Source organism: Bradyrhizobium sp. Leo114 (genome assembly GCF_055229415.2).
Genome location: NZ_JBUYEN020000025.1, coordinates 56,497 through 114,167 on the forward strand (window position 1 = coordinate 56,497; position 57,671 = coordinate 114,167).

At 61.3% G+C, this 57,671-nt stretch carries 48 protein-coding genes and 3 pseudogenes (1 of these 51 running past the window's edge); 33 read left to right on the forward strand and 18 right to left on the reverse strand.

Features of this window, described 5'->3' with window-relative positions; genetic code table 11:
- Positions 1-252 precede the first annotated feature (252 nt).
- Positions 253-444 (forward strand): L-histidine N(alpha)-methyltransferase, encoded by a 192-nt coding sequence (locus tag ACZIRK_RS27420; RefSeq protein ID WP_463328415.1) that lies wholly within the window; start codon positions 253-255, stop codon positions 442-444.
- Positions 445-710: 266 nt separating this feature from the next.
- Here ACZIRK_RS27420 and ACZIRK_RS27425 read toward each other — a convergent pair whose 3' ends face one another.
- The 4 genes from ACZIRK_RS27425 to ACZIRK_RS27440 all read right to left on the reverse strand — a co-directional run bounded on the left by ACZIRK_RS27425 (position 711) and on the right by ACZIRK_RS27440 (position 4,072).
- Positions 711-1,256, reverse strand: coding sequence for a carboxymuconolactone decarboxylase family protein (locus ACZIRK_RS27425; RefSeq protein WP_130228097.1), 546 nt, complete (start codon positions 1,254-1,256; stop codon positions 711-713).
- 34 nt (positions 1,257-1,290) lie between these two features.
- The gene (locus tag ACZIRK_RS27430) at positions 1,291-1,926 is read right to left on the reverse strand and encodes a nitroreductase family protein (RefSeq protein WP_130228106.1); all 636 of its coding nucleotides are present in this window, start codon (positions 1,924-1,926) and stop codon (positions 1,291-1,293) included.
- A gap of 180 nt (positions 1,927-2,106) precedes the next feature.
- Positions 2,107-3,024: an NADP-dependent oxidoreductase gene (locus ACZIRK_RS27435; RefSeq protein ID WP_456646111.1), complete on the reverse strand. Its 918-nt coding sequence runs from the start codon at positions 3,022-3,024 to the stop codon at positions 2,107-2,109.
- A 556-nt stretch (positions 3,025-3,580) separates the two neighbouring features.
- The gene (locus tag ACZIRK_RS27440) at positions 3,581-4,072 is read right to left on the reverse strand and encodes an OsmC family protein (protein ID WP_130228099.1); all 492 of its coding nucleotides are present in this window, start codon (positions 4,070-4,072) and stop codon (positions 3,581-3,583) included.
- A gap of 774 nt (positions 4,073-4,846) precedes the next feature.
- On the opposite strand from ACZIRK_RS27440, the gene ACZIRK_RS27445 reads away from it, so the two are divergent.
- The 3 genes and pseudogenes from ACZIRK_RS27445 (at position 4,847) to ACZIRK_RS27455 (ending at position 15,504) form a co-directional block, all read left to right on the forward strand.
- Complete coding sequence (locus ACZIRK_RS27445) at positions 4,847-6,052, forward strand: efflux RND transporter periplasmic adaptor subunit (RefSeq protein WP_165435395.1); 1,206 nt, start codon at positions 4,847-4,849, stop codon at positions 6,050-6,052.
- Positions 6,049-9,222 carry an efflux RND transporter permease subunit gene (locus ACZIRK_RS27450; RefSeq protein WP_130228101.1) on the forward strand — a complete coding sequence of 1,058 codons (3,174 nt, stop codon included), beginning with the start codon at positions 6,049-6,051 and terminating at the stop codon, positions 9,220-9,222. The genes ACZIRK_RS27445 and ACZIRK_RS27450 overlap by 4 nt, the downstream gene beginning before the upstream one ends.
- Positions 9,223-9,619: 397 nt before the next feature.
- Positions 9,620-15,504: pseudogene (locus ACZIRK_RS27455) on the forward strand (AAA family ATPase).
- Here the strand turns inward: ACZIRK_RS27455 and ACZIRK_RS27460 are convergent.
- Positions 15,499-15,891 carry a response regulator transcription factor gene (locus ACZIRK_RS27460; RefSeq protein ID WP_130228103.1) on the reverse strand — a complete coding sequence of 131 codons (393 nt, stop codon included), beginning with the start codon at positions 15,889-15,891 and terminating at the stop codon, positions 15,499-15,501. The pseudogene ACZIRK_RS27455 and the gene ACZIRK_RS27460 overlap by 6 nt on opposite strands.
- 234 nt (positions 15,892-16,125) lie before the next feature.
- Between ACZIRK_RS27460 and ACZIRK_RS27465 the strand changes: the two genes are divergently transcribed.
- From ACZIRK_RS27465 to ACZIRK_RS27500, 8 genes are all read left to right on the forward strand, one after another.
- On the forward strand, positions 16,126-16,761 hold the full coding sequence (locus ACZIRK_RS27465; RefSeq protein ID WP_130228104.1) for a response regulator transcription factor: 636 nt from the start codon (positions 16,126-16,128) through the stop codon (positions 16,759-16,761).
- A 281-nt stretch (positions 16,762-17,042) separates the two neighbouring features.
- On the forward strand, positions 17,043-17,405 hold the full coding sequence (locus ACZIRK_RS27470) for a winged helix-turn-helix domain-containing protein (RefSeq protein ID WP_130228105.1): 363 nt from the start codon (positions 17,043-17,045) through the stop codon (positions 17,403-17,405).
- A 13-nt stretch (positions 17,406-17,418) separates the two neighbouring features.
- Positions 17,419-18,309 carry a LysR family transcriptional regulator gene (locus ACZIRK_RS27475; protein ID WP_474418537.1) on the forward strand — a complete coding sequence of 297 codons (891 nt, stop codon included), beginning with the start codon at positions 17,419-17,421 and terminating at the stop codon, positions 18,307-18,309.
- Between the two features lie 392 nt (positions 18,310-18,701).
- Positions 18,702-19,103: an SPW repeat domain-containing protein gene (locus ACZIRK_RS27480; RefSeq protein WP_130226038.1), complete on the forward strand. Its 402-nt coding sequence runs from the start codon at positions 18,702-18,704 to the stop codon at positions 19,101-19,103.
- A 357-nt stretch (positions 19,104-19,460) separates the two neighbouring features.
- Positions 19,461-20,297: a hypothetical protein gene (locus tag ACZIRK_RS27485; RefSeq protein WP_245474722.1), complete on the forward strand. Its 837-nt coding sequence runs from the start codon at positions 19,461-19,463 to the stop codon at positions 20,295-20,297.
- Between the two features lie 348 nt (positions 20,298-20,645).
- Complete coding sequence (locus ACZIRK_RS27490) at positions 20,646-22,283, forward strand: GMC family oxidoreductase (RefSeq protein WP_130226040.1); 1,638 nt, start codon at positions 20,646-20,648, stop codon at positions 22,281-22,283.
- A gap of 13 nt (positions 22,284-22,296) precedes the next feature.
- Positions 22,297-22,812, forward strand: a complete 516-nt coding sequence (locus ACZIRK_RS27495; protein WP_456646103.1) for a Dps family protein — start codon at positions 22,297-22,299, stop codon at positions 22,810-22,812.
- Between the two features lie 168 nt (positions 22,813-22,980).
- Entirely contained in the window at positions 22,981-24,219 is a 1,239-nt protein-coding gene (locus ACZIRK_RS27500) for a DUF3095 domain-containing protein (RefSeq protein ID WP_474418538.1), read from the forward strand.
- Between the two features lie 59 nt (positions 24,220-24,278).
- On the opposite strand, the gene ACZIRK_RS27505 is transcribed toward ACZIRK_RS27500, so the two are convergent.
- The 4 genes from ACZIRK_RS27505 to ACZIRK_RS27520 form a co-directional block, all read right to left on the reverse strand.
- Positions 24,279-25,295, reverse strand: coding sequence for an AraC family transcriptional regulator (locus tag ACZIRK_RS27505; RefSeq protein WP_028167150.1), 1,017 nt, complete (start codon positions 25,293-25,295; stop codon positions 24,279-24,281).
- Positions 25,296-25,525: 230 nt separating this feature from the next.
- A complete protein-coding gene (locus ACZIRK_RS27510; protein ID WP_474418539.1) occupies positions 25,526-27,733 on the reverse strand; it encodes a xanthine dehydrogenase family protein molybdopterin-binding subunit in 2,208 nt (735 codons plus the stop codon).
- A 3-nt stretch (positions 27,734-27,736) separates the two neighbouring features.
- Complete coding sequence (locus ACZIRK_RS27515; RefSeq protein ID WP_130226044.1) at positions 27,737-28,192, reverse strand: (2Fe-2S)-binding protein; 456 nt, start codon at positions 28,190-28,192, stop codon at positions 27,737-27,739.
- Positions 28,193-28,546: 354 nt separating this feature from the next.
- A complete protein-coding gene (locus tag ACZIRK_RS27520) occupies positions 28,547-29,002 on the reverse strand; it encodes a DUF3788 domain-containing protein (protein ID WP_130226045.1) in 456 nt (151 codons plus the stop codon).
- A 909-nt stretch (positions 29,003-29,911) separates the two neighbouring features.
- Between ACZIRK_RS27520 and ACZIRK_RS27525 the strand changes: the two genes are divergently transcribed.
- Positions 29,912-30,088, forward strand: a complete 177-nt coding sequence (locus ACZIRK_RS27525; protein WP_130226047.1) for a hypothetical protein — start codon at positions 29,912-29,914, stop codon at positions 30,086-30,088.
- Here the strand turns inward: ACZIRK_RS27525 and ACZIRK_RS27530 are convergent.
- The 5 genes from ACZIRK_RS27530 to ACZIRK_RS27550 form a co-directional block, all read right to left on the reverse strand.
- Positions 30,072-30,350 (reverse strand): hypothetical protein, encoded by a 279-nt coding sequence (locus ACZIRK_RS27530; protein WP_130226048.1) that lies wholly within the window; start codon positions 30,348-30,350, stop codon positions 30,072-30,074. The two genes, ACZIRK_RS27525 and ACZIRK_RS27530, sit on opposite strands and share 17 nt — an antisense overlap.
- 547 nt (positions 30,351-30,897) lie before the next feature.
- Entirely contained in the window at positions 30,898-31,650 is a 753-nt protein-coding gene (locus ACZIRK_RS27535; protein WP_165435222.1) for a class I SAM-dependent methyltransferase, read from the reverse strand.
- Between the two features lie 199 nt (positions 31,651-31,849).
- Positions 31,850-32,638, reverse strand: a complete 789-nt coding sequence (locus ACZIRK_RS27540; RefSeq protein WP_130226049.1) for an ABC transporter ATP-binding protein — start codon at positions 32,636-32,638, stop codon at positions 31,850-31,852.
- Positions 32,632-33,573 carry an ABC transporter permease gene (locus tag ACZIRK_RS27545; RefSeq protein ID WP_474418547.1) on the reverse strand — a complete coding sequence of 314 codons (942 nt, stop codon included), beginning with the start codon at positions 33,571-33,573 and terminating at the stop codon, positions 32,632-32,634. Before ACZIRK_RS27545 ends, ACZIRK_RS27540 begins: the two co-directional genes overlap by 7 nt.
- Positions 33,574-33,671: 98 nt before the next feature.
- Positions 33,672-34,802 carry an ABC transporter substrate-binding protein gene (locus ACZIRK_RS27550; RefSeq protein ID WP_245474724.1) on the reverse strand — a complete coding sequence of 377 codons (1,131 nt, stop codon included), beginning with the start codon at positions 34,800-34,802 and terminating at the stop codon, positions 33,672-33,674.
- 489 nt (positions 34,803-35,291) lie between these two features.
- Between ACZIRK_RS27550 and ACZIRK_RS27555 the strand changes: the two genes are divergently transcribed.
- Entirely contained in the window at positions 35,292-35,621 is a 330-nt protein-coding gene (locus ACZIRK_RS27555; RefSeq protein ID WP_130226050.1) for a hypothetical protein, read from the forward strand.
- Between the two features lie 227 nt (positions 35,622-35,848).
- Here the strand turns inward: ACZIRK_RS27555 and ACZIRK_RS27560 are convergent, their stop codons facing one another.
- Positions 35,849-36,853: an alpha/beta fold hydrolase gene (locus tag ACZIRK_RS27560; RefSeq protein WP_130226051.1), complete on the reverse strand. Its 1,005-nt coding sequence runs from the start codon at positions 36,851-36,853 to the stop codon at positions 35,849-35,851.
- 174 nt (positions 36,854-37,027) lie between these two features.
- Between ACZIRK_RS27560 and ACZIRK_RS27565 the strand changes: the two are divergent.
- Both ACZIRK_RS27565 and ACZIRK_RS27570 read left to right on the forward strand, forming a co-directional pair.
- A pseudogene (locus tag ACZIRK_RS27565) lies at positions 37,028-37,229 on the forward strand (transposase); the annotation flags it as partial.
- 228 nt (positions 37,230-37,457) lie between these two features.
- Positions 37,458-37,874 (forward strand): annotated as a pseudogene (locus tag ACZIRK_RS27570) (FAD-dependent monooxygenase); the annotation flags it as partial.
- 379 nt (positions 37,875-38,253) lie between these two features.
- Here the strand turns inward: ACZIRK_RS27570 and ACZIRK_RS27575 are convergent.
- Complete coding sequence (locus tag ACZIRK_RS27575) at positions 38,254-38,988, reverse strand: GntR family transcriptional regulator (protein ID WP_474418540.1); 735 nt, start codon at positions 38,986-38,988, stop codon at positions 38,254-38,256.
- A gap of 264 nt (positions 38,989-39,252) precedes the next feature.
- Here ACZIRK_RS27575 and ACZIRK_RS27580 point away from each other — a divergent pair, with 264 nt between their 5' ends.
- From ACZIRK_RS27580 to ACZIRK_RS27625, 10 genes are read left to right on the forward strand one after another with little or no spacing between them, the layout of a single operon-like run.
- Complete coding sequence (locus ACZIRK_RS27580) at positions 39,253-39,906, forward strand: cysteine hydrolase family protein (protein WP_165435223.1); 654 nt, start codon at positions 39,253-39,255, stop codon at positions 39,904-39,906.
- Between the two features lie 9 nt (positions 39,907-39,915).
- On the forward strand, positions 39,916-40,635 hold the full coding sequence (locus tag ACZIRK_RS27585) for a fumarylacetoacetate hydrolase family protein (protein ID WP_130226055.1): 720 nt from the start codon (positions 39,916-39,918) through the stop codon (positions 40,633-40,635).
- Between the two features lie 2 nt (positions 40,636-40,637).
- On the forward strand, positions 40,638-41,534 hold the full coding sequence (locus tag ACZIRK_RS27590; RefSeq protein WP_130226081.1) for a polysaccharide deacetylase family protein: 897 nt from the start codon (positions 40,638-40,640) through the stop codon (positions 41,532-41,534).
- Complete coding sequence (locus ACZIRK_RS27595) at positions 41,531-42,391, forward strand: branched-chain amino acid ABC transporter permease (RefSeq protein ID WP_130226056.1); 861 nt, start codon at positions 41,531-41,533, stop codon at positions 42,389-42,391. Before ACZIRK_RS27590 ends, ACZIRK_RS27595 begins: the two co-directional genes overlap by 4 nt.
- Positions 42,388-43,392 carry a branched-chain amino acid ABC transporter permease gene (locus ACZIRK_RS27600; RefSeq protein WP_130226057.1) on the forward strand — a complete coding sequence of 335 codons (1,005 nt, stop codon included), beginning with the start codon at positions 42,388-42,390 and terminating at the stop codon, positions 43,390-43,392. Before ACZIRK_RS27595 ends, ACZIRK_RS27600 begins: the two co-directional genes overlap by 4 nt.
- Before the next feature lie 3 nt (positions 43,393-43,395).
- Positions 43,396-44,655 carry an ABC transporter substrate-binding protein gene (locus ACZIRK_RS27605; RefSeq protein ID WP_130226058.1) on the forward strand — a complete coding sequence of 420 codons (1,260 nt, stop codon included), beginning with the start codon at positions 43,396-43,398 and terminating at the stop codon, positions 44,653-44,655.
- A gap of 59 nt (positions 44,656-44,714) precedes the next feature.
- Positions 44,715-45,473, forward strand: coding sequence for an ABC transporter ATP-binding protein (locus ACZIRK_RS27610; RefSeq protein WP_130226059.1), 759 nt, complete (start codon positions 44,715-44,717; stop codon positions 45,471-45,473).
- Positions 45,466-46,170, forward strand: coding sequence for an ABC transporter ATP-binding protein (locus tag ACZIRK_RS27615; protein WP_130226060.1), 705 nt, complete (start codon positions 45,466-45,468; stop codon positions 46,168-46,170). Before ACZIRK_RS27610 ends, ACZIRK_RS27615 begins: the two co-directional genes overlap by 8 nt.
- An 11-nt stretch (positions 46,171-46,181) precedes the next feature.
- Positions 46,182-47,171: an amidohydrolase family protein gene (locus ACZIRK_RS27620; protein ID WP_130226061.1), complete on the forward strand. Its 990-nt coding sequence runs from the start codon at positions 46,182-46,184 to the stop codon at positions 47,169-47,171.
- 13 nt (positions 47,172-47,184) lie between these two features.
- Positions 47,185-48,075 carry a polysaccharide deacetylase family protein gene (locus ACZIRK_RS27625; RefSeq protein ID WP_474418541.1) on the forward strand — a complete coding sequence of 297 codons (891 nt, stop codon included), beginning with the start codon at positions 47,185-47,187 and terminating at the stop codon, positions 48,073-48,075.
- Between the two features lie 21 nt (positions 48,076-48,096).
- Here the strand turns inward: ACZIRK_RS27625 and ACZIRK_RS27630 are convergent, their stop codons facing one another.
- Positions 48,097-48,879 carry an alpha/beta fold hydrolase gene (locus ACZIRK_RS27630; RefSeq protein WP_130226063.1) on the reverse strand — a complete coding sequence of 261 codons (783 nt, stop codon included), beginning with the start codon at positions 48,877-48,879 and terminating at the stop codon, positions 48,097-48,099.
- Positions 48,880-49,010: 131 nt separating this feature from the next.
- Here ACZIRK_RS27630 and ACZIRK_RS27635 point away from each other — a divergent pair, with 131 nt between their 5' ends.
- From ACZIRK_RS27635 to ACZIRK_RS27655, 5 genes are read left to right on the forward strand one after another with little or no spacing between them, the layout of a single operon-like run.
- The gene (locus ACZIRK_RS27635; RefSeq protein ID WP_130226064.1) at positions 49,011-49,688 is read left to right on the forward strand and encodes a GntR family transcriptional regulator; all 678 of its coding nucleotides are present in this window, start codon (positions 49,011-49,013) and stop codon (positions 49,686-49,688) included.
- Between the two features lie 10 nt (positions 49,689-49,698).
- A complete protein-coding gene (locus tag ACZIRK_RS27640; protein WP_165435224.1) occupies positions 49,699-50,568 on the forward strand; it encodes an FAD binding domain-containing protein in 870 nt (289 codons plus the stop codon).
- The gene (locus ACZIRK_RS27645) at positions 50,565-51,044 is read left to right on the forward strand and encodes a (2Fe-2S)-binding protein (RefSeq protein ID WP_028168269.1); all 480 of its coding nucleotides are present in this window, start codon (positions 50,565-50,567) and stop codon (positions 51,042-51,044) included. Before ACZIRK_RS27640 ends, ACZIRK_RS27645 begins: the two co-directional genes overlap by 4 nt.
- Positions 51,041-53,368 (forward strand): xanthine dehydrogenase family protein molybdopterin-binding subunit, encoded by a 2,328-nt coding sequence (locus ACZIRK_RS27650; protein WP_130226067.1) that lies wholly within the window; start codon positions 51,041-51,043, stop codon positions 53,366-53,368. Before ACZIRK_RS27645 ends, ACZIRK_RS27650 begins: the two co-directional genes overlap by 4 nt.
- A 14-nt stretch (positions 53,369-53,382) precedes the next feature.
- The gene (locus ACZIRK_RS27655; RefSeq protein WP_130226068.1) at positions 53,383-54,756 is read left to right on the forward strand and encodes an MFS transporter; all 1,374 of its coding nucleotides are present in this window, start codon (positions 53,383-53,385) and stop codon (positions 54,754-54,756) included.
- A gap of 394 nt (positions 54,757-55,150) precedes the next feature.
- On the opposite strand, the gene ACZIRK_RS27660 is transcribed toward ACZIRK_RS27655, so the two are convergent.
- Complete coding sequence (locus tag ACZIRK_RS27660; RefSeq protein WP_474418542.1) at positions 55,151-56,134, reverse strand: IclR family transcriptional regulator domain-containing protein; 984 nt, start codon at positions 56,132-56,134, stop codon at positions 55,151-55,153.
- Between ACZIRK_RS27660 and ACZIRK_RS27665 the strand changes: the two genes are divergently transcribed.
- Positions 56,042-57,298 carry an aromatic ring-hydroxylating dioxygenase subunit alpha gene (locus tag ACZIRK_RS27665; RefSeq protein ID WP_130226070.1) on the forward strand — a complete coding sequence of 419 codons (1,257 nt, stop codon included), beginning with the start codon at positions 56,042-56,044 and terminating at the stop codon, positions 57,296-57,298. The genes ACZIRK_RS27660 and ACZIRK_RS27665 overlap by 93 nt on opposite strands.
- Before the next feature lie 9 nt (positions 57,299-57,307).
- Positions 57,308-57,671: the 5' portion of an aromatic-ring-hydroxylating dioxygenase subunit beta gene (locus tag ACZIRK_RS27670; RefSeq protein WP_130226071.1), read on the forward strand. The gene runs 107 nt beyond the window's last position; only the first 364 of its 471 coding nucleotides appear in the window; its start codon is at positions 57,308-57,310; the stop codon falls past the right edge of the window.

Below are 57,671 nucleotides of genomic sequence, written 5' to 3' on the forward strand. Positions count from 1 at the left end.
AAATGCATTTGCTCGAGATGTCGTCGGCGGATTATCCGCTGATGTGAAGGCACTGCCGAGCCGTTGGTTACACCACGAGCGGTGCGGGGGGCCGGCGTTAAAACGGAGCTTGTACTGCAAGGACTGCGCGACCCGCGACGCTACGTGCCGATCGATATTGCCGATGGCTTCCTTGCAGAAACGTAAGAGGATCGAGCACGCGGCGCGATGGAACGAGATCGAGAAGGCGGTAGAGATGCACTTGGTCAGCTTATGCGAACAGCGCGTACACTCTGTGGGCGGACGTTCAATTTCAGAACATCGGAAACCATCCACACTGAGAGCTCCCGAAAATATACCGCGGGGAGCTTCGAGCGGCTGGCCCGTTCCGGCGGATGGAGCGTTGCCGAGGCTTGGCAGGATGCGGACGGGTTATTCGGCCTGTTCGGACTCATTCGCTACTGAACACCCGCCGATCGTCGAATTGCTGCCCATTCATGTGCTGGCTGAATACATCATGTTTGGGCGGGGACATCACACCAGGTGAGCGATTGACGAATGAAGCGCAGCGGCCCGGAGTTCATGCAGTATCCTAACCTTGTCAGCAGATAGCAAAAGCCCGGACGGGTTCCCAAAAATCTTTCCTGGATGCATCCGGGCTCTGGCGTTATGCTTGCATCACATAAAGGCTCCAGCCACCCTGAGAGACGGTCGTTGCGACCGGATAAAGTTCAGATCGAGCCCGCCAGCGCAACGGCGGGAAAGTCCTTCTCGGGATCGAACACGTTATTGAAAAAGTTCGTCAGAGAGTACATGGCCACCAGCGCGACGATCTCGATGACGTTCGCATCCGTGTAGCCGGCATCGCGGACGGCTTTCAGATCGGCATCACTGACCTTGCCGCGGGCTTCAACGACTTTGCGCGCAAACTGGATGGCGGCGTCCCGCTTCGGGTCGCTGGCGTGGCCTTTCCGAGCAAGAATGATTTCATTGGCCGGCAGCTTGGCCATATGATCGGCCGTAAAGCTGTGGACCGTCAGGCAGTAGTCGCAGCCATTCACTTCGGAGACGGCGAGGCCGATGCTGTCCCGCGTCTTCACGTCGAGCGCCTTGCTCAAGGAGCCGAGCAGGGTGGCCCATGAGTTGAACGCGATCGGACTTGCCGCGAAGGTAGCCATCATATTTGGAGTGAACCCGAGGTTTTTGGTGAACATATCGAGGGTCGGTTTCGAATCGGCCGGCACCTGTTCCGGCTTTAGAGCTGCAATTCTTGGCATCATGATCTCCGCAAGTTATCGGTTTCACAAATAATCAAATGAGATCCAGCACATCGACCACCGCGCGGCGCGGCTTCTGCGGCCAGTTTCCCGGACGTTCCGCCCCTACGGACAACAGCATGACCGGTATTTCGTCCTCAGCCAGTCCGAACTCGCGGTGCACCGCTTTGTCATCGAAACCGATCATCGGCGTCGAACCCAGGCCTAGCGATCGGGCCGCATAGATCATCGCCGCCGCGCCGAAGGCGCCGGTGCGCACTGCTTCGTCGCGCTGGCGCTGCGGATAGTCCTTATAGAGATCGCGTGCGGGGATTTCCCAATCCGGTATCAACTTTGCGGGCATAATCCCCGCCTCCACCACCGGCGCCAGGCGGTCCGGAATTACACTGGAATCAGCCAGCTGGCCGCAGACAATGAAGGTAACAGCGGCGTCAGTGATCGCAGGCTGCTTCCAGGCGATCGGACTCAGCCGAGCCTTGGCTTCAGGCGAGCGTACGGCGATGAAGCGCCAGTTCTGCAAATGGAAGGATGTCGGCGCAGTGGTGCCGATTCGCACTAGTTCGCGGATCTGATCGTCGCTCAGAGTGGCGGCAGGGTCATAGTACTTGGTGGAGCTGCGGCTCAGGATACATTCGATGACCGCGTTGGTCATGGTAAATTCGTTAGTCATGGTGATTCCTATGCTTGAAGGGACAGGTTGAGATACAAGAGTGCTTTCGCTCTCTTTGCGGGAAAGGCTGCAGGGATTGAGCCCGTTCGGCATTATGCCAAGGGCCGTGGGTAGTTTCACAGGTTGCGCCGGCGCGTCTGATGAGGACGCGGCCGGCCGCGCGCATCGAAGGCGTGTCGTTTACGGACGAACGCGAATGATCGTCTTCCCCGGGCGGCGCGCGGTTGGCTTGAAGGCGGCGACGGCATCGTCGAGGGGCGCGACGGTGCCGATGTTCGTCCGCAGTCGTCCGTCCCACACCCGCTGCACGATCTCACTCAGTTGGGCGCGATCGGACTCAACAACGAAGTCAACCGCTCGGCCATCGGCGGGCCGCGTCTCGTTCGGCCCGACGATGGACACCAGTGTTCCTCCAGCCCGAGTCAGGCGCGCGGAACGCTTCCCGATGTCGCCTCCGATGACATCGAACACCAGATCGATTCCTCCGACGTCTTCGAGGGCGTCGTTGTCGAGGTCGACAAACTCATTCGCGCCGAAGTCGAGAGCCGTCTGACGATCGGCGGCACGTCCGGTGCCGATGACGTAGGCGCCGGCCTCTCGTGCCAGTTGCGTCACCATCGACCCGACTGCGCCGGCCGCCCCGTGCGCGAGAACGCTCTGCCCCGCATGAAGGCGGCCGTGCACGAACAATCCCTGCCACGCAGTCAGACCCGAGATCGGCAGGCTTGCGCCCACGGTGAAATCGACGTCGCCCGGCAGCGGCGCGAGGTTGCGTGCCTCGATCGCCACATACTCGGCCAGCGTGCCGTCGCGATACCAGTCCGCGAGGCCGAACACCCGCTGGCCCACTGACAGGCCCGTCGTGCCATATCCGAGAGCGGTGACCACTCCGGCCAACTCGTGCCCCGGAATCGACGGTGTTCGGCCACGATCGAGGCGATCGGTCCAGGTCGAGGGCCACGACAGCTCGGTCCCGACGAATCCCGACGCATAAACTTGAACGACGACGTCGTTGATCGCAGCCTGCGGCTCGGGCCGCTCCTTGAGCCTCATGCCGGCGTTTCCCGCAGCCTGGTCCGTTACGACGATTGCCCTCATCGTCAACCTCCCCTGTGTGGTATGTCGTCATCTTCCGAATTGCCTTACGGACGAACAAAAATACGATCGCGAAACACGATGGTCCAATGACCTGTGGCTATGGAATCGATGCCATCGACGCGAAAGATCAAAGCGCGTCAGCAGTGAAACGCGGAACGAATGCCCGCCTTGGGTACTGAGGACGCAAGAAAGAGCTGGAATGCGCGGAAGAAAGCCGCTTGTTGGGGCAAGATCAGGAGGCGGCCGGATTGTCGTCAGCGGGCCGCTATTGGTGCCGAGGCCATGCTGGTCGAACAAGCAAGGGCGAGGGAGAACGCGAGAACGTTGGGTTGAGATTCGCGTCGGATCAGTCTTCGCGCGAAACGTTGGCCATCCGAGGTTGGGGATCACGTCTTCCCAATACGACAAGGTTGGGTTCGGCGAGGGCCCGTACGACAGGAGCCGGTAGGCTTTAGCCCGTCGCGGCATCCGGCATCGCGGGTCCACCGAACTGCAGGCCCTGCGGGTATGATAGGCTGCGATGCCCCAGTACAATGATCGACTGCACGAGAGACACTCAATCCGGAGTGATATTCGGGATCGGAAGTTGAGCCAGATCATCCTCGTAGCTGGCCCGAGTGCTTGGGCTGTGGCCGGAAATAGTAGCGTCCAGGCGTGTGTTAATATCCGCACCAATGCCGAGAATTTTGCCAATGGGACAGAGGTTTGCGGCTTCCAGCAGGAATGCGCGCTGCTGAGCGTCGAGTTCTCCCCCCAGCACGAGGGTGCGTGCGAACGAGTCTCTTTCGCCTTGAGCGCCATGGTGGAAGCTGACGCCCACTTCCAACCGCTCCAGCGGAAGTTTTTGGCGTCGAGCCTGAAAACGAATGCTCATAGCCGTGCATGCAGCGAGAGATGCGCTAAGAAGGTCGTAAGGATTGGGACCAGAAGAAATATGACCGACACAATCCGGACCGCCGACAGGAAATTGAGATTCGCCGACATGGCCTACCAGCGCGCCAAGATTAGTAGGGTCGCTTACGACAACAACTTCGCGGGTCTTGGTCATGATTAGGTCCCGATTGTTCGAATGATTGATCCACGAGCATCGACAGTGTGTACGCCAGCAACATCGCAGAGCAGGTCTCAGAGTTGGTGCGAGATTTCAGCGCGGCGTTCGCTCCGGCCGTTGCATTCAGCAACTAAATCCGGCGACCATCCGGGTAAAGCTATCATATCCATAACCGGCAGGAATGCTCCGCGAAGTCAGCGTCGAAGCTCCGCGACGAGGAAATCCGTGGAACGCGCCTCCTGAATGATCTTTGAGTTGTTTGGCGCGGAAATGAACAATCCCTCCAAAACGCGCTAGACAGTAAAAATGCGTTTAAGTCATTCATGCTGGACATGAGTGCGCATTTTGCCGCTCTCGTACGCCGCGTACGAGCTACTCTCGGGCTCACTGCGCGAATCTCGCGGCGCCGGTTGTGCAAGCCGCGACCGCTTTGGGTGCCGATTTAGCCACTGAACGCGGCTTGGAAGTCTCCGCAGAATAACAACGTAGGCTTCGAGCGCCATGCGGCTCGTGGGATTCCTCGCTACGGCATCACGCCGCGGGGCGAGCGGCAATAACGATCGTTTATCGACTCTATGGCGAGAGGTGATTTTCTTCACCGACGTTGCAAGGTCATTGTCGAAAGCACCGTCGTTCCGAGCTTGCGCTTGCCGCGATCGACACGCGGAACACGATGGGAAATTGAAAGGCGGGGGCGATATGCAAAGCAATGACGCAATCGAAATTGTCGCGCCATGGAGTACGACTGATAGAACCGAGCATCCCGCTCCGGTGCCCCGGCTCGATCGCGGTTCGTTTCGGCGCCTTCGACGATGTGGTGGCGGGTCGGTTAGTCTGCTGTTCGCGCTGGCCGTCGTTGGTTGCGACGAGAGGGCGCAATCGCAGCTGGCTGCGCCTCCGCCGCCGCCGGTGACAGTCGCGCAACCGGTCAAGCGTACGGTCACCGACTGGGACGAGTTCACCGGCCGCTTCGAGGCGGTCGAGGAGGTCCAGGTCCGCGCCCGGGTCGGCGGCTTTGTCAACAGCGTCCAGTTCAAGGACGGTGCGATTGTCCATGCGGGCGATCTGCTCTACATCATCGATCCGCGTCCGTTCGAGGCGGTCGCGTCGCAAGCCCAGGGCCAACTCGACGACGCGCGGGCTAAGGCAGAGCTCGCCAAGCGTGAACTCGACCGTGGGCTGAACCTGGTCCAGACCAGCGCAGTTTCCGTACAGGTGGTCGATCAGCGCCGTCAGGCCTTGCAGGCCGCTTATGCGGCTGAGACGCAGGCCGAGGGTGCGCTGAAGGCCGCGCAGCTCAATGTCGAGTTCACCCACGTGCTGGCACCGATCACCGGCCGCGTCAGCCGGCATCTGGTGACGCCGGGCAATCTGGTGCAGGGCGCCGATAGCGGCGCCACGCTCTTGACCTCGATCGTGTCGCTCGATCCGATCTACATCTATTTTGACGTCGACGAGGCGACCTATCAGCGCAACAGCAAGCTGTGGTTTGAAGGCAAGCGGCCGAGCTCGCGCGACACGCCGAACCCGGTGCAGGTGAAGCTGACCGGCGAGACCAAGCCCTCGCGCGAGGGCAAGATGGACTTCCTCGACAACCGCCTGGACGTCTCGACCGCGACGCTGCGCAGCCGCGCGATCGTCCCGAACAAGGATCTCTCGATTCTGCCGGGGCAGTTCGGGCGCGTCAGGATCATCGGCTCCTCGCCCTATGAGGCGCTGCTGATCCCGGACGCCGCCGTCGCCACAGACCAGTCGCGCAAGATCGTGTTCGTGGTCAAGGACGACAACACGGTGGAAGCAAGGCCGGTCACGCTCGGGCCGCTCGACGACGGCCTGCGCGTGATCCGGGAGGGTCTCAAGGCGGAGGATCACGTCATCATCGACGGGCTGCAGCGGGCCCGCGTTGGCGCCAAGGTGACGCCTAATTTGGCGCAGGCGCGGGGAGGGGACGGCACTCCGGCAGGTGTCAAGCCATGAATCTCGGAAAGCTTTCTATCAACCGGCCCATCTTGGCGATGGTGCTGTCGATCGTGCTTGTGATCGTCGGCGCGATCGCCTACCAGACGCTGCCGGTTTCGGAATATCCGCAGGCAGTGCCGCCGACCGTTACAGTCACCACGCAATATCCGGGCGCTTCGGCGCAGACCGTAGCCGATACCGTCGCCGCCCCGATCGAGCAGGAGATCAACGGCGTCGAGGATATGCTGTACATGTACAGCCAGGCCACCTCGAACGGCCAGCTCACCATCACCGTCACCTTCAAGCTCGGCACCGACCTCGACAAGGCTCAGGTGTTGGTACAAAACCGCGTCGCGATCGCACAGCCGCGGTTGCCGGAGGAGGTGCAGCGCAACGGCGTCGTCACCCGCAAGAACTCGCCCGACATCCTGATGGTCGTGTTCATGCTGTCGCCCGACGACACGTTCGACCAGCTCTACCTCTCCAACTACACGCTGCTGCAGGTCCGCGATCAACTTTTGCGGCTCGACGGCGTCGGTGACATCCAGATGTTCGGCGCGCGCGACTATTCGATGCGGTTGTGGCTCGACCCGGACAAGATCGCCAATCTCGGCATGACCTCAAGCGACGTCATCGCGGCGGTCAGGGCCCAGAATCTGCAGATCGCCGGCGGCCAAATCGCGGAGCCTCCGATCGCCGACCGTGCTTTCTCGCCAAACCTCGCCTTTACCGGTCGGCTCAAGGATGTGTCACAATTCGAGAATATCGTCGTCAAGGCCGGCTCCGACGGCCGTACCGTGCGGTTGCGCGACGTCGCGCGGATCGAGCTTGGCGCGCTGGCCTATACCACCAACAGCTTCATACTGCGCAAGTCAGCCGTCGCAATGGTAGTGACGCAACGGCCCGGATCGAACGCGCTCGCCACCGCGAACCATATTTCCGACACGATGGCGCAGCTCAAGACGAGTTTCCCTAAGGGGCTCGACTTCAATATCGGCTACAATCCCACCGAGTTTATCGCCCAATCCGTCCATGAGCTGATTAAGACCGTCTACGAGGCGATGGCGCTCGTCGTCGTCGTTGTGCTGGTGTTCCTTCAAGGTTGGCGGCCTGCGATCATCCCGATCATCGCGATCCCGGTGTCGCTGGTCGGCACCTTTGCGGTGATGGCCGCGCTCGGCTTCGGCATCAACAACCTCACGCTGTTCGGCCTCGTGCTCGCGGTCGGTATCGTGGTCGACGACGCCATCGTGGTTGTCGAGAATGTCGAGCGACATCTCGAACATGGCTTGAGTCGGGGTGAGGCGGCGCTCAAGACCATGGAGGAGGTGGGTGGTGCGCTGGTCTCGATCGCACTTGTGCTCTGCGCGGTGTTCGTGCCAACAGCCTTCCTGGGCGGCATCTCCGGCCAATTCTTCCAGCAATTCGCGGTCACGATTGCGGTGGCTACCGCGATCTCCTGCTTCTGCTCCCTGACGCTGTCGCCGGCGCTGGCCTCGCAGATCCTGGTGCCGCACGAAGAGAAGCGCCAGTCGGCGCCGTGGAACATCGTTGCGCGTGGCTGGAGCGGCTTTACCGCGCTGTTCAACCGCATCTTCGATCGCCTAGCGCAAGGTTATGCTGCCACCGCCGACTTCGTGATCCGGCATACAGCGGTGATGCTTGTGATCTATCTCGCGCTGATCGGCAGCGCGGGCTGGCTGCTCGCCACCACCTCGCAGGGTTTCATTCCGTCGCAGGATCGCGGTTACCTCATCATCTCGGTGCAATTGCCGGGCGCCGCGTCGCTGGCGCGGACCACTACGGTGGTGCGCGAAATCGAGCGGATTGCGCTGGATACGCCAGGCATCGTCCGTGTCGCGGCGTTCAGCGGCTTCTCCGGCGCGACGCGCACGCAAGCCAGCAACGCCGCCGCGTTGTTCCCGGTGTTCGACGAGCCGGAGGCACGGCAGAAGAAGGGATTGTCGGCAAATGCGATCACGGCCGATCTGCGCAAGCGACTGTCGGTGATCCAGGGCGCCTTCATCATCGTCATTCCGCCGCCCGCCGTGCCGGGCATTGGTACCGGCGGCGGCTTCGCCATTCGCATCCAGGATCGACAAGGGCGCGGCCCCGAGTTGCTCGCAGCCGCGAGCAACGAGCTCGTCGCCGCCGCCCGTAAGTCGCCAAACCTGACCTCTGTGTTCTCGCCGTTTACGGCGAATACCCCGTTGCAGTTCGTCGATATCGATCGCGTCAAGGCACAGAAGCTCGGCGTTCCTATCGCTAACGTCACGGACACGATCGAGACATATTTCGGCTCAACCTATGTCAACGACTTCAACCTATTCGGGCGCACCTATCACGTCACCGCGCAGGCCGATCTCCCATTCCGCAAGGAGACCACCGATCTCGCGCGGCTGCGTACCCGCAACGCGGCCGGCGACATGGTGATGCTCGGCAGCATGGTGGACTTCAATGACACCTCGGGACCCGATCGTGTCGCGCGCTACAATCTCTACGCGGCGTCCGAGGTGCAGGGTGAGCCGGCGCCGGGCGTGAGCTCGACGACGGCGCTCAACACCATCAAGCGACTGGCCGACGAAACACTGCCGAGCGGGTTTTCCCTCGAATGGACCGATCTGTCCTATCAACAGGTGACCGGTGGCAATGCCGGCCTCTATGTGTTCCCGATCTGCGTGCTGTTCGTCTATCTGGTCCTGGCGGCGCAATATGGCAGCTGGACGCTGCCGTTCGCGGTGATCCTGATCGTGCCGATGTGCCTGCTCGCGGCTACCATCGGCGTGCGCATTATGGGCCAGGACGTCAACATCCTGACCCAGATCGGCTTCGTGGTGCTGGTCGGACTTGCGGCCAAGAACGCGATCCTGATTGTCGAGTTCGCGCGCGACATTGAACTCGAGGGCAGGTCGCGGCTGGAGGCTGTCATCGAGGCCTGCCGGTTGCGGCTGCGGCCGATCCTGATGACGTCGTTCGCCTTCATCTTCGGCGTGCTGCCGCTGGTGGTATCGACCGGCTCCGGCTCGGAGATGCGCCAGGCCGTCGGCGTTGCCGTGTTCTTCGGCATGCTCGGCGTCACGCTCTTCGGCCTGATCTTCACGCCGATCTTCTACATGATGGTGCGCAACCTCGCGGAAGGCAAGAATGAGGGCAAGCCGACTCAAACGATCGCTGCCGCGGCGGAGTGATTTGCGGGGCCGCCGATGCGCGATACAGCCGGAACACTCTCTCCGTTACACTGAGGAGCGCAGAACGCGCCTGGGCTCGGCGACGTACCGTCTTTGCCGAGGCCAGCATGCACGCCAGCATCGGAAGTATTTCCGTTCCAAGCTCGGTGAGCTGGGTCAGCTGGCGCTCGCGATGGCTGAGTTCCAGCTCGAGCCTCTGCACCCTCAGGGTGGGCAAATCGCTCGAAATTGCTGCTAGGCGAAAGAGGATCCGCGTCCGCCGTACCCGGCAAGACAGAGGGCGGCTGGCATTTCCCGAGTGATGGAGTACGATTTCTCTAGGCTCGAGTGAGGCCGCGTGTGGCGAAGAGCTTGATCAGCCGACTTCAAGCCGAAGCCCGACGCCGGAGTCTGACAGATGGTGCAGCAGTCGCTGAACGTCGCGTACTCGGACGGCAGCTCTCAGGCGTTGTGGGAGGACGGCGAGCGCGTGTTCAGCCGCGGTTGGCGACTGGACGACAATGGCAACCGGGTTTCCGTGCTGCTTGTTGCCCCTGCCGCCGACCACCCGTCGCGGGCGAGACTCGATCGCCTGACCCACGAATACGAGCTGAAAGATGAGCTCGACGGGGCATGGGCGGTCCAGCCATTGGCCCTCACGCGCGACCCGGTCGGACCATACTGGTGCTCGATGATCCTGGCGGAGAGCCGCTCGATCGTTTGCTCGGTGGGCCCATGGAGGTCGGGCGCTTCTTGCGCCTTGCCGTCGCTGTTACCTCGGCTCTGGGCAAGCTTCATCAGCGCGGGCTCATCCATAAAGACATCAAGCCAGCGAACATTGTGGTGGACTGCGCGGATGGACACGTGCGGCTCACCGGGTTTGGTATTGCCTCGCGCCTGTCCCGCGAGCGGCAGGCGCCCGAGCCGGCCGAGACCATCGCCGGTACGCTTGCCTACATGGCACCCGAACAAACCGGGCGGATGAACCGCTCGGTCGACGCCCGCAGCGATCTCTACTCCCTCGGCGTCACGCTGTACCAAATGCTCACGGGCGTTCTGCCCTTCACGGCGGCCGATCCGATGGAATGGGTGCACTGCCATGTTGCAAGACCGCCGGCGCCGCCCGGTGAGCGGTTAAAAAACCTCCCAGGCTCCGTCTCTGCGATCATTATGAAGCTGCTCGCTAAGCCTGCTGAGGAGCGTTACCAAACGACTGCAGGTGTCGAGAGCGATCTTCGGCGTTGCCTTGTTGAATGGGAAACCCGAGGCGCTATCGACGAATTCCCACCCGGGGAACACGACACTCCGGACCGGCTGCTGATCCCCGAAAAATTGTATGGTCGGACAGCCGAGATCGATACCCTGCTTGCCTCTTTCGACCGTATCGTCGCCGGCGGCAGGCCGGAGTTGGTGCTGGTTTCCGGATACGCCGGCATCGGCAAGTCCGCGGTCGTCAACGAGCTTCATAAGCCCCTTGTTCGGCCCCGCGGTCTTTTTGCATCGGGCAAGTTTGACCAGTACAAGCGCGACATCCCCTACGCCACCCTTGCACAGGCCTTTCAGAGCCTGATCCGCCCGGTTTTGAGCAAGACCGAAGCGGAGCTGCGGCAATGGCGGGAGGCGCTGCTCGAGGCGCTCGAACCGAACGGTCGGCTCATTATCGATCTCGTCCCGGAATTGAAGCACATCATCGGCGAACAGCCACCGGTCCCCGAGCTGCCGGCACGGGATGCGCAGGGCCGTTTTCAGCTGGTGTTCCGGCGATTTATCGGCGTATTCGCGCGGCCTGAACATCCGCTCGCCCTGTTCCTCGACGATCTCCAATGGCTCGATGCAGCAACGCTCGATTTGCTCGAGGATCTGTTGACCCGGCCGGATGTGCAAAACCTGTTGGTGATTGGCGCTTATCGCGACAACGAAGTCGATCCCGTCCACCCGCTGATGCGCAAGCTCGAAGTGATGCGCCAAGCTGGAGCGATATTGCAAGACATCGTATTGGCACCCCTGACCTGTGAAGACCTGGGACAACTAATCGCGGATTCTGTTCACAGCGAACCAGAGAGAATCACTCGGCTGGCACAGCTGATCCACGAGAAGACAACCGGCAATCCGCTTTTCGCTATTCAGTTCATTTCTGCGCTCGCCGACGAAGCATTGCTCACTTTCGATTATGGCGAGGCGCGATGGTGCTGGGACCTGAATCGCATTCACGCCAAAGGTTACACCGACAATGTGGTGGACCTTATGGTGGGGAAGCTGAACCGCCTGTCCGCCGAAACCCGGCACGCATTGCAGAAGCTCGCCTGCCTGGGCAACGTCGCAGGGTTCACCATGTTGTGCATCGTTTACCAGAACTCCGAGGAGGAGATGCATGGCCAGCTTTGGGAAGCGGTGCGAGCAGGGCTGATCTTTCGTTCGGAGGATTCCTACAAGTTTCTCCACGACCATGTCCAGGAAGCCGCCTACTCCTTGATCCCGGAGGAATTGCGTGCCGAAGCCCATCTCCGAATAGGGATGCTGCTCGCAGCGCAGACCCCTCCAGAGAAGCTGGAAGAGGCGATCTTCGAAATCGTCAATCAGCTCAACCGCAGCTCGCATCTCATCACGTCAATTGAGGAGCTTGAGCGGGTCGCAGAGTTGAATTTAATCGCAGGTAGACGCGCTAAGACCTCGACAGCCTATGCCTCGGCGCTGAACTATCTGCTCTCCGGCGCGGCACTGCTGCCAGCGGACTCTTGGGAACGCAAGCACGACCTGATCTTTGAGCTGGAGCTGCACCGGTCCGAATGTGAGTTCCTCACTGGTGCACTGGCGGAAGCCGAGCGGCGCCTGGCGGTGCTGTCGGCCCGCGCCGCAACGACGATCGAACGAGCCCGCGTCACGTGCCTGCAGGTGGATCTTTACACGACCCTGGATCAGGGCAGCCGCGCGATCGCAGTCGGTCTCGACTATCTCCGCCACCTGGGCATTGACTGGTCGCCGCACCCAACCGAAGACGAGGCTCGGCGCGAGTATGAGCGGATCTGGTCCCAACTCGGCTCCCGCACGATAGAAAGCCTCATTGATCTGCCTTTGATGGACAATGCCGTATCGCTTGCGACCCTCGATGTTCTGACGAAGCTCGGGCCGGCTGCCCACTACACGGATGCGAAATTACGTTCGATGGTCATCTGTCGAGCAGTCAATCTCAGCCTCGAAAGCGGCAATTGTGACGGCTCGTGCTACGCCTATGCAGTGCTCGCCAGGCTCGCTGGACCGGAATTCGGCGACTACCAGGCGGGACTTCGATTCGGCCGCCTCGGCTATGAACTGGTCGAACAGCGCGGGCTAAAGCGCTTCCAGGCCAGGACCTATTTGAACTTTGGATATTTACTCATGTTCTGGACGAGACACGCCCGGGAAGGTCGTGATCTGCTGCGACGTGCGTTCGAGACGGCAAACCAGATCGGTGACCTCACTTTTGCGGCGTACTACCACACCCACCTGAACACGTATCTTCTCGCGGCGGGCGATCCGCTCGATGACGTGCAAGTTGAGGTCGAGCATGGTCTCGCGTTTGCACGGGACATACAGTTCGGTTTTGCGAGCGACTCCATCGCCGGCCAGCTTGGGCTGATTCGGACACTCCGCGGCTTGACGCCGATTTTCGGTCGCTTTGACGATGGGCAGTTTGACGAAGGCCTACTGGAGGCTCGTTTCTGCAGGAATCCGGATCTGAAGTTGGCCGAGGGCTCGTATTGGACCCGCAAGCTGCAGGCACGCTTCTTTGCCGGCGACTATGCAGGTGCCCTCGAAGCCTCATTGCGCGCGCATCAGCTGCAGCCGACATCGGCGTCTTTTTTCGAATGTGCGGAATATCACTTTTACAGTGCGCTCTCCAGAGCAGCATCCTGCGAGTCTGCAGCGGCCGGCCCATGGCAGGAGCATGTCACGGCGCTGGCCGCGCACCACCGACAGCTCGAGGTCTGGGCGACGGCTTGCCCGGACAACTTCGAGAACCGCGCCGCACTCGTCGGGGCGGAGATCGCCCGGATCGAAGGCCGCGCGCTCGATGCCGAACATCTTTACGAGCACGCTATCCACTCCGCACACGCGCACGGCTTTGTCCACAACGAGGCGCTCGCCAACGAACTTGCCGCCCGCTTTTATGCCGCACGCGGGTTCAAGAAGATCGCGCATGCTTATCTGCAGGACGCGCGGTACGCATACATCCGTTGGGGAGCCGACGGCAAGGTGCGCCAACTCGACGAACTATATCCGCACCTTAGGGACGAAAAGCCAAGTGCCGGTCCCACAAGCACGATCGGGACACCCGTCGAACGACTGGATTTAGCTACTGTTATCAAAGTCTCGCAAGCCGTGTCGGGCGAGATTGTTCCAGAAAAACTGATCGACACGCTGATGCGCACAGCGATTGAGCACGCGGGGGCTGGGCGAGGTCTGTTGATCCTTGCGGTAGGTGATGGCTATCGGATTGAGGCGGAAGTCACGACCAGCAATAATACGGTGACTGTCGGTCAGCGACGAGCAAGTGTAACGGCCGCAGATCTGCCGGAGTCCATCCTACGCTACGTGATCCGGACGAAAGAGAGCATTCTTCTCCACGATGCCGCAGTCGCGAACCCGTTTTCCGCCGATAAGTACATTCATCGGCATCACGCCCGTTCAATTCTCTGCCTGCCGTTGCTCAAACAGGGCAGATTGGCCGGTGTACTCTATCTCGAAAATAGCCTGGCGGCCCACGTTTTCACACCCGACCGCGTCACAGTGTTGAAGGTGCTTGCGTCGCAGGCCGCAATGTCGCTTGAAAATTCGCGGCTTTATGACGAGCTCGCGGATCGGGAAGGGAAGATCAGGCGTTTGGTCGACGCCAACATCATTGGGATCCTCATTGCCGACCGGGAAGGGCGGATCCTCGAAGCTAATGACGCGTTTCTACGCATCGTGGGATATGACCGTGAAGACTTGGTTTCGGGCCGCGTGCGCTGGACCGAGCTGTCCCCGCCCGAATGGCGTGAGCGCGACATACTGACTCGGGCCGAACTGAACTCAACCGGGAGAGTTGAGCCCTTCGAGAAGGAGTATGTTCGGAAAGACGGTAGTCGCGTTCCTGTGCTTATTGGCGCCGCGTTGTTCAAAGAAGGAGGCGACGAGGGCCTTGCCTTCGTGCTTGATTTGACAGAGCGCAGGCGCGTCGAGGAAGCGCTTAGCCAGGCACAGAGACTCAGCCGCACTGGCAATTGGGTCTATAACGCAACGACGATGCGTTACCTCTATTGGTCGGACGAGAGTTACAGGATCTGGGGGTTTGAGCCGCTGCAGGGCCTTCCAAGCCGACAAAGTATGTGGGAACGCATTCACCCAGAGGATCGCGACAGAGTGTGGGTAGCGATTCAGGAGGCTGTGCGCCAGAAAAGAGATTTCATGGCCGAGTTCAGACTCCTGCTACCTGATGGAACAATCAAATGGGTCGAAGGAACTAGCCATCATGTGTTTTCCCCCCAAGGTGCGCTGGCTGAGGTCATCACCACAACCGTCGATGTGACGGAACGAAGGCGCGCACAGGACGAACGTGAAAAGCTGCGACAGCTCGAGCTGGATTTCGCCCACATGAACCGCGTGAGCATGATGGGAGAATTGGCCGCCTCGCTGTCTCACGAAATTCTGCATCCGATTGCGACCGCTCGTAACAACGCCCGTGCCGGGATGCGTTTTTTGGAAATGAACCCGCCAAATCTGGATGAGACCAGGGAAGCGCTCGCTTGCGTTGTCAGGGACACGGACCGAGCCAAGGATATCGTCGGACGGATGCGCGATCACATCAAGAAGGCGCCTCTTCGAAAAGAGCGTTTTGATCTCAATTCAGCTACCAACGAAGTGATCGTACTGGCGCAAAGCGTGATCCACAGGAATGGCGTCTCGGTCCAGACTCTGCTTGCGGACGGTGTGGTTCCGGTTCTGGGAGATCGCATTCAGCTCCAACAAGTCTTGCTGAACCTGATTCTGAACGCGGCTGAAGCGATGGGCTCGGTTGAGGAAGGGGCAAGAGAGCTGTTGATCAGCACCGAGCAAGACCAGGCGGGCGCCCTCGTAGCCGTACGCGATTCCGGGCCTGGCATTGATCCGCAGCATCTCGATCGAGTCTTCGACGCCTTTTACACCACGAAGTCCAGTGGAACAGGGATGGGGTTGTCGATATGCCGCTCCATCATCCATGCTCATGGGGGCAAGTTGTGGGCGGAAGCGAACGAACCTCGCGGCGCCGTATTTCAGTTCACCCTGCCGGCGGACAACGACTCATGAATTGTCCTCAATCGGCGTACCCGGCTGCAGAGCCGAACGCAGGCACCGCTCGAGATAGTCGTCGTCCACTGGCTTGCTGAGGTAGCAAACAATCCCATCCTTTAGAGCCCGGTCCCTGACGACCTCATCGGGGTAGGCGGTAACGAGGATCGTCGGGATTGCGTACCCTGCATCGACCAAATGCCTGTGCAGTTCGACTCCGGTCATTCCGGGCATGTGAACGTCGGCGATCAAGCAGGTGGTTTCCGGCAAAAAGCGTGAGGCCAGGAAATCGGCTGCTGACGGAAACGCCTCGACAGTGTAGCCCATTAACACTATGAGCTTTCGCATTGACTCACGATAGAGCTGATCATCGTCGACGATGGCTATCAGTGTTCGGTTCAACATTGCCGGTTCCAGGCGCCTTCCTCGCTCCACTACACTGGCGGCATACCTTGCGCCTGCATGCAATCTCTAGTGTCCGGGACATTCCCCAATAATGCAATGACCGCGCCCGTAAGCGATGGCTTAGGCTTCCGGCTATCCGCTTAGGCAAAAGATATCTGTTCATCTCGGCTAATTGTGCGTAGAGTGACGTCGGAATAGAGGAAAATGCGCGCTTCCCCACGGAGGATACCGAGAATGGGTGAGGCAAATCCCTGTGTCTTGGTTATCGATGACGATCCCGAGTTTCGCGACTCGGTCGTGCGGCTGTTGCGGACAGTCGGCTTGCCTGCCCGACAATTTTCCTCTGTTCCCGATTTTCTCAACGCCGATCCGCCGGGCGGTCCCACTTGCCTGGTGCTCGATGTGAGAATGCCGGGGCGAAGCGGTCTGGAGCTCCAGCGCGACCTAGTCGCCGCAAACAGGCAAGTGCCGATCATCTTCATCACAGCGCACGCCGACGTGCCGATGACCGTGCAGGCGATGAAGGGCGGTGCAATAGAGTTCCTTACAAAGCCATTCCGCGATCAGGATCTGCTTGACGCCATCGAGGCCGGCCTCGCTCGCGATCGTGCCCGTCGAGAGAGTGATAGCGCATTGGCTGCGCTCAAGGAGCGATTCGACATGCTCAGCTCCCGTGAGCGTGAAGTTATGCTCGGCGTCGTGGCCGGTCGCCTAAACAAACAGATTGCCAACGATATCGGCATCGCCGAATCCACGGTGAAGGTGCATCGCGTGAACCTGATGCGGAAGATGAAGGCACGTTCGCTTCCCGAACTCAGCCGGATGGCGGACCGCCTCAACATAAGACTACAGCAGCCCCAGAATTTCTGAGCCTAAAGGCATACCTGGGTCTTTCCCCCGAGGGCGCCATCTACTCGCAGTTTGCGTCCACTGCATTCTGTCGCAGCGCTGAGTTCCTCCCTTAGGCGCCCCCATCCGGCTGACGGATTCGAGGCGCGAAGTGCCTGCCCTCACTTCTAAGCGATCGCTTAGCACAGACAGCGACAATCGAACCTTACAGTACCCCCGCGCAATCGACCGCAACGCTCCAAGCCATCAAAATGCGCCCAACGAGACTGTCCACCCGCCGTTCCCAGGCATGCGAGATTATAATGCGCGCAGCTATTGGTCGCTTGACGCATCCCGAACCGGGATTTGACGCAAATTGCGCCTCTCAAACTCCGGATACGGACCGCGGATTCTTTGTTCCACCAACTAAAGTGTCATTCGGACCGTTTCGCCTGCTTCCAATGCAGCTCCTTTTTCTGAAAGGCGAGAAGCCCCTCCCATTCGGATTTCGAGCCTGGGAGATACTACTTGCTTTGCTTGAACGTCGCGGTGAATTGCTCAGCGAGCAGGACCTGATGGCTCGATTGTGGCCCAAAGCCTTTGTTGAGCCCGTACATATGTCCGCGCTGCGTGACGACTGCGCCGGCCATCGGTTGATCGTCAACCCCGGGATCGCATCAACTTGATGGAGAACAACCCATGGAGCTTCATCAGGTTCGCTACTTCCTCGCCGTCGCATCCGCGCTCAACTTCACCCGCGCGGCCGAGCAGTGCAATGTCACGCAGCCCGCCCTGACCAAAGGGGTGCAGAAGCTCGAGCAGGAACTCGGCGGCCAGTTGATCTACCGCGAACGCCAGCTGACCCAACTCACCGATCTTGGCAAGGAAGTCCTTCCGATGCTGGAGCGCACACTCGCCTCGGCAGACGCGGTGCGTCGCCGAGCCCAGGAGTTCCAACGCAAGGACGTCGCGCCACTGAAGATTGGCCTCGCCCCTTCCATCTCGGCGTCGCTCGTGCTCGATCCGATTGCGGAGATCGCAAAGTTCGTCCCTGGACTTCACGTCGAGCTGCGCGAGGGCGTGGCGGAGAAGCTCGTTGACCTCTTGCTTGAAGGGGAGATCAACGCCGCAATGGTCGGGGACGTGCGGGACGTGCCCGCCCGCATCGACGACTGGTCGCTGTTCGAGGAGCGCTACGTCGCGGTTCTCGCGCCGACACATCGGCTCGCAAATCGTCCCTCAATCGGCATCGACGACCTCCGTGAGACCGTCTTGCTGGAACGCGCCGGCTGCGACGTCGCCCCGAAAATCCAGCAATCGTATTTCCCCGAGAAGCCGCCCCAACTCGGCCACTGCAGCGGTCACGACTTGCACCTGCAGCACATGGCCGCTGCTGGCTTCGGCGTGATACTCGCGCCCGAGCACATGCCGCGCCTTCCGACGCTTAAGACCATTCCGCTCGAAGGCGATCCAGTTTCGCGGGAGGTGCGGCTCCTGGCTGTCCAGGGGCGTCGCTACTCGCCGGCGCTGGACGCTTTCGTCAAGGTCACGCGGCTTCGCGACTGGTCGGTCGTCGCTCGGACGGCGTGAAATCGTGGAATGCGTCCAGCGTCCGGGCAGAGCATGCGGCGCACGCGTTCACTGCGGCCGGTTCCGCCCAAATGCGCTACGCATGAAGCGAACAATGCTGTCTTACCAAGCCTTCCCTGACCTCGACAGCCGGACACTGAAGCACCACCCTCGGACACTCGCAGTCGACGCGCCAAACTAACCCGCTTCCATGGCGTCGGGCGAGTGGAATGGAAACGATAACGACCGGGCATTTCTAATGGTTGGCGTGCCGGCGTACCCTTAGTGCTCGTCTAACCGGGTTGGCCTGTGACGGAGTGCCTGCCATCACAGGACGCGAAATCGCCCTCTTGGGTGCGTGCACTTTCCACGTCGCAAGGACCCGCTCGAGTAACCAAGCAGAGGAGTCTCCGATGTCGTTTCGCTTCATCACCAAGTCTATCCACGCCTACCTGATCGACTATCCTGTCGCGATCGTCTTGATCGCAGCTCCGTTCGTGCTGAAGCTCGGCCAAAGCGGACCACTTGCAGTGGAGCTTTCGGTTGTCGTCGGTGTGGCGGCGTTGCTCTTGGCCGCCCTGACCGACCATCCCACCGGGCTTGTCCGCATCATTCCCTACTGGCTGCACCTTTGGGTCGATCGCGCCGTCGGGGTGGTCTTTGTCATCGCACCGTTTGCCTTCAAATTCGCTGGGCTCGACGCCTGGTACTACTGGGTCCTCGCTGCGGCAGTCCTGCTCACGACGTCAGTCCTGAACGCGCCTGAGGAGCCGGTTGCGATGCGTCCGGAATTGAGCAGGCGCGCAGCTGGCTGAAAGCTGCGAAGGCGTCGTCGTGACGTCGCCAACGTTCGTCTGCAGCGGTCGGTCACTAACCGGCGCGCTTGGGCTGGGGCCGGGATCATTCTTGATAGCGCCGATGGTGGAGGGCTAATACGGCGCGAGCACTCGCCGGATCGGGCGGCTGATATTTAAGGGTTTAAGATGAACGCGTTTGCGCGGCCGCGGGACCGAAGCGCCGTGATTGGGCCACGCTTCGACTATTCGGCGCTGGCTCCGGCGGCGGCGGCCATCTGCTACCCTTTTCTACTCCGCGCCTTCCATACCGTTGTTGGCACGCAGGACGCACTGCCTTCGCCTCTCGCAATTGTCGCCGCGACCTTCATCCTGGCCGTGGCGTTCGTCGTGCCGTTTCTCGCGCTCGCGCTCGCTTGCCGGTCCGACGCCGATCCAGGGGCGCGACGGCTCGCCTATGCCGGCGTAACGACCCCAACGCTCTTCGTTTTTCTTGGCGTCGTTCAGGTCCTGATTCATAGCCCCATCCCCGACGAACTCGTGTGGTGCGTGCTTTGGCTCGCAATCGCAATCTGGTCACGGACCGCCGGCAATCCAATCGCTGCGACGCGGCCGACCGTGGGGCGCTGGCGCATTGTCCACGGAATGACAGCAGCGGTCTTGTTTCTATACGTGGCGTTCCATCTAGCCAATCATTTGTTTGGGTTGATCGGCCCCGATGCACATGCGGCCGTCATGAAGGTCGGCCGCCTTATCTACCGCTCTGATGTGGGTGAACCGCTATTGGTCGCGGCCATGGTTTTCCAGATCGGCACCGGCCTGTTTCTGGCATGGCGTTGGAGTGCCGGCCCGCAGGGCTTTCATCGGACATTTCAGGTCGGCTCGGGGGCCTACCTCTCGCTTTACATCCTCGGGCATATGAACTCCGTTTTCATCTACGCTCGTAGCTTTCTCGGTATACCGACGGACTGGAATTTCGCGATCGGAGCCCCGACCGGGCTCACTCATGACGCATGGAATATCCGGCTGTTGCCTCATTACGCGCTCGGCGTCTTCTTTGTCCTAAGCCATCTTACGTCGGGATTGCGAATGGTGCTGATAGCGCATGGCGTCAATCGACGCACCGCAAATCGTATTTGGGGCGGCGGCGTCGCAATAAGCGCGGCTATCTCGGCCGCGATCATTGCGGGTATGTGCGGGGTTCGGATCGGATAGGCGACGTCGGCAGTGTCGGTCCCGATTCATCCGACGTGGCAGGAGCCGGTGTGACACGCGCACCGTTTATTCGCTTCGTTGAGCGCGAGAGCACGTCTCGCGAAACGCTGCGACGCTGCTCTGCTAAGTCACCGATGCCGGCGAGGCGAAGATCGCCAGGGTGACCTCGGGCAACGACAATAACGATCGTCTATCGACTCTATGGCGAGAGGTCATTTCCCTCGCCGGCGTCGCAACGTCACTCTCCAAAAGAGTGGTCCGATCAATCTCAGGGTCAGGAGCCGCGATGGCGCTGCGTCAGCGACGGGGCGTTGATTGAAGGATAACTATGAAAGAAAAACGACACTGATGTCCCGGGAAGCCTATGATATCGTCATTGTTGGTGCGGGCGCGGCCGGTTGCGTTGTCGCGAGTTATCTCGCCGAACACACCGATGCGTCGATCGCGCTGATCGAAGCGGGCGACATGGACCGCGATCCGTTTATCCACATTCCGGCCGGCTTCGCCAAACTGCTGGCCCACGACCGGCATGTCTGGAAATACGAGACGGTTCCCCAGCACGGTAGAAAGCGCGCATATCGCTCAGGCAAGGTACTCGGCGGCGGATCCTCGATCAATGCGATGTGCTACGTCCGTGGTCAGATACGCGACTTCTCTGCGTGGCAGGACGCGGTCGGCGACACCGGCAAATGGTCGTATCAAGATCTGCTTCCCGTCTTCATGGCGCAGGAAGACAACGACACCTTCCACGACGAGTATCACGGCATAAATGGTGGTCTGGCGGTCCAGTTGCCCAAGGGCATCAACAAGCTGAACCAATATTGCCTCAAGGCATTCCAGGAATATGGGGTTCCCTATAATCCCGACTATAACGGTAAGAGCCAGATCGGAGTCTCGCCGGTGCAGTCGACGGTCGGAGATCAGCGCCGATGCAGCGCGGTCGACGCTTATCTGCGTCCGCACCTCACCTCGGGCCGCGTAACACTTCTCACCGGCAAGACCGTTCTTCGCATCCTGATCGAGAACAATCGGGCTGTCGGCGTTGAGTTCATGGACACGAGCCTGAAGAGGATCACGGCCGGCGAAGTTGTGCTGTCGGCCGGCGCCGTCCATAGCCCGACGATCCTCATGCACTCTGGCATCGGGCCAGCCGAGCAGCTGCGACAGCATGGTATCGCGGTGGTCGTCGATTCTCCGGAGGTGGGCGAAAATCTCCAGGACCACCCGATGGTACCGGTCCGTGTCTATGTAAAGGGCGATCTCGGCTATCAGGCTGCCGCGCAGGGCCTCGGCAGCGTGAAGGCGGGCTTGCGTTATCTCGTCACCAAGGATGGCCCGGCGTCGGGCAATGGCATCGAGACGGTGACACACTGGAATCCGTCCGATTTCACCGCCGAGCCTACGATCCAATGTTATCACGCTCCTATCGTCTTGTCCGAGCAACTCGGCCCGGCGGGCGACCGCTCGGGCATCACCTTCGAACTCGTGGTGCTTCAGCCCAAGAGCCGCGGCTGGGTGCGGTTGGCCGACAGCGACCCAACATCGATGCCCCTCATCAACCCGAACTTCATCGGCGAAGAGGAAGACTTAAGGGCTGCGGTGGAGGCAGTGCACGCGATCCGCAAGGTCATGGCCCAGGAGTCGTTGGCGCCGGTGATCGAGGAAGAGATGGATCCCGGCCCACACATCCAGTCGGATGCGGAGATCGGCGAATGGGTGAAGCGTGTCGTGACGACGATGTGGCACCCGGTCGGCACCTGCCGGATGGGCCAGGACGCGCGAGCGGTGGTCGACGCAAGGCTCAGGGTTCACGGGGTCGACGGCCTCCGGGTAGTCGATGCCTCGATCATGCCCAACATCACCAGCGGCAACACCAATGCCCCGACCCAGGCGCTTGCGCGCCATGCCGTGGCGATGCTGGTCGCGGACCTGAAGCGGAGCTCAGGAGCCCCGGCGCGGGCCAACGTGGCCCAGGTAGAGCCCTGAAGGAGGGATCAAAATGGATATAGAAGACGCGAGGAAGCGCCGCGAGGCGCCACTCGGCACGCCGAGCCATCTCGGCTCGAATGCCACCAGGGATATTTCGGCGGCGCTCACTGTGCTTCTGGCAGACGTGTTCGCGCTCTACGTCAAGACCAGGAACTTCCATTGGCACATATCAGGCCTGCATTTCCGGGATTATCACCTACTCCTTGATGTGCAGGCCGCGCAGATTTTTGCGATGACGGACGACATCGCGGAAAGAATTCGCAAGATTGGCGGCACAACGATTCGTTCGATCGGCCACATCGCCAGAGTGAAGCATATCGAGGACAATGATGCTGGCTTCGTCACGCCCGAAGACATGCTGGCCGAGCTGAAGGAAGATAATCTGGCGCTAAGCCAGCGCATGCGGCAGACCCACAACGTCTGCGACGAGCATGGCGATGTCTCCACGGCCAGCCTGATCGAAAACTGGATCGACGAGGCGGAAAGTCGCTCATGGTTCCTGTTCGAGGCGACCAGGAGAGCTTAGCCCCGAGCGCATGGCCACCCGTGAAGCTCGGGTGACTGCCTACGCTCCCGCAAAATCCCGTCGTGGGCTTTGACGTTAGGCTCGTTCGCGTGGTTTGGCCATTTTGGCGATCGCTGACTCTCAATGCGGCCCCACTCTGAACCCCGACGACGATCGAAGGGAGTGCAAATGATGGTGGATAGGTCAGAGCCAGCCTTGGAAGCGGGTCTTTTCCAGATCAAGGTTGACCGAGAGGCCGAAGACGAGCGCTTCTATCAGGCGCTTGTGCCCTTCGGCTCTTTCGATGACGTCGTGCGGCGAGATCGGTATCGCCCTCTACCTGATGACTGGATCGTCGCTGTTACGGACGTCAGCCATTCGACCGAAGCTATTGAACAAGGACGGTACCGTGAGGTGAATACGGCCGGTGCGGCGGTTCTTGCTGCCGTCAGCAATGCACTACCCGACCTACAGTTTCCGTCCACGTTCGGAGGAGATGGCGCGAGCTTCGCCGCGCCCGGCGCCTATTCGTCCATCATCAGGGATACGTTGGCAAAAACCGCCGCCTGGGCTGAAGACGCATTGGGTCTCACGTTGCGCATTGCGGTCATTCCTGTCGCGGACATTCGCGCTCAGCACTTGGACGTCCTGGTAGCTCGCTTCGCGCCATCCTCGAACGTCACCTACGCGATGTTCGACGGTGGCGGACTTGCCTGGGCAGAGCGTAAACTCAAGCAAGGCGGCTACACCTTTCCGCGCGCGCCCATGGGAGTAACAGCTGACCTCACAGGTCTTTCGTGCCGATTTGCGCCGATCAGCGCCAAGAACGGCGTCATCTTTTCTCTTATCGTCGTTCCGCGCGATGATCCTACTTCGTTTGTAGAGTTCATACAGGAGCTCCTGCGGACGCTCCGTTCGAATGACTCCGGCCTACATCCATTGCCTGCCGAAGGCCCGATTCCCGCATGGTCCGGCGACGATCTTGATCATGCCATCCAGAAAGGCAGTCGAAAGAGTCCCTTTGCGGCTGGGGCTGCGAAGCGCTTGCACGCCATTCTTGCGTGGGTGGGCACCCCACTAGGAGTTCCTGTTGGTAACTTTGATGAAACCGGGTTCCGACGAGAGCTTGTGGAGAACACAGATTACCGAAAATTCGATGACGGCCTGCGTATGACAGTGGACTGCTCATCTGAACTCGCTGACGTCGTAGACGCGCGCTTGGAAGAGGCTCAGCGACGAGGTGCATGCTTTTTTGGAACGCATCGCCAGTTGGCCGCAAATCTTACGTGCTTTGTGCCATCACCCATGCGAGCTAATCACGTGCACTTCGTTGACGGCGCGTCCGGGGGGTACGCCTTCGCCGCAGCCAACTTGAAGCGAAATGTTGCGAGCGGAGAAGCACCTGATTCTGAGCGCCGCTCTGCGTGAGGCAAAGCAGAGGGCGACGTCGCGGGCGGCAGCCCCTTCTTGCTTTGGGATCGCCGTTCTCAGTTATCCTTCTGGGCTTTACCCTCCTTGGCTATCCGCCGATAGTCGCTCGGATCCCGATTGTACGCCTTTCGAAAAGCTCGCACAAAACTTGAACGGCTCTCGTACCCCGCATTAAGAGCAACGACGTCGATCGACATCGTAGTCGTCGTCAAATCGATCGCAGCCTGGCGCATTCTCAAGTCTCGCAAGATGGCCATCGGGGATTGTCCAAAGATGTCCGAGAAACGCGCCATGAACGCCGAACGACTCAATCCTGCACTGTGTGCCAAGCTTTGAACTGAATGGGCGGCTCCCGGCCGCGCCACCATATCCGCAAAAGCACGGGTGACCTGTCTGTCGGCAAGTATCGAGAATCGTTCAGTCCACCGCTGGGATGACTTGAGGGACCGTCGCACCAACGAGACAACGATCTGCTTGAGCAGAGACGCTGTCATGGCCCCAACGCCGACCTCTTGCTGTAGCAACTCGTCCATAGCCTCGCGAAGCTTCAGATCGATCCTGTCCGCCGGCTCGAATTGCTCGATGACCGGTTCGCGGAGTTCTCCGAACAGCCTCACAGACCGACCAAAGGATGCGTTAAAAAAGCCGCATATCTGGACTATTTCGGGCTTCTCGTTCGGCACTGCGACGCGGAGGATGCCGTCTTGACGAGTCCAGCAGTCTCTCGAAATGAGCTTCGGTGGGCCACTTCCACCGTCAACCTCGATCATGAACGGAGTGTTTGGCGGCACGATGATGAGCAAATGAGGCCTCAAGGGTATCATCGGTCCGCGGTTGATCGATATGCGGCCCACGCCACTTAAGTTGTAGTGGATCCCGGGTACGTCAATCGTCCCAAATTCAACTCGATGGCCGCGCGGCACCAAAATCTCAGTCAGCGCGATGACATCAATGTCGAGCGCCTGCATCAAGTTGTTGAGGTCTGTTTTAGACAATTTGACAGTGGCGGCCGCGGGCGGCGAAACGTTCTGCCCGACGAGAGCCTGCTTTGGAACCGCTTTCGAAGTGTGCATGACTGGTGGCCCTTTACTGCCGGCTACCGCTACCGATAGTGCTCCGAAACCTGTTCTCCAAGGATTAGCGGGGCGTTGCCATGTTCGTACCACTGAACCTCGTTTCGTGCCATTAGACGAAATTTGGACCTGCGGAGAACGCGAATGTTCCAATAGTCGTTATGCTTCGGGGCTTTAGTTCCCGACTCTCATGCCGTACGCTACAACGCGCGCGGGATGACGGGCATGGACTAAGGCGACGACTTCAGGGAATTTGTATCGATCGGCAGGCTACGCACACGCTTGCCGGTCGCGGCGAAGATCGCGTTGGTTACTGCAGCACTGACAATGGCTGTCGGAGCTTCACCAACGCCACCCGGAGCCTCAGCGTTCTTGATCAAGTGTGTCTCCACCACCGGTACCTGGTCGATACGCATTGGCAGATAGCTGTCGAAATTGCTCTGCTCGACCCGTCCATCCTTGAAGGTGATTGACCCATGGAGCGCGGCGGTCAGGCCGAAAAGCGTTCCACCTTGAACCTGTGCTTCGATCGTATCTGGATTGACGTACATGCCGCAGTCAATCGCACAGACGATCCGCTTGACTTTGACAGAGCCATCGGCCGCCACTTCGACCTCGGCGACCTGCGACGTGTAACTTCCATATGCGAACTGTACCGAAATTCCGCGGCCATGCCGCGCGGGAAGGGGGGATCCCCACCCTGCTTTTTCTGCCGCGAGCGACAGAACAGCGAGCGCTCGCGGATTGTGGCCAAGCAATCCCTTGCGGTAAGCGAGGGGATCCTGTTTCGCGGCATGAGCGAGCTCATCCATGAAGCTTTCGACCACAAAAACGTTGTGAGTCGGTCCAACGCCGCGCCACCAAGACGTCCGGACACCAGGGGGCTCGATTCGGACAAAGTCGACGTGGATATTGGGCAGCGCATAGGGCGGCTCGGCCGCCGCTTCGACGGCGTCGGGGTCCAATCCGTCCTTGACGTAAGGGGGATAGTAGCGAGCCATGACTGAGGAGCCGGCGATCCGATGCGTCCAGGCAACCGGCTTGCCGGCCGCATCAAGTCCGGCCGACAGCCGATCGAGATAGTACGGCCGATACATGTCGTGCTGGATGTCTTCCTCGCGGCTCCAGATCACCTTCACCGGGCCATCGACGTGCTTGGCGATCTTGACGGCCAGCACCGTGCCGTCGGCCTCCAGCCTTCGTCCGAAGCCGCCGCCAATCAGATGATTATGAATTTTGATCGCATCCTTGGGCAGGCCGGTGAGTTCGACCACCAGAGACTGGGTGATCGTAGGCGCCTGTGTTCCGACCCAAATGTCGCAACGATCGTTCTGCAGATGAACGGTACAGTTCATCGGCTCCATCGCCGCATGGGCCAGGAAAGGCACCTGATAGACGGCGTCAACGCGTTGCGCTGCCTCCGCAAGGGCCTTCCCCGCATCGCCTTCGTTGCGGGCAACAACGCCCGGCTTTTTGGATTCCTCCTCCAATTGCTTGACGATATCGGCGTTGTTGACCTTGCCGTTCGGCCCGTCATCCCACGTGATGGCGGCAGCCTCGAGCCCCTTCTTCGCCGCACCCATGTGATCCGCGATCACGGCAACAGCTTCATCGACATTGACCACCTGCCGCACGCCCTTCACTGCCAACGCGGCGTTCTCGTTCACGGTTTTCGCTTTGCCACCGAGCACGGGCGAAATAGCAACCGTCGCAACCTTCATACCCGGTAATCGCGTATCGATACCGTAGAGCGCGCGCCCATCGACTTTTATCGATGAATCCACGCGCTTGGCGCGCGTTCCGATCAGGGTGAAATCCTTCGGATCCTTCAATCTGACGTTTGCCGCGGGCGGCACAGGCAATTTCGCCGCGGCGGTCGCAAGTTCGCCGTAGCTCAGATGCTTCGAACCTGATGCATCGAACACGACGCCATCGCTGGCGCGGCAAGTCGCCGGATCGACATTCCAGCGCTTTGCGGCTGCCGCAATCAGCAGATTACGACCCACTGCCCCTGCCTGACGGAGCGGCGTCCAGAAGGCGCGGACAGAGGCGGAACCACCTGTATTTTGAATACCTATGATCGAGTTGACGTAGAGTGCATGATTTGGCGGCGCATGCTGAACCTGAATCTGGTCAAGCTTCACTTCAAGTTCTTCAGCGAGAAGCATCGAGAGTGACGTGTAAACGCCCTGTCCCATCTCGATCATCGGAATGACCAGGGTTACGGCGCCAATCGGATTGATCCGTATAAACCCATTCGGGGCGAAAGTACCCGTGACCTCGTTTTCGGTTACTTGCGAAGCAGGCGCCGCGAACACGGGCGCCGTACGTGCACCGGCCAGAGCAAAACCGAGCAGCAAACCTGCGCCCTGAAAGAAGGTGCGCCGCGACATCGCCGTTTCACGTTCGATCCGGTTCGTTAGAATCAGCCTATCCATGGCTCAAACTCCCGCTGCTCGCTTGATCGCGGCCCGGATACGCTGGTAGGTACCGCAACGGCAGACATTTCCCGACATTGCTGAGTCGATATCCGCATCACTCGGCTTCGGAGTGTCTTTCAGCAATGCCACCGCCGACATGATCTGGCCAGATTGGCAGTAGCCGCACTGCACGACCTCCAGATCCGACCACGCCTTCTGCAAGGCCGCGCCTTGCGGCGTGCGCCCGATCGCCTCGATCGTGGTGACCGCGCCGTCGCCGATGCTATCGACCGACGTCTGGCAGGAGCGGACCGGTTGGCCGTCGATATGCACGGTGCAGGCGCCGCACAGTGCCTGGCCGCAACCAAACTTGGTCCCGGTCATGCCGAGCACATCGCGCAGCACCCACAGCAACGGGATGTCGCCGTCGACATCGATCTCATGGGGTGAGCCGTTGACCTCTAATGTGAAAGCCATGAATGCCTCTTGAGCGCGTAGGGAGTGAGCCATGAGCCAAGCAACGTCACTCATGAAATCCGCGAAAGCTCTACGCATTGTTCGCAACACGCGGCGACGGTTTCCAATAGCCGGCATGTATAGTTTCCATAGCAACGGGGAATGCTCGCAAACCGGATAGCTAAGAAGGAAATTGACGACACTCCTGCCAGAGCATATTGATCGGTAGTTGGTGGGAAGCGAACTCTTCAAACGATAACGCATCGTGCAACGACGTTGCGAGATTTGACGGCAGGATGGCCGCTCGGCACCATCCGACAGAGTTTTTGCTGAATAACCAGCGTCGCGACTTGCCGCGAAACTTTCCGGCGACATTCAAGCGCGCGACGGTGGAGGGCGCTTCATGGTCAAAAGCTCCGTCACATCATGCCGATCATCTGCGGATGAGATCGCAACGGTCAGGAATTTCCCGTCCGGGTATATTTGGGCTTCATCGTAAAGCTTGACCAACTGCGAGCGCCAGACATAACGGCGCGCCTCAAACTTGTCTCGTTCTGCTCTCCCCAAGACCACCACGGCCGAAAACCTCCTGTATTCCGGCACGAAGGTGCAAAACGCTTTTGTTCTCTTGTAGCGTAGGGACCAGCCGCGCTTCTTGCCGCCATAGAGCCATTCCGGCGCGAAGACACCGGGGTAGAAGTCCTCGATCCAGTTCTGCAGAGAGGCCCAATGCTTGAACGCGCCCGGTCCGATCCAGTCGCGGACAGTGCTATCATCGGGCGATGCTGACTTGTCAGTGATCCTGTCACCGATCTGGGGGGACTGTTCCATGCCGCTTTCCTTCAATCACAATTTTTCACGACCGGTTCGGAAGACTTGGCGGCCGACCTTGATCTTGGGCGAAAGGTGTGTCGCCACGTGCCCAAGGTTCGACTCTGTGTTGCGCAAGTGCTGTCACGGACCTCTCTCCACCATTGGGGCATAGGCGAGTTGCCCGTCAAAGCTGAAATCCGGCACGTGGATTTGCGGACACCGAATCTGGACGTCCGGTCCGTTCTTCGAGGACAGGACTGTGCTCGTTGGCTGACGTTTGAGGCTAGCAACGCCCCGGCGTTTGAGTTAACGCTCAGCGCTTGCGAAGGCGTCGGCATTTCCAGCGTAGTTCGCTTCCGGCTGGGTCTTAGTTGGCGAGCCCTGCGCTAGCTTGCTCCTACCGTGCTTCGAAGCATACCGGCGGTCCCCGGGCGCCCGAAACGCCCTCGCGCACTTCTCGAACGGCCGATACCTACTTCACGGAAATTGCGAGCGGAGGAAGTTTGTGGGAGCGCCTGCCTCCAGGATTTGAACCTATGCAGCGACCTCGAACCGGCGACATAGCGTATGAACGGCGGCTTTTGACCAGCTACAAAGGCTCCACCTTGCGAGTTAAGCTGCTCTCCAGTAGGAAAACGGCGAAATAGTGGGTCTAGCGCTGTAGCGGACCCCCGCTACCAACGATCCCCCGGACATAGCACGAGTGGGAAATAAAGCCGGATTGCCGCAGAGCGCGGCGGGGCTTCCCTTGATGTCGATCCGCACACTGCGGTCATCCTCGGCGTTGGCCTTCGACGAGGTTACTTTCAAGGCCGCGCAGCGATCAAGCTCGATCGCCGCCGCGACGCCACGCCAGTGACCGCGCAAAAGGCGCGCCCCCAAGCGAGCTTTCTCGGGGCTCTCAAATGCGGATGCTGCGGCGGCGGCATGGCCTCCATCGGCAGCGATCGGAAAGGAGTTAGGCTGCAATGTTCGGCCCACCGGGAAAGTGGCTCTTGGTGCGCTCGATTATCGTCCTGGTTGACGCCACCTCATCATAGTGTTTGCCGGCGTCGCCTCGACATCGACAATGATCGCGTGCTCGACATCAATAAGGATTGCTGAGCCCGTATCCGAACTGCACGCGCTTGTTGGCTTTTGCCGTCCACGCCGACGACGGATCGGACGGCGAGATCATCTTTGGCAGCTTGCGATCGGGCGCTGCGGTCGGCTTCCCGTTAGAACCGCCATCGCGCCTGCCCACGACTTCCTGGACCCGCGTCTCGGCCTCAAGTCCGGCAAGATACTCGGCCCACGGTACGCTTCTGACGTTGTGCGTCGGTCCAGTCCAGCTCGGTTTGCGCTTTGCTGTGATAGCTGCTGGCATTGGCTTCCATCACGCTCGCACCCCACCGCGAACCCCGCCTTGCTTCGTGACGTGAGCGCGACCCATGAAAATGAATTCACTCGCCGGCCACGAACCCAAATATCCCGAAGGCGAGCCCCCTGGGGCATTCGCCTGATATTGGCAAGCGCTGCATGAACAACAATCACTGAGGCAGACCTCGGCCGCCTGCATCGATAACGATGGCGCGCCCGACAGTCTCGCCTCCAAGCAGGCCTCCCGACACCCTACTCCTCTCAAGGTGAGGACCGGACGTAAAACTGCTTGTCCTCTGAAGGGTCAGGTTCTGCAACTCGACCGCGAAGCGGAGGGGGAGCTGCGCCATTTAGAGTTCTATAAGCAGCCACGCTAGAGTCAGCCGGCGGTTAAGCGTTGCGACATCCGCTCTTGAAGGGAACGTCGATACCGAGCGCGTGATTCGCGACTTCCGTGTTTGGACCCTGAGCTGACCTCGTCACAATTCGGAAAGCCGCGGCGCGTTTGGGTGAACGATTTCGGGTTCACGGAAGAGACGGCTCTGCCCCTCGGGCTAGGGAACGATGCGCCGGCAGGCCCCCGCGATGTTTGCAAACGACCTCGGGCCATCGGGCTGGCCGGCCTCGTAGGCATCGCGCACGGCGGCGTCGGTGCGCGCTCGCTCCGCAGCGTCGAGCGCTGCCACATACTTCCCGAGCGGCCCTTCGCCAGCGGCAATCGGCGCCCAATAGTCGGCAAAGCTTTTGTAGTCCATGCGGATCATCAGCTCCATTTCCGCAATGTCCACGAGACCCTGTTCGGCAAACGTCCGTCTCAGTTCGCCGGGCTGCATCATCGCTTGAAAGCAATAGCGACTGCGCAGCTGGCGCCCGCTTTCACCGAGTGCCGCCACCGTATCGACCATCATGCGCATGCCGGGCATGCCGCCGAGATGATCCCACACCGCTGCCGCGACCACGCCGCCCGACCGAACGGCGCGGCGCATCTCGGCTACTGCCTTGCCGGCTTCGGGAACGAAGTGGAGCACGAAAAGCGCCAAAGCGCGGTCGAACGTGCCGCCCTCGAAGGGCAGGGCGCAGGCATCCGCCTGTCGGACTTTTATTCGCGGGTTTGTGTCGCGCCGGATCACCTCCTCGACAAAGACTGGTGAATAGTCGACCGCGGCAATCTCTGCGAGATCGGCTGCTTTGGCTAGCGCGAATGTCAAGCTCCCGGTGCCGCAGCCGACGTCGAGAACCCTTTCGCCGTCGGCAACTCCTGTGAAGTCGATGAATGGCCGCGCCGGTCTCCGGCTCCAGCGGCCCATGAGCTACTCATAGCCCGCGGCGTTGTGAACGCTGAATTCCGAGGTCATTGAAGTCTCCGTGCGCTTCCCAGATTTTTAGACCTCCTCTGCATGGCTACCAAGCCGCTAAAGCAATCGCATTGCAATCGCGGCGAATACGCCGTGTGGCTCCTCTATGATATGTATGAGAAGATCTGCCACGGCGAGCTCCTTTCGACGGCTACCATGCCTCATCGAGGCCGAGATGCTCGAACACCTCGCGACGAAGCTCAACAAAGTGCGGATCGCCCCGGTGGCGAGGATAGGGTTGGCTGTTGACGACTTCGGCCTTGATCCGTGCCGGTCGCTCGCTCAGCACGATGATACGGCCGGCGAGCAAGAGCGCCTCCTCGACATCGTGCGTGACCAGCAGCGCCGTGAAGTTCGAGCGCTGCCAAAGTGATACGAGTTCCGCCTGCATCGCGATGCGAGTCAGCGAGTCGAGCTGGCCCAAAGGTTCGTCGAGAATGAGCAGCTTCGGGTCGTTGACAAGCGCACGCGCCAGAGCCGCGCGTTGCGCCATGCCGCCGGAAAGCTGGTGCGGGTAGGCATTGGCGAAGCCCGTGAGCCCCACCAGGCGCAACGCGTCCTCGATACGTCCGCGATGGGTGCGCAGCAGCCCGCGGGCTTCCAGACCGAGCGCAACGTTGCTCCACACCGTCCGCCATGGATAAAGCGTGGGGTCTTGAAAAACGACGACGCGCGACGGATCGGGTGCTTCGATCTCGCTTCCCTCCGTTAGCAGGGAGCCGGCTGTTGGAGTGTCGAGCCCCGCGACCAGCCGCAGCAGGGTCGATTTTCCGCACCCACTCGGTCCCAGGAGAGCGACGAATTCGCCGCGGCGGACCTGCATGCTGATGCGGTCCAATACCCGCAAGGACTGCCCTTCGAGATCGAAGCTATGGCTAACTTCGCGGAGCGTTAGGGTCGATCCACGGACCGCGCAATCGCTTGCGATTGCCGCTACCATCGCACGACACCTTTCTGCCAGGATAGCAGGCGGTCCCGCAAGCGGAACAGCAGCGTGATCAGCCCGGAGCACAAGAACGCCATGAGCAGCAGCGCGGCGTACATATTGGCGTAGGCCGCCCAACCCTGCGCCCATTGCAGATACCAGCCGAGCCCGGCCTTCACGCCCAGCATCTCGGCTACGACAAGAACCGCAAACGAGTTGCCGAGACCCATGAACAGGCCAACAAAGACATGCGGCATTGCCGCCGGAATGGCAACCTTGAGCACGAGGAAGCGCTGGGTTGCTCCCAATGTCCGCGCAATGTCGTAATAGGCGCTCTTCACGCAGGCGACGCCCGACCAGGTGAGCACGGTGACCGGAAACCCGGTGGCGAGCGCGATCAGGAAAATGCTGGCGCTGAAGCTCGACGGGAAAATGAAAAATGCGAGCGGCAGCCAAGCTGTCGCGGGCAGCGGCCCGATGAACCGCAAAACTGGGTGGATCCAATAACCGGCGAGCCGCGACCAGCCGATCGCGACACCGGTTACGAACCCCACCGCCGCACCGAGAAAATAACCGGTCGCGAGCAGACGCGCTGAGGCGAAGATACCTTCAGCCAGCCGCCCCCAATCATCGACTGCGACTTCGACAATGGCCTGCGGCGGCGGAAAAAACGGCAACGGCAGCAATCCAAGCTTTGCTGTGACGGCCTCCCATGCAGCCAAAAACAGCGCGAGGGCGAGCAGCCACGGAGAAAGCCGCTGGAGACGCTGAAACGCAACGAAACGAACGCCGGCAAAGGCCGCCAAGGCAAGGGCAAGGGCCAATGCGCCGCAGGCAAGGGCGAAGCCCCCCGTATACGCCCAATCGCTCTCGGGCTTATCTGGCCAGAACGCAGTGAGCGCGGCGACCGTCAACCATGCGACGGCAACAGCCAGTCCGCCGATCAACAACCGAGTGGTCGAACTTTCAAAAAAGCCGAAACCCGATTTCGCTGATGGCCTCGGCACTTCATCGATGACCGAGCTCACTGCGGATCTTCCCAATCGGCTCAGCTTAGAACGTCAAGATAAATCCGGTCGGCGAACTTGGCCGGGTCAGTGCTTCGCTTGATGACGTTCACTGCCCTGAGTTCATCAGTGTAGAGTAGAAGTTGTTTCTTGAGCTCCGCCCCGACGGGATGCCTGTGGTGTGTATGGCTACGATACATAGTGGCGAGATCCTCTACGGACCCTCTCCCGCCGTAGCCCGAATAGATTGCTGCGGCATCGGCGGGATCGCTGGCAACTCGATCTGCCGCTTCCAGTATCGATCGTGTCAGAGCGGCCGCCACCGGCATTTCGCTTCGGGTGAGGCTGCCACGTATCGCGAGAACGCAGCAGGTGCGGTCGGCGAATTCACCCGTCAAGTTCGTCGCGATCTCGTTAAGTTTGCCTTCCTTGAGCCAGAGGTAGGGCAGCGGATCTATCTCGGCCAGCGCCTGCACTTCGCCCTTATCGACGGCAAGCGCGAGCAGATTGGCCGGGTACTGGCGCCACTCTACTTCTTGGGCCGGATCGATGCCCTTCTTGGCGAGGTAGATCGAAAAGAAGTTCTTCGCGGGGCTCGCTTGATCGCTAATCGCGATAGCCTTGCCGCGCAGGGATTCCAGGCTGTCAATATTCGCAGCCTTGGAGCCGAGGAGCCGGATGCAGCCGCCGTGCACACCCGAGGTGATCCGAACGTCAAAACCTTGCTCCAGCGGTTTGAGCCAGCGCAGGGCCAACCCCAAACCGGCATCCGCCTTGCCAGTTGCAATCGCCTCCAACAACTGGTCGGTCGAACCGCCGAAATTGACGAAATCGACATCGAGGTTGTGCTTGGCGAAGATACCCCGTTCCTTTGCGACTGGCGCAGCGACCGTGCATGCCGCGTTCGCGTTCCAGGCGAGTTTTAGTTGACGGGGTGGGCCTTGCAGCTCTTCGCTGTTCGCTGCGGTGCGGCAAATAAGGGGCTCGCCAGGAATATAAGACAGCGATCCTGTCCCGGATGCCGTCAGCGCGCGAGCCGCTCCGAACATTCCAAACGGCGCCGCGGCGCCGAGGGTGCAAACCAACGTCAGCGCCGAGCGGCGAGAGAAGGCGCCCCGCTTCGCTTCAGTCAGACCTTTCGTTAAGCCGTTGCCAATTTCGCGCTTTTCCATGTGTCACTCCCAAACTCGCGTGTGAATGGAATAGAACCGGGCGGCGCTTTGCGGTGGCCTTAGCTCACCTCTCCGCGGGCATCATCGGAGCCCGTCTGCTACACAGGTGTGAAGACGGTCACATTAACGCAAAAAATTGGAAGGAGATAGCGGCGCGGCTATTAAGGCTCTTGTCAATCGTGTTGACCTACTCACTCGCGATTTGGTCGCGATCGGCGCGAGTAGATGATCAATATTTCGGTCGAGCGCACGCTCCAGCATGGAGCTTGCGTTGCGCGAATTGAGCGACGCCTACATCGAGATCATGCAGGATAAGGCTGAACCTCTAGCGCGAAGTCCAGCATGCTATGGAATAGTTGGCTTGTTGCAGTACAACGGAAGCTACTGGTTGGGCTTTGCGCCTTTGACCCATGTTGGCTTCCCGCTTCACTTGCTTGATCCCGGGAGTGCCATCAATGTTGGGCCGGGGCATACCTACGTGGAGGTCGCATGATTACCGCTGTTGTACGATACAAACTGCCGCCGCAGATCGACTGCGCCGCGTGCCGCGAGCACTTCCACAAGATCGCACCCGGCTTTCGCGACGTGACGGGGCTGATCAGCAAGCACTTTATCTGGACCGAAAGCGGCTGGGCGGGCGGCGTGTACCAGTGGGAGCGCATCGAGGACGCCAAGGCGTTCTACACCGGACCGTGGCTCGAGGGCATCATCCAGCGCTACGGCATGAAGCCGGAGATCGATTTCTACGAGGTCTTTGCGGTGACCGACAACACTCACGGCAAGATTGAGCTGTTCAAGGAGACCGTTCCCTCCAAATGACCCTGAGAAGATCTCGCTCATATGCGGCCTAGGGTCCGTGCTCAATAAGGATTGAACCAATCAGCTCAGGACCGAGCTAGTCCGCATTAGAGCGCGATGACTTTTCTTCGTATCGTCATCCCGCTCTATGTTTTTGTTGGAGCATGATCCCTCGGGCGGAGCCCGAGGGCATGCTCTTCGGAAAACCGCCACACACTTTGCACTAACTCGGTCCGGATCATGCTCCGTCATCCGTGATCCGGCAGCGATTTAAGAAATTCCAAGAGCGCGGCGTTGACCTCTTCAGGCCGCTCCTGTTGGGTCCAATGGCCGCAGCCTGCCAGCATCTTGATGCCGCGCAAACCGGGAACGAGGTTTTGGAGATTGGCGAGCACCTGTTCCGTGCCGGGAAAGGAAATCACCAGGTCGTGATCGCCGGCCATAAATAACGCTGGCACCGACACCCGCAGGCCCGCCATCGCGCCAAGCAGCTCCCAATTTCGATCGATGTTGCGATAATAGTTCAGGCCTCCGCGGAAGCCGGTTCGCCTGAATTCCTCTCCATAAAAGTCGATATCCTTTTCGGTGATCCAAGACGGCAATACTGCCGGTGCGCTGGAACCTCGCAAGGATTCACCGCCGTTCGGGACCATAGCGAAATTTTCTGACGACCCGCCGCTTGCCTGAGCGGCTCGTGCGAGCGCCACACCATGGCCCGACCCAGCAAACAGCAGGTTGCGTAAAGTGGTCCGCGGATCGCGCCCGAACTCCGCTTCGGCGAGTCCTGGCTCCTGGAAGTAAAGCATGTAGAACCGCGCGTTTTCCGTGCGCGGCATGAGCGCGGTTCGAAGCGACATGCCCCCTGGATAGAACGGGACGCTCATGGCCGCCACAGCCCTGAAGCGGTCAGGCCGCAGCAGCGCCGCCTGCCAAGCGACGATCGCCCCCCAGTCGTGACCGACAATTACCGCCTTCTCTGCCCCGAGAGCGTCGAGAACGCCGACCATATCGCCGACGAGATGAAACAGCGTGTATTTGTCGATCGCCTTGGGCGCGTCGCTCTTGCCATAGCCGCGCATATCCGGGGCTACGGCGTGGAAGCCGGCTGCGGCAAGGGCGCCCAATTGATGTCGCCACGAGTACCAGGATTCGGGCCAGCCATGGGCCAGCAATGCGACCGGTCCGTCGCCCTGCTCAGCGATATTGAGGTGGATACCATTACTTTCGATAATTCGTTGCTTCGGCTCGCTCATCTTTCTCTCTTGCTCGATTGTGACTGCAGAGGCTTCTGCCGACAGCAAGTCGAACAAGCGAAAGCCGGAACGACATCTTCAGGATAAATTAATTACGTTTTGGGCGCGCCGGAGCTGAGGATTCTCAGGCGGCCTCAATCGTGATTCAAGGTCTTCCGATTCGAGCAGGCCTTGATGCGCAAGCAACTTTACTGGTTGAGCGACGCGGAGTGGAAGCGCCTTGAGCCCCTGTTGCCGCGAGGACGGCGTGGTGCGCACCGGGTGTACGACCGACGGGTGATCAGCGGGATCGTGCATATGTTACGGCCGGGAGCGCGCTGGCGGGATTGTCCGCCGGAATACGGTCCCTACACGACGATTTACAATCGCTTCAACGGCGGGAGCCGACAGGGTCTCTGGTTCGAGTCAGTCGAGACTTTAACTGGCAAGACCGGCATCGTCGGATCGTCGCCATCGACAGTTTCCCACATCAAAGCGCACCGCTCCGCCGCCGGCGAAAAATGGGGTGCTGGAGCAGGCGACCCGCACCCGGCTGGATCAGCTCACGGAATATTTCACAGCCATGCCGTGATCGACCGCGTCGACGCCGCGCACCGCGCGTACATTCCGCTCGACCGCCCTGCACCGGCTGCTCGAGCGTTATCCCGGCAAGTCGTTCTACAACGTGCTGCATCCGGAACTTGACGGCTACTGGAAATTCTTCGGCCGCGTGGATCTCGGCACCACGTGGTTCTTCCATGCGCCCGTTCCCGCCGACACCACGCGCGACAATTTCGACTTCCGCCGCCTCCTGCACGAGGCCGCCGGTGCGGAGTTCGAGATCGAGTTCAATCATATCGGCTTTTGGGACCTACGCTTTGCGCGGGCCGACAGTTATCGCGCGGGCCGTGTCTTCATCGCAGGGGACGCCGGCGCACAGCCACCCCCTTACGGCGGCTATGGGATCAACAGCGGGCTGAAGGATGCCGTCAACCTGTCCTGGAAGCTCGCGGCCACCCTGCAGGGCTGGGAAGATGAAGGAGCTGCCGGTCAACGATTTCATGACGAAGGACGGAACCATTCGTGATGATGGGCGCGTGATCAGGAACATGTACCTTCTTGCGACCAAAGATCCTTCCGAATCCAAGGGCGAGTGGGATCCTATGAAAGTCGTTACAACAATGCCCGGCAAGGACGCGTTTCGGCCGTTGGCAGATAGCGAGTGCCCTTTGGTTCAGCGAAAACAATAGCTCGAGAGCTGTCGTGCGCTCCGCTTCGTCCCATACAACGGAACCTGTTGACTCTGAAATGCGCGTAGCACTTCGCTAGCCGAAAGGAGACGGCTTCCTGCCGGAGGATTTCTTGGAGGGCTGTGGTGTCGCTCGGCAATCGAAAATCGAAGAGATGGCGCCATACTGATGCTAGCGGCGGAGTCGCCGCGCCGTCTTCTTGGCTGCTTGAACTGCAGCCGGAGAGGCGAGGGACCTTATCAGAGACGACTTCGCGCTGGCCACATGGTCTCGCATCAGCATCTCGGCGCGCCAGGGCTCGCGCCCGACGATGGCCTCGAAGATGCGATGGTGATCTTCGTGCCGGCGGCGAACGTCGACTTCTTCAAACGCCACGACATTGCGTGGCGACGAGACCGGCACTTGTTGACACAGATAGACCATGTCATTGAGGAGCCTCGAACCGGCAGACGAATGGATCGTGACGTGGAAACATGCATTGATCCGGCTGTACTCGGATCGGTGCTCGTCGGTGATATGCCCATTGCGAAGCAAATCATCGCCGTCCCGGAGCGCCTGTTGTAGGGTCGCGATCTCGCCGACGTTCAGCCCGCGCTCGGCGCTGAGCCGTGCCGCAAGCCCTTCGAGCACGGCGCGAACTTCATAGGCGCTGATCACCTCGTCGATTGAGAATTCCCGCAAGGTGTAGCCGCGATTAGGGGTGTAATCGAGCAGGCCCTCGGATGCGAGCTTCTGAAGCGCCGCGCGGACGGGTGTGCGTGACACGCCCAGCAGAGTCGTTAGCTTGATTTCATGCAGGCGTTCGCCCGGTTCGAATTCGCCGGCCAGGATGGCGGCGCGAACTGCCTCGAGCACGGATTCGAACCGCGTGGAGAATGACGTTTCTGGGGCTGGCAGGGCGGCCATGCGAAAAGGGTCCGAAACTTGTTTGTACACAATCTAGCGAAACGTCAGTGCCGTTCAAGCGCCGTCTGGCGTCACGTATGAACGTGATCTTGTGCATGGCTTGCGCATTTCCAAGCCGGATTGAATATGGATTGACCGTGCTCCGCATAGAATCCAAGCACGAAATGTATACATTATCTTTGACTCGCCGCCAGAATGTATTGCAGAGTGAGGGCAGGCGGGTTTGTCTCCTGCCCAACAATCCGGATGCCAAGGAAGCGGCACATGAATCTCGGCGTCGACCAACCCAAGGCTGCGATCATCGCGATCGATTTGCACCGCGGTCATCTGGATATGAACGTCGCGACCATGCCGACATCGCCGGAGGTTGCGCAGCGGGTGATCGCGGCCAACAAGCGCCTGTTCGATTGGGCGCGTAGCGCCAAGATCCCGGTCATCCATCTGCTTACGCAGTATCGCGATGTCGCTGAAATCGCCTCCAATCCGTTCTGGCGAACGCGCGCCGAGGATCCCAAGGCGACGCGCAAGAATGTGCTGCGGCATAATATCGCCGGGATGCCGGGTGTTGCCATCATCCCCGACCTCTATGACAGCGAACGGGACCTCGTTGTCGACACGAAGAAGCGCTACGATTGCTTCCTCGGCACCGATCTCGGTTTCACGCTGCGCGCGCACGGCGTCAACACGCTGCTGGTCACGGGCGTCAACACCAACTCCTGTGCGCTCGCGACGACGACTGCAGCCAATGTGCGCGATTATGCCGTGATTGTCGTGAAAGATTGCGTCGAGACCATGGACGGTCCGGCGCTGCATGAGGCGGGCCTGCTCTGCGTCCGCACCGCGTTTGGTTTCGTGCTAGACACCAGTGAAATCCAACAACTCAGCCTCTTCAGCCCGGTCGCCAAAAGCGCCGCTTAGGAATCCGTGATGACGTCGTCTGCGTATGCTCCGGATCTTCCAGTTCCCGTCGTCGCAGCGGCTTCGCTGACAATTGCAGGGTCGTCGCAGCGCTTTCCGGTACGCCGGATCTATTGCGTCGGACGGAATTATGTCGAGCATATCCGCGAAATGAAGGAAGGCGACGAGCGCGATCCGCCTTTCTTCTTCCAGAAGCCGGCGGACGCACTCGTTGAAGACGGAACTGTCGTGCCCTATCCGGCCGATACGGAGGATTTTCAGTTCGAGATCGAACTCGTGGTCGCGCTCGGCGCCGGCGGCTGCAACCTGTCGCGCAACAGCGCGCTGGCGAGCGTTTATGGTTACGCGGTGGGCATCGACCTCACGCGCCGCGACCGACAGCGCGAGATGCGAGCGAAGATGCTGCCATGGGAACGAGGGAAATCGTTCGACGCATCGGCTCCCTGCGGCGCCATTCACGGCGTTGCCGAGGTGGGGCATCCCGCACGCGGCGCCATTACGATCGACGTCAACGGGCGCGAACGGCAGCGCGGCGATCTTTCGCAGATGATCTGGAAAGTGCCTGAGATCATCGCCAACCTGTCGTCGTCCTATCGCCTCGCGCCTGGTGACCTCGTGATGACGGGCACCCCCGCGGGCGTCGGGCCTCTATTGCCCGGCGATCAGGTCACCGGAGCGATCGAGGGCGTCGGCAGAATTGCCATCACCATTGGAGCGCGCGAAACGTGAACATGCTGCCCACCGACCGTCTGGCCTATTCGTCAATCGCGGACCGCCCGCGGCTGGTGCTTCCGGATGCAGCGCGCGTCGCCGTCTGGGTGATCGTCAATGTGGAGGAATGGGACCCGAAAGAGACGATGCCGCGAACGGTGTTGACACCGCCGGCCGGTGGCGCGCCGATGCCCGATATCCCGAACTGGGCCTGGCACGAATACGGCAATCGCGTCGGATTCTGGCGCATGCTCGAGGTGCTGGACCGCTTCAATATCAAGGCGGCTCTCGCCATCAATGGCAAGGCGATCGGCACGTATGAGCCGATCGCAAAGGCGGCGCATGATCGGAGCTGGGAATTCATCGGTCACGGCTTCGGCCAGAAGAACATGCAGAAGGTCGCGGATGAGCGCGAGGACATCCGCAAGACGCGGGATGCGATCCGCGCCTACACGAACAAGAATCCGCGCGGTTGGCTGGGTCCCGGGCTGACCGAGACCTGGGAGACGTCGGATATCCTGGTGGAGGAAGGGTTCGACTACGTCTGCGATTGGGTGCTCGACGATGAGCCGGTGGTCCTGAAGACCCGCACGAAGCCGATCGTGAATGTGCCGTACACCCAGGAATGTAACGACGTGGCGATGATGCTGATCCAGCATCACAAGGCGTCGGAATACCGGGATCGTGCCATCGACCAGTTCGACCAGATCTATGCCGATGCCAAAACCTCATCGCGTATTATGGCACTGGTGGTTCACCCTTACATCATGGGAGCGCCGCATCGGCTCAAATATTTCGCGGCTGCAATCGAGCATATCAAGCGTCATCCCGATGCGACGTTCTGGACCGGAGAGCAGATTTACGACTGGTACCTGTCGCAACGTCCGAACGCGCTGAAGGGCCAAGCTCCGGCATGATGGGGATCAATCTCTTTCAGATCCTGAACGGCCTGACCTTCGCGGCCCTGATCTTCATCGTCGCGTCCGGCTTTACCTTGATTTTCGGCTTGCTGCGCATCGTCAATCTCGCTCACGGAGCACTCTATCTGGTCGGAGGTCTCGCCGGCTATTCGGCGGCAAAGGCCAGCGGAAGTTTCGTGGTGGGAGCGTTGGCTGCGATGGCGCTGGTCGCAGCGCTAGGGGCGGTGCTCGACCGTGGCCTGCTGAGCTTCGTGCGCGGCGTCGAATTGCGCCAAGTGCTGCTCACACTCGGCGTCGCGTTCATTCTCAACGACATCTCGCTCGTGATCTGGGGCGGAGACACGTTCTCGGTGCCGGTCCCGGAGGCCCTGAGAGGCGCCATGTGGATTGGCGGCGTGATGTATCCGAAGTATCGCGTCTTCGTTCTGGTTCTCGGCCTGCTGGTGTTTGCCGTGCTGTGGCTGCTCCTCAACAAGACGCGGCTCGGCGCGCTGATCCGCGCAGGTGTCGACGATCCCGAGATGGTCGAAGCCATGGGCATCAACATCCGTCGGGTTTTCCTGGGTACATTCATGCTCGGGGCGGCTCTGGCAGGCCTCGGCGGGGTGGTGGGTGGTGCCTTCCTGACTCTTTACCCGAGTGCCGACGCAGAGATCCTGGTGTTCTCGCTCGCAGTCGTCATCATCGGCGGACGCGGCAGCCTCGTGGGCGCCGCGCTCGGCGCGTTGCTGGTGGGCCTTTTGAACGCGATCGGGCAGGTGATGTTTCCAGAACTCGCCTATTTCGTGATCTTCGGACCGATGGCGCTGCTGCTGGCGTTCCGGCCACTCGGCCTGTTCGGGAGGGTAGCGTGAGATCGGCTCCGCTCACCCCTGTTGCATCGTCGGCGGCCCGCTCGCTCCGCCAGCCGCGCGCCGTTGGCTGGATCGCGTTGGTACTCCTGGCCCTGACCGTCCTCCCTGCTGTCTTGCCGAGTTACCAGGTGTCTGTCGTCACGCAGGTCTTGATCTTCAGCGTGCTGGCGATGTCGATCGACATTCTCGCGGGCTTCGCGGGGCGCACCTCGCTCGGTCATGGTGCAATTTTCGGCGTCTCCAGCTATGTCGCGATCTACTGGACCTCGACGCTTGGCGGCGACATCTGGATCGGCATCGCCCTCGGCATTCTGGCGGCGACGGCGCTTGCCGGCGTGTTCGCGGCGCTGGCCATCCGCACGTCTGGCGTCTATTTCCTGTTGCTGACGCTGGCGCTCGGCATGATCGTATGGGGCGTCTGCTTGCGCTGGACGACGGTCACGGGCGGCGAAAACGGGCTGCGCGGTGTCGGTCGTCCCGCCTTTATCGCAGACCATGCCAGCTTCTATTACGCCGTGCTGATCATTGTCGCGCCACTGACCTGGCTGATGTGGCGGCTCGTCCACTCGCCGTTCGGGCTCACCTTGCGCGGAATCCGCGATTCCGAAAGTCGTATGCGAAGCCTCGGCTACAACGTTCCGCTCCACCTGTTCGTGGCATTCGTGTTGTCCGGATTCTTCGCAGGCGTCGCCGGCGGCCTCTACGTCTTGTTCAACAATTTCGTCAGTCCCTCGACCGTGCAGCTGTCGCAGTCGGTCTCCGCTCTGCTGATGGCCATCACCGGCGGCGTCGGCACGCTGCTCGGTTCCTTCGTCGGAGCCGCCGGCATCATCGTCCTGGAAAACGCCGTCAGCGCCTACACCGCGCGGTGGCCGAGCGTGCTCGGGATCGCCTTCGTGCTCATCATGATCTTCGCGCCGGAAGGCGTGGTCGGCCGCGCGCGCCTTCTGCTCGCACGCCGGCGTTCCCGTTCCTCGAAACCAAATCATTCCGGAGGTTAGACGATGGACCGCAGACGCTTCCTGAAAACGACCGGCCTTACGCTCGCAGCCGGCACCGGCGTTCTATCCGCCCCCTTCCTGGCGCGGGCCCAAGCAGCGCCGATCCGTATCGGACTGATGGCGCCGCAGACCGGTGTCGTGGCAGCCGGCGGCCGCGAGATCATCGATGGCTTTTCGCTGTTCTGGGAGAGCGCAGGCAACCAGGCGGGCGGCCGCAAGGTTGAGATCATCGTCGAAGACGACGCTTCCAATCCGGACACGGCGCTGCAGAAGGCGCGACGCCTCGTCGAGCAGGCGAAGGTGGACATGCTCTTCGGCAATCTTCTGGCCAACACCGGCCTTGCCGTTGCCAACTACGTCAAGGGCAACGGGACGCCGTACTTCATTCCGGTGATCGCGGCCGACGATCTCACTCAGCGCGCCAGGATCAAGAACGTGATCCGCGCCGGCGGTTACAGCGCCAGCCAGTTCTCGCGGCCTCTTGCGGACTGGGCGCTGAAGCAGGGCTACCGCAGGGTCGCGATGATCTCCCAGGACTACACGTTTGGCCACGAGCAGTGCGGCGGCTTCGCACAGACTTTCACGGAAGGCGGCGGCACGGTGGTCGGCCAGTTCTGGCATCCGCTGAACACGTCCGATTTCAGCCCCTATCTTGGTCAGGTGGCGGGTGTGAAGGCCGACGTGGTGTTCGCGATGCAGACCGGCGCAGACGCCACGCGCTTGATCCAGCAATATGCAAGCTTCGGTCTGAAGGATCAGATACCGCTGCTGGGATCGCAGAATGCGACCGACCAGTCGGTCATCCGGACGATGGGCGCCGAGTGCGAGGGGATCGTCACCTCCGCCCATTTTGCCGAGGGCGCCGATCTGCCGGCGACCCACGCGTTCGTCAGGACTTATTCCGACAAGTTCAGCAAGATCCCCTCGCTTTACGCCTTTTCGCATTATGTCGGCGCGATGTGGGTGGCCAAGGCGATCAACGCGATCAACGGCAAGGTCGAAGACCGCGATGTCTTCCTCGACACCGTGCTCAAGACCGACCTTCCGGACAGCCCGCTCGGCAAGGCGGTTCGCTTCGACGACTACGGCAATCCCGTTTACGACGTCGTCATCCGCAAGACCATGAAGAACAAGGACGGCAAATTCTGGAATGTCCCGATCGGGGGTTATCCGCAGGTGTCGCAGTTCTGGAAGTACGACCCCGCGACTTACATGAGGCAGCCGCCCTATTCGCGGGATTTCCAGGGCATCAAGAAGACCTGAGACCATCAAAGACGGCCGGCTCGCCGGCCGCTACGTTCCGCCTGTTGACGAGAAAGCGCGTGCCGGACACTATCCTCAAGCTCGACCACGTCGGCGTCTCCTTCGATGCGTTGAAGGCGGTTGACGACGTGACCCTGCGGGTCAAACGTGGCGAGCGACGAGCCATCATCGGCCCCAATGGGGCCGGCAAGACCACGCTGTTCAACGCCATCACGGGCGTGGTACCTCCGACGTCCGGCCGCGTCGAATTCGATGGATGCGACATCACGAGGATGCCGCCTCACCGCCGAGCCGCTTGCGGCATCAGCCGCACCTTCCAGATCACCAATCTGTTTCCGAGCCTGACGGTCGAGCAAAACATGCAGCTCGCGCTTTGCGGCCTGACGCCGCGCAAGTTTTCGCTGCTCGGTTCGGGCGGGCTGACCGATACCGAACGCGGCCAGGCTGACCGCGCCCTCGGTTTATCGCGGCTCGGTCCACGTGCAAGATCGCTGGTGAGCGAATTGTCGTATGGCGAGCAGCGCCAGCTCGAGATGGCGATGGCGCTGGCGCCGAATCCCCGGCTGCTGCTGCTCGATGAGCCCGCCGCCGGCCTCTCGCCGGCCGAGCGTGTCATCGTCGCCGACGTCATCCGCAGTCTGCCGGCGGAGATCACCATCGTCCTGATCGAGCACGATATGGACCTGGTGCTCTCCCTGGTGGACTGGGTGACCTGCCTCAACAACGGCCGGTTCCTGGCCGAGGGGGCACCGGCAGAGATTCGCGGTAACGTTGACATCCAGGACGTCTATCTCGGCAAGGCGCACCGTCATGCTTGAGATCCGCGATCTTCATAGTTTCTATGGCGAGGCCCATGTGGTGCAGGGGGCTTCGCTCACGGTGCGTGACCGCGAGGTGGTCGCGCTGCTCGGCCGTAACGGCATGGGCAAGACCAGCCTGATCCGCTCGGTGATGGGCTTGTCGGCGCCCCAGGTGCGCCAGGGCAGCGTGGCGTGGAAGGGCGAAGTCCTGACCGGTATGACGTCGCACGAGATCGCCGGGCGCAAGATCGCGCTGGTGCCGCAAGGGCGGCGGTTGTTCCCCTCGCTCACCGTTACCGAACATCTCACCATGATCAAGTCCGTCCGCGCTCGCGACGGCTGGACCGTCGATCGCGTCATGGAGCTGTTCCCGCGGCTGGCGGAGCGGCGCCAGCACCGCGGCAACCAGCTCTCGGGCGGCGAGCGACAGATGCTCGCCGTGGCGCGCGCGCTGATGATCGACCCTGAACTCATCCTGATGGATGAGCCCTCGGAAGGACTGGCGCCGGTCATGGTCCAGCATCTGGAAGGGATCATCGCGCGGCTGAAGGAGGCGGGTCTGGCGATTCTGCTGGTCGAGCAGAACCTCTACAGCGCGCTTGCGGTCGCAGACCGCGTCTACGTCATCGAGACCGGAAAGATCGTCCACGAGGCGGATGCGTCGGCTCTGGTCGATAATCCCCAATCGCTGATACGCTTCCTCGGCGTGCATTGAGGCCCGACTGCATGAAGATCGACATCCATAGCCACGTCATTCCCGATCGCATCGTCAGCGCCATCGCCGCCGATCCCAAGCGCTTCCGTGCGCGTGTCGAAGGCGAAGGTGCTGCGCGCAAGATCATTCATGACCAGGGCTACGTCTATCCCTTGTTCGAGGAATTTCGTCAGACAGGGGCCAAGCTCGCCGCCATGGACTGCAAGGGCATCGAGATCTCCGTGATCTCGCCGGCGCCGCCAATGTTCTATTACTGGGCCGATGCCGATCTGGCGCTTGAAGTCGCCGGCCTCGTCAATGATGGCGTGGCAGACATGGTCGGCGTCCAGCCGGCCCGATTGCGCGGCATGGCGACTGTGCCGATGCAGCATCCGGATGCCGCCGTCGCCGAACTCGAGCGCGTCGTTCGCGCCTACGGGTTCAGGGCCGTGGAGATCGGCACCTCGATCGAAGGCGCGCAGCTCGCCGAGGAGCGCTTTCGTCCGTTGCTGCGCCGCGCCAGCGAGCTCAACGTCTTCGTCTTCGCGCATCCTTATTATGTCGGGGCCAAGAGCGGGCTCGAAAACTACTATCTCACCAATCTCATCGGCAATCCGCTGGACACGACGGTAATGCTGGCCAATCTCATGTTCTCCGGCCGGCTCGATGAACTGCCCGACCTGAAGCTCGTCCTGGCGCATGGTGGCGGCTTTGCGCCCTACCAGATCGGACGGCTCGTCCACGGACACGCGGTGCGCAGCGAAGCCAACGGCATCAGCAAGTCCTCCCCGAAGGAGCTGCTCAAGCGGATCTATTTCGACAGCCTCGTTTTCGAGCCGCAGGCGCTGCGTTACCTCATCGACCTTGTCGGCGCCGATCACATCTGCATCGGAACCGATGCGCCCTTCGATATGGCCGATGCTGATCCCGGTGCGACGATAGACGCGGTTCCCGCGATCGCACCGCAGGAACGTCAATGCATCTGCTGCGGCACGGCGCTGAAGCTGCTGTGCGAAGGTTGAAAGAGAGGAAGAGATGTCCGAGCCCGTCGGCAATAGTCTTCGCAACCGGCTGTCCTACAGCCCGATCCACCGTAGACCGGCGCTCAAGCTCCCTAACGATGCGCGGGTGGCGGTGTGGACCATCGTCAATGTGGAGAACTGGAGTCCTAACGGTGCGATGCCGCGCGCCGTGCTGCCGCCGCCGATGGGGCAGCCGCTGCTGCCTGACGTTCCCAACTGGGCCTGGCACGAATACGGCATGCGTGTCGGTTTCTGGCGATTCATGGAAGCGCTGGGCAGCCGGAATCTGAAGGCGACGTTCGCGCTCAACGGCTCCGTCTGCGAGGTTTATTCCGAAGCATGCGAGGCGGCGCGGGACGCGGGATGGGATTTCATGGGGCACGGCTTCGTGCAGAAGCCGATGCACAAGGTCGAGGACCAGAAGTCGGCGATCGCCGACACGATCGCTGCGATCACGAAATTCACCGGCAGGCCGCCCCGCGGCTGGGAAAGCCCGGGCCTCACCGAGACCGACGAGACGCTGGACCTGCTCGCTGAAGCCGGCATCGAATATGTCGCCGATTGGGTGCTCGACGAGCAGCCGATTCCCCTGAAGACGCGCCACGGCGACATCATCTCCGTTCCCTACACGGTCGAAATCAATGACGTCGTCATCAGCGCGGTACAGCAGCAGCCCTCAGACGAAATCCTGAGCCGCGGCCGTGATCAATTCGATCGGCTCTATTTCGATGGCGCCAAGGCGCCGCGCGTGATGGCCATTTCCATCCACCCTTATCTGACGGGTGTGCCGCACCGGATCAAATATCTCGAGATGCTTTACGACTACATTCTCGGCCACGACGGCGTCGTGATGTGGACCGGGGCCGAGATCCTCGATTGGTACCGCTCACAGGTGCCGGGATAGGACGGCGCCGGTGCGGGCCTGTCATGACAGGAAATCTTCGATCGACCGAATGAAGGCCTCCGGCTGCTCGAGGGGCGGACAGTGCCCGCATCCCGGCAGTTCACGATAGGACGCGCCAGGGATCTTGTCGGCCAGCAACCGGCAGAGGGGAGGCGGGGTGGCGGCATCGAGCTCACCGCACACGACGCGCGTGGGTTTGCGGATCGCGCCGAGCTGCGGCGTCAGGTCCGCCGTCATCAAGCTGCGACAGGCCGCGATGAAGCCGTGGGGATCGATGCCGAGCAATACGCGTCGCCGCTCGTCGACGGCACCGGGATGCGCGGCGAGATAAGACTCGTGGAAGACGCGGCTGGCCGAAATCGTCGCGACCGAACCGATACCCTCGTTCGCCACCTTGGCGGCCATCAGTTCAAAGGCTTTGCGGCCTTCCGGCGGAAAACCGGCAGCTACGTCGGAAAGGACGAGCTTGCCGAACTTCGCGCCGTGCCGCAGCGCCATCGCGACTGCAACCGTGCCGCCGAACCCGTTGCCGATCACCACGGTCTGTTCAGACAGGCCCTGAGGTGTGAAGAGTTGGGCGAGATGATCTGCGTAGCCCTCGATGCCCGGCGGGATGCAGGCCGAGCCGTGGAAGCCGGGCAGGTTCACGAGGGTGACGCGAAAACGCTGCGTGAGCCAGGGCAGGACGGGATTGAAGGCCGTCCGGTCTGCCAGAAGCGAATGAATGACCAGAAGATCGGGGCCCGAACCCGCCTGAACCGCCGTCAGGCGATCTGCGGCAAGGGTGACTGGTTTGAGCTCCACGTGCGACTCCTTGGAATATTATGGCAAGAAAAAATCTAGCCTATACCTATCCCGATCTAGCTTATCCGAGCGCAGACGGAAAGTATTTTCAGTGGCTTGTCAGTCACGGCAAGAAGTCTATAATATATCAGATGAACGAAATTCCCTACCAGCTGATGCGCTCTGATATCTATGGTGTTCTCCGCCGGGAGCTGTTGAGCTGCGCCATCCGCCCCGGCGCCGAGATCAGGGACGCCGAGATCGCCGAGCGTTTCGCGGTGTCCCGCTCGCCGGTCCGCGACGCGCTGCTGCGGCTGGAGGCTGAGGGGCTGGTGGTGATCAGCCCGCGCAAGGGCTATCGAGCCGCGCCGATCTCGATTGCGGACGCGCGCGATCTGTTCGAATTCCGCGCTATCCTCGAACCTGCCTGCGCGGCGAGCGTGGCATCCGAGGCGACCGATGAGGCCCTGCGTGGCCTCGATCACTTCCGCTCCATCGACGGTTTCGCTGCTGGGGTAGCGGAGGCCGAGCCGACCTTTGTGCAATACAACCGCGAATTTCATCTGGCGATCGCGGGTCTGTGCACGAACCAGCGCATGCGCGACGCGGCCATCGATCTGATCGAACAGTTCGATCGTCTCGTCATTGTGAGCATCAGCAGCAGCGAGGCCGGCGGCCAGCAGGAGGCGCTGATCGCCGAGCACTGCGAGATCATCACGGCGCTGCAGGCGCGCGATGGCAAGCGGGCGGGGCGCATTCTGGCGCGCCACGCCGGCCGCGCGCGCAAGCGTGTGTTGTCGGCGCTCTCGCGCTCGCCGATCGTGCCCTAGGGAGCCGGCGATGAAAGCGCCTCCGTTCGCCTATCACGATCCGCGCAGCCGCGATGATCTGATCGGGTTGCTCGCAGAGCTTGAGAACGCCAAGCTTTTGGCGGGTGGCCAGTCGCTGGTGCCGATGTTGAATTTCCGTGTGGTCGCGCCCGACCACCTGATCGACATCAACCGCATTCCGGATCTCGCCGGCATCCGCCTTTCCGCGGACGACGTTGTGCTTGGGGCCATGACGCGGCAGTGCGATCTGCACGCATCCGCGGAGCTCGCCGCAACGGCGCCGATCATTCGCCAGGCGCTGGCTCATGTTGGTCACTTCCAGACACGTTCACGCGGCACGATCGGAGGAAGCTGCTGCCATCTGGATCCAGCGGCGGAATTGCCGGCCCTGTGCGCGCTGCTCGACGCCGAGTTCGACGTCGCGGGGCCAAACGGCGCGCGCATCGTGAAGGGCGGCGACTGGTTCAAGGGCTATCTCGAATCTGCGCTCGAAGAACGGGAATATCTGCAGTCGATAAGGTTGCGCCGCTGGCCGGCCGGCCACGGCTACGGTTTCAGCGAATATGCGCGCAGGCGCGGCGATTTCGCCATCGCCGGCGCGGGTGCGCTGCTCGAATTTGCGGAAGATGCTCGCATCGGGCGCGCTGCGATCGTCGTGTTCGGTGTTGAGCCTGCGCCGATCAGGCTGGTTGAAGCTGAGCGGACGCTGGTGGGGCAGACATTCAGCGAGGCGCTGCTGGCCGAGGTGGCCGCCCAAGCGAGCGCGCTCGATGCGATGGCGGATGTGCATGTCTCCGCCGCTTATCGGCGGCGCCTTGCCGGCGTCGTGACCCGGCGCGCGCTCGCCGAGGCCGCCCGCCCCGCGAGGGAAGCGGTATGAGCGCCCGGAAGATCCATCTGACCGTCAACGGCGAAGCCGTCGAGGCCGAGGTCCAGGCCCGCGTCAACCTTGCCGATTTCCTGCGTCAGGCCATCGGGCTGACCGGTACGCATGTCGGCTGCGAACATGGGGTGTGCGGCGCTTGCACGATCATCGTGGACGGGCGGCCCGCGCGCGCCTGCCTGATGCTCGCCGTTCAAGCCGATGGCGCGAAGGTGGAGACTGTCGAGAGCTTGGGAACGCCAGAGTCGCTCTCGGAGCTCCAGCAGGCCTTCCGTGATCGTCACGCGCTGCAATGTGGCTTCTGCACGCCGGGCATGTTGATGACGATCGAGGCTCTTCTGCGCGTCGAAGCTTCGCCGACGCGCGAGCAGATCAGGGACGTGCTGTCGGGCAATCTCTGTCGCTGCACCGGCTATCAGGCCATTGTCGATGCGGCGCTGGATGCAGCCAAAGCGCGCAGGGGGACGCGATGAGCACGCGCTATTTCGGCGCCGCCGTTCCGCGCCTCGAAGATCCCCGTCTTCTCACGGGCAGGGGGACCTATGTCGACGACGTCGTCCTTCCCGGCATGCTGCACGCCGTCTTCCTCCGTTCGTCGGTCGCGCACGGCCGGGTCAGGAACCTCGATCCGTCGGCTGCGCTGTCGATGCCGGGCGTGCGCGCGGTCTATGCGATGGCGGATTTTGCCGGCTTCGGTTCAGGGCCGATGCCGGCGATGGCGCCTCATCCCCTGCTGAAGAGCCCGGTTACCTGCAGCCCGCTTGCCGTTGACGAGGTTCGCTATGTCGGTGAGGCGATCGCTATGGTTCTCGCCGACAGCCGCGCCGAGGCCGAGGACGCCCTGGCCGCGGTCGAACTCGACATCGAGCATCTCCCGGTGGTCGCAAACGCACGCCAAGGCGTTGCGGACGGCGCGCCGCGGGCCCATTCGGGCCGGGAGAGCAACGTGATCGCCACGCTGCGCGGATCTCATGGCAATGTCGACGCGGTCTTCGCCGCAGCGGCGCATCGGTTCAGCGAGACGTTCGAAATCCATCGCGGGGGTTGCCATGCCATGGAATGTCGCGGCGTTGTCGCGGCGCCGGAGCCCCGATCAGGCGAATTGTCGCTCTGGACCTCGTCGCAGTCGCCCTACATGGTGCGGCGGCATCTGGCGACATATCTCGGCCGCGATGAAGCCGATATTCGCGTCACGGCGCCGGACGTCGGCGGCGGGTTCGGCCCCAAGGCCAATGTCTATCCGGAAGAATTCGCCGTCGCGCTTGCCGCGCTCGCCTGCGGCCGTCCGGTCAAGTGGATCGAAGACCGGCAGGAGCACTTCCTTGCCACCACGCAGCAGCGCGACCAGTTCTGGTCGCTGGAGGTCGCCTGCGATGCGACCGGCCGCATGTTGGGCGTACGCGGCCACTGCATTCATGACAACGGCGCCTATGCGCCTTATGGACTCATTCTGCCGGCCACGGCCCTGGCGTCCTTTCCGGGCCCTTACGCCCTTGCCGCGTTCGATCTGTCGATCGACGTCGTCCTGACCAATCTGGTGCCGACGTCGCCAGTGCGGGGCGCGGGCAGACCCAACGCCGCCTTTGTGCTGGAGCGCCTTGCCGATACCGTTGCCCGACGTTTGAATCTGCCGCGCGAGGAAGTGCGCCGCCGCAGTTTTGTCCGCGCCGAGCAGATGCCCTATGTGACGGGCGGAAAAATGCGCGACGGCTCACCGGTCGCATATGACAGCGGGGATTACGCGAAGGCGCTGTCGCTCGTGCTCGACAAGATCGGTGCCGCCGGCTTCGCGCGGCGCCGCGCCGAAGCTGCGGCTCGCGGCCGTCTGCTTGGACTCGGCTTTGCGTCCTGCGTCGAGGACACCGGGCTTGGGCCGTTCGAGGGCGCCTCGGTCCGCGTCACGCCGGCCGGCAAGGTTGTGGTCGCGACGGGCGCTGCGAGCCAGGGCCAGGGGCATGCGACGACGTTGGCCCAGATCGCCGCCGATGCGCTTGGGGTCGATCTGTCCCAGGTGACCATCAAGGCCGCCGACAGTCGCATCTTTCCGCTTGGGATCTCCACGATCGCGAGTCGCGTGGCCGTCACCGCGGGGTCTTCGGTCGAGATCGCGGCGCGCAAGGTGCGCGACAAGGCGATCAAGGTTGCCGCTCACATGCTGGAGGCGGGCGAGCACGATCTGGAGATCGAAAACGGGCAGGTTCGCGTGGTGGGCGTGCCCGACATGAACGTGCCGTTATCGACCATCGCGCGGGTTCTGTCCGGCTCCGCCGGCGTGCCCATCCCCGCCGGCGTCGAGCCGGACCTGGCGGCGACCGGCTATTTCGAAGCGAACCAGCTCGCCTTCGCCTACGGGTCTCAGGCCTGCGAAGTCGAAATCGATCCTGAAACCGGTGATACCCGGATCACCCGCTACGTGGTCGCGCATGATTGCGGAAGATTGATCAATCCGCTGATCGTCGATGGCCAGATCAGGGGAGGGGTCGTGCATGGCGTCGGCAACGCCTTGTTCGAGCATATGCGGCACGACGAGGCGGGGCAGCCGTTGACCGCGACCTATGCGGATTACCTGCTGCCAGGCGCTGCCGAGATGCCGGATATCGAGATCCATCACATCGAGACGCCGTCGCCGCGCAATCCGATCGGAGCCAAGGGCGCCGGCGAGGGTGGCACGATACCCGCGGCGGCCTGCGTGATCTCCGCCATCCAGGATGCGCTCGGACCAGAAGCGCCCTTCGTCACGATGCATCCGCTCTCACCGGAGCAGATTGTGGAATGGATCGACCAAACTAGAAAATAAAACAGGGGGAAACGATGAGTGTAGTGGCAGAGACGACGGCTTTGACGGCCGCCTCAGCAACGATGTCGGTCCAGTCGGGAGCCAGGCTCGACCGTTTGCCGATTTCAGCGTTCCACACACGAATATTCTGGCTGATCGGGGCCGGGATGTTCTTCGACGGCTACGATCTGTATGTCGGCACCAGCGTGCTGGGCGCCACACTCGCGAGCAAGTTTTCGACCCTGGCGCAGAATGCGCAATTCGTGTCGGTCACCTTCATGGGCATGACGATCGGCGCTCTAGCCGCGGGTTTTCTCGGTGACTCCTATGGACGGCGCTTCACCTACCAGTTCAATCTGCTCCTGTTCGGGATCGCTTCTCTAGGGGCCGCGTTCGCGCCGTCCATGGAATGGCTGATCGCAGCCCGACTGCTGATGGGACTCGGCCTCGGCGCCGAAATCGTCGTCGGCTACTCTTCGCTCACGGAATTCGTGCCCCCCGCGTCGCGTGGCAAGTGGCTGGCGCTGATGGCCATGATCGTGGTGAGCGGCCTGCCCGCCACGACCCTGTTGGGTTCGGCCCTAATTCCACTGGTCGGCTGGCGCGCGATGTTCCTCATCGCCGGCGCTGGCGCGCTGTTTGTCTGGTACCTCAGAAAGGCCTTGCCGGAATCGCCGCGCTGGCTCGAAACCAAGGGTCGTACCGAGGAAGCGGAAGCCATCGTCGCCGAAATCGAGAAGGAGTGTGGTGCGTCCGCCTTGCCGCCATTGCCGCCCCCCGCCGCGGTCAAGAGCTTCAGCGCGGCGGAATTGTTCGGGCCGGTCCTGCTGCCCCGCTTGATCCTCGGGTCGATCGTTCTGATCGTGATCAATACCCTGATCTTCGGCTTCGTGACTTGGCTGCCGACCTTCTTCGTTCAACAGGGCATGACGCTGGCGAAGTCGTTCGCTTATACTCTTGTCATGTCGTTGGCCGCGCCGATCGGTTGCGCATTGGGGAGTGTCCTGGCGGACCGTGCCGGTCGACGGCCAACGATCGTCGGCGGATCGGTGTCCACGATCGCGTTCGGCCTGATCTATCCCATGCTTTCCGATCCCGTGGCCTTCGTCGCCATCGGGTTCTGCCTGCTACTGTCAATCTATGTCCTGGTCGCGCTGCTCTACGGCGTCTACACCCCCGAATTGTTCCCGACCGAAGTCCGGCTCCGTGCCAACGGCATTTGCAACATGCTCGGGCGCGGTGCGACTATCGTGTCTCCGTTCATCGTGCTCGGATTGTTCAGGGCCTATGGCATAGGTGGTGTGACATCCCTGATGATCGGCCTTCTGCTGATTCAGATCGTCGCGGTGATGGCTTGGGGGATAGAGCCGGCAAAACGGGGGTTGGAGGAGCTCGCCGACGGGCGCTGATTGTTTCGCTGTCCCGGCGAGGGCGCTGATCGGCCGCGCAAGCCCTGGGCGCTCGCCTTGGGGGCCTGCTTCACCTTTGGATTTTCATCGTTGGGATAAGCAACTGAAATCGCAGCAAACGTGAACGCGCTCCGAGCGCCAATAGGATGGCGTCGTCGCTATTGCACTTCTATGCATAGCGGCCGCTTCACTGGCGTCGCCGGCGCTTTCGGCCCTGCTGACTTAGATTGACCAATCTCGGCGTGGCCGTTGGCTGGGTACGCACAGCAAAACTCGGCTATTGGTCTTGGCATCAGCAATCTTCTTGGTGACAAACTGCCGACACTTCTCTTGTGCGCCGAGCGGACTGAGATGGGCGCATGACCGCCTCCGGTGTTCTAACGGCGGGAAGCCTTCAGCGCAGCTCCTTCAACGGCCGGGCGATCTGGTTCGCGCAGTTGAGTAGCACAGGTAGCAGACGTTTGCGCAGATCGTTGACTTTGACGCGGGCCGTGGCCGCACTCACACTGACGGCGGCGACAATGTCGCCGTCCGCGGCAAGCACCGGGACGGCCATTGATCTGATGCTCGGCGCCAGCTCCTCGTCGCTGATCGCATAGCCGTTCTTCGCTGCGGTCCGGATCGCAGACAGAATGTCCGGGATAGTGGTCAGCGTCCGCGGCGAGCGTGCGCTCATCGGTTGCCGGCTCAGTCGTCGCGTGATGTCGTCATCAGTATGGCCGCCGAGCAGGATGCGGCCTGTCGCCGAGCAATAGAGCGGAAGATAGGCGCCGACGCGAACGCCGGTCTGGACGTAGTGCTCGGCTTGCGCGCGCGCAATGAAGAGCGATTGATTGTCGTCCAGCACCGCCAGCGAAATCGATTCCGCGGCTTCATCGCGGGCGCGCTCCAGCAGCGGCTGTGCGATCTGCACGAGCTTATCGCGGTCGGACATCACGCCGCCGAGCCTGCGAAGACGAGGAAGAGGACGGAAGTCTCGTCCCGACAGCTCGAGGTAATTCAACTCGACCAGGGTGAGGAGGCATCGGCGCGCGGCTGCGCGTGTAGCGCCTGAAGCGCGCGCGGCGTCGGCGACGCTCATCACGGGGTGAACCGAGAATGCCTCGATGATCGCGAGGCCTTTCGCGAGCCCCGCCATCCCTTCACGTCTCTCTTGGGTTTCCGCGATCGCCATAGCTGAGCTCACCTTGACAGCCGTTTTAGAGTGGCTCAAGGTGTTCGAAATAAAGATACTTGTTCGATATTCGAACAGATCGAACGTGAAGTCAAGCGTGAGGAAGCGCCGATGAACAAGATCGTTTTGCCGCCGGAACGAGCAAATCTCGTCAACTGGCCGGAGGGGCTCACCCGCGTTCCGTATTGGGTGTTCCAGGATCAATCGGTTTACGCGGAGGAGCAGCGCAAGATCTTCCAGGGGCCGAATTGGCATTATCTCGCGCTGGAAGTTGAACTGGCGGAGCCGGGCGATTTCCTCACGGCGCACATCGGCGATACGCCCGTGATCGTAACTCGCGACACCGACAATGAAATCTACGCGTTCGAAAACCGATGCGCCCATCGTGGCGCGTTGATCTGTCTGGAAAGCCGCGGCAAGCATCGCAAGGATTTCAGCTGCGTGTATCACGCCTGGAATTACGACCCGCAGGGCAATCTGACGGGAGTCGCCTTCAAGGACGGCATCAAGGGCAAGGGGGGCATGCCCGACTCGTTCAAGATGGAGCAGCACGGTCCGCGCAAGCTGCGCATCGCGATCATTCACGGCCTGATCTTCGGTTCATTCTCTGAGGACGTGCCGTCGATCGAAGAATATCTCGGCGAAGAGATCTTGAACCGCATCGAGCGCGTGCTCGGCGGTCGCACGCCCGTGGTGCTCGGGCGCTTTACCCAGGTGCTTCCAAACAATTGGAAGCTCTATATGGAGAACGTCAAGGACTCCTATCACGCCAGCATTCTGCATCTTTTCTTCACGACATTCGATTTGAACCGGCTGTCGATGAAGGGCGGCATCATAGTCGATGAAAGCGGCGGGCACCACGTCAGCTATTCGGCGATCGATCGCGAGGCCGAAAAGGACGTGGATTACGCCAAGCAGCAGTTGCGCTCAGAGAGCGAGTACAAGCTCGCCGATCCCAGCTTGCTGGAAAGTTTCGACGAATATCGCGATGGCTGCACGCTGCAGATTTTGTCGGTGTTCCCGACCTTCGTGCTGCAGCAGATCCAGAACGCCATTGCGGTTCGCCAGATCGTGCCGCGTGCGGTCGACAGGACCGATCTGAACTGGACCTATCTCGGCTTCTCTGATGATACGCCCGAGCAGCGCCTGTCACGTATCAAGCAGGGCAACCTGGTTGGGCCGGCCGGATACATCTCGATGGAAGATGGCTGTGTCGGCGGCTTCGTGCAGCGTGGCGTTGCCGGCGCAAGCGACGATCATGCTGTCCTCGAGATGGGCGGAGCCGATGCCAATAGCAGCGAGAGCCGGGTGACCGAGGCGTCAGTGCGCGGCTTCTGGAAGGCGTATCGCGCCAACATGGGACTCTGAGGATACGCGATGACCAGCAGCGTTCTGCAATATATCATCGAAGCGCAGGCGAAGTACTCGCGCTGCATCGATGACGATCGCCTCGAGGAATGGCCGAGCCTGTTTCATGGCCCGTGCCTCTACAGGATCACGACCGCATCGAATTATCGCGAGGGGCTCGAGGCCGGCATCGTGTTTGCCAACTCCCGCGGCATGCTGATTGATCGCGTCTCGGCGCTGCGCGAAGCCAATATCTATGAGCGGCAGACTTATCGTCACATCCTCGGACAGCCGTCGATCTTGTCGGAAGACGGAGCAAAGGTGCGTAGCGAGACCCCCTTCTTGGTGGCGCGCACCCTGCAGGATGGCGACACATCGATTTACGCCACCGGTC

Excerpts from the sequence above, each read along its gene's own strand:
- ACZIRK_RS27605 (WP_130226058.1), top strand. The coding sequence starts at position 43,396 with ATGGACCGCAGACGCTTCCTGAAAACGACCGGCCTTACGCTCGCAGCC.
- ACZIRK_RS27640 (WP_165435224.1), top strand. The coding sequence starts at position 49,699 with ATGAAAGCGCCTCCGTTCGCCTATCACGATCCGCGCAGCCGCGATGAT.
- ACZIRK_RS27555 (WP_130226050.1), top strand. The coding sequence starts at position 35,292 with ATGATTACCGCTGTTGTACGATACAAACTGCCGCCGCAGATCGACTGC.
- ACZIRK_RS27635 (WP_130226064.1), top strand. The coding sequence starts at position 49,011 with ATGAACGAAATTCCCTACCAGCTGATGCGCTCTGATATCTATGGTGTT.
- ACZIRK_RS27475 (WP_474418537.1), top strand. The coding sequence starts at position 17,419 with ATGGAGCTTCATCAGGTTCGCTACTTCCTCGCCGTCGCATCCGCGCTC.
- ACZIRK_RS27510 (WP_474418539.1), bottom strand. The coding sequence starts at position 27,733 with ATGGATAGGCTGATTCTAACGAACCGGATCGAACGTGAAACGGCGATG.
- ACZIRK_RS27580 (WP_165435223.1), top strand. The coding sequence starts at position 39,253 with ATGAATCTCGGCGTCGACCAACCCAAGGCTGCGATCATCGCGATCGAT.
- ACZIRK_RS27460 (WP_130228103.1), bottom strand. The coding sequence starts at position 15,891 with ATGTTGAACCGAACACTGATAGCCATCGTCGACGATGATCAGCTCTAT.
- ACZIRK_RS27535 (WP_165435222.1), bottom strand. The coding sequence starts at position 31,650 with ATGGGCCGCTGGAGCCGGAGACCGGCGCGGCCATTCATCGACTTCACA.
- ACZIRK_RS27520 (WP_130226045.1), bottom strand. The coding sequence starts at position 29,002 with ATGGAACAGTCCCCCCAGATCGGTGACAGGATCACTGACAAGTCAGCA.
- ACZIRK_RS27470 (WP_130228105.1), top strand. The coding sequence starts at position 17,043 with ATGCGCGCAGCTATTGGTCGCTTGACGCATCCCGAACCGGGATTTGAC.
- ACZIRK_RS27450 (WP_130228101.1), top strand. The coding sequence starts at position 6,049 with ATGAATCTCGGAAAGCTTTCTATCAACCGGCCCATCTTGGCGATGGTG.
- ACZIRK_RS27490 (WP_130226040.1), top strand. The coding sequence starts at position 20,646 with ATGTCCCGGGAAGCCTATGATATCGTCATTGTTGGTGCGGGCGCGGCC.
- ACZIRK_RS27420 (WP_463328415.1), top strand. The coding sequence starts at position 253 with ATGCGAACAGCGCGTACACTCTGTGGGCGGACGTTCAATTTCAGAACA.
- ACZIRK_RS27495 (WP_456646103.1), top strand. The coding sequence starts at position 22,297 with ATGGATATAGAAGACGCGAGGAAGCGCCGCGAGGCGCCACTCGGCACG.
- ACZIRK_RS27425 (WP_130228097.1), bottom strand. The coding sequence starts at position 1,256 with ATGCCAAGAATTGCAGCTCTAAAGCCGGAACAGGTGCCGGCCGATTCG.
- ACZIRK_RS27530 (WP_130226048.1), bottom strand. The coding sequence starts at position 30,350 with ATGCCAGCAGCTATCACAGCAAAGCGCAAACCGAGCTGGACTGGACCG.
- ACZIRK_RS27560 (WP_130226051.1), bottom strand. The coding sequence starts at position 36,853 with ATGAGCGAGCCGAAGCAACGAATTATCGAAAGTAATGGTATCCACCTC.
- ACZIRK_RS27615 (WP_130226060.1), top strand. The coding sequence starts at position 45,466 with ATGCTTGAGATCCGCGATCTTCATAGTTTCTATGGCGAGGCCCATGTG.
- ACZIRK_RS27655 (WP_130226068.1), top strand. The coding sequence starts at position 53,383 with ATGAGTGTAGTGGCAGAGACGACGGCTTTGACGGCCGCCTCAGCAACG.
- ACZIRK_RS27650 (WP_130226067.1), top strand. The coding sequence starts at position 51,041 with ATGAGCACGCGCTATTTCGGCGCCGCCGTTCCGCGCCTCGAAGATCCC.
- ACZIRK_RS27595 (WP_130226056.1), top strand. The coding sequence starts at position 41,531 with ATGATGGGGATCAATCTCTTTCAGATCCTGAACGGCCTGACCTTCGCG.
- ACZIRK_RS27665 (WP_130226070.1), top strand. The coding sequence starts at position 56,042 with ATGAACAAGATCGTTTTGCCGCCGGAACGAGCAAATCTCGTCAACTGG.
- ACZIRK_RS27430 (WP_130228106.1), bottom strand. The coding sequence starts at position 1,926 with ATGACTAACGAATTTACCATGACCAACGCGGTCATCGAATGTATCCTG.
- ACZIRK_RS27440 (WP_130228099.1), bottom strand. The coding sequence starts at position 4,072 with ATGACCAAGACCCGCGAAGTTGTTGTCGTAAGCGACCCTACTAATCTT.
- ACZIRK_RS27515 (WP_130226044.1), bottom strand. The coding sequence starts at position 28,192 with ATGGCTTTCACATTAGAGGTCAACGGCTCACCCCATGAGATCGATGTC.
- ACZIRK_RS27465 (WP_130228104.1), top strand. The coding sequence starts at position 16,126 with ATGGGTGAGGCAAATCCCTGTGTCTTGGTTATCGATGACGATCCCGAG.
- ACZIRK_RS27590 (WP_130226081.1), top strand. The coding sequence starts at position 40,638 with ATGCTGCCCACCGACCGTCTGGCCTATTCGTCAATCGCGGACCGCCCG.
- ACZIRK_RS27645 (WP_028168269.1), top strand. The coding sequence starts at position 50,565 with ATGAGCGCCCGGAAGATCCATCTGACCGTCAACGGCGAAGCCGTCGAG.
- ACZIRK_RS27550 (WP_245474724.1), bottom strand. The coding sequence starts at position 34,802 with ATGGAAAAGCGCGAAATTGGCAACGGCTTAACGAAAGGTCTGACTGAA.
- ACZIRK_RS27620 (WP_130226061.1), top strand. The coding sequence starts at position 46,182 with ATGAAGATCGACATCCATAGCCACGTCATTCCCGATCGCATCGTCAGC.
- ACZIRK_RS27435 (WP_456646111.1), bottom strand. The coding sequence starts at position 3,024 with ATGAGGGCAATCGTCGTAACGGACCAGGCTGCGGGAAACGCCGGCATG.
- ACZIRK_RS27525 (WP_130226047.1), top strand. The coding sequence starts at position 29,912 with ATGGCCTCCATCGGCAGCGATCGGAAAGGAGTTAGGCTGCAATGTTCG.
- ACZIRK_RS27480 (WP_130226038.1), top strand. The coding sequence starts at position 18,702 with ATGTCGTTTCGCTTCATCACCAAGTCTATCCACGCCTACCTGATCGAC.
- ACZIRK_RS27585 (WP_130226055.1), top strand. The coding sequence starts at position 39,916 with ATGACGTCGTCTGCGTATGCTCCGGATCTTCCAGTTCCCGTCGTCGCA.
- ACZIRK_RS27540 (WP_130226049.1), bottom strand. The coding sequence starts at position 32,638 with ATGGTAGCGGCAATCGCAAGCGATTGCGCGGTCCGTGGATCGACCCTA.
- ACZIRK_RS27575 (WP_474418540.1), bottom strand. The coding sequence starts at position 38,988 with ATGGCCGCCCTGCCAGCCCCAGAAACGTCATTCTCCACGCGGTTCGAA.
- ACZIRK_RS27625 (WP_474418541.1), top strand. The coding sequence starts at position 47,185 with ATGTCCGAGCCCGTCGGCAATAGTCTTCGCAACCGGCTGTCCTACAGC.
- ACZIRK_RS27505 (WP_028167150.1), bottom strand. The coding sequence starts at position 25,295 with ATGCACACTTCGAAAGCGGTTCCAAAGCAGGCTCTCGTCGGGCAGAAC.
- ACZIRK_RS27500 (WP_474418538.1), top strand. The coding sequence starts at position 22,981 with ATGATGGTGGATAGGTCAGAGCCAGCCTTGGAAGCGGGTCTTTTCCAG.